Annotated in this window: 47 protein-coding genes (1 of these 47 running past the window's edge); 20 read left to right on the forward strand and 27 right to left on the reverse strand. The window is 65.4% G+C overall.

The window, feature by feature from the left end; all coding sequences use genetic code 11:
* The 4 genes from mnmG to hemJ all read right to left on the reverse strand — a co-directional run.
* Positions 1-1,472, reverse strand: the 5' portion of a protein-coding gene (gene mnmG, locus I6F24_RS30840) for a tRNA uridine-5-carboxymethylaminomethyl(34) synthesis enzyme MnmG (RefSeq protein ID WP_225151922.1). Its footprint begins 409 nt before the window's first position; 1,472 of the gene's 1,881 nt are visible here — the first part of the coding sequence; it begins with the start codon at positions 1,470-1,472; its stop codon lies beyond the left edge, outside the window.
* Positions 1,473-2,002: 530 nt separating this feature from the next.
* The gene (gene mnmE, locus I6F24_RS30845; protein ID WP_225151924.1) at positions 2,003-3,358 is read right to left on the reverse strand and encodes a tRNA uridine-5-carboxymethylaminomethyl(34) synthesis GTPase MnmE; all 1,356 of its coding nucleotides are present in this window, start codon (positions 3,356-3,358) and stop codon (positions 2,003-2,005) included.
* 308 nt (positions 3,359-3,666) lie between these two features.
* Positions 3,667-4,932: a transcription termination factor Rho gene (rho, locus tag I6F24_RS30850; RefSeq protein WP_008133567.1), complete on the reverse strand. Its 1,266-nt coding sequence runs from the start codon at positions 4,930-4,932 to the stop codon at positions 3,667-3,669.
* Between the two features lie 255 nt (positions 4,933-5,187).
* Entirely contained in the window at positions 5,188-5,622 is a 435-nt protein-coding gene (gene hemJ, locus I6F24_RS30855) for a protoporphyrinogen oxidase HemJ (protein ID WP_036003118.1), read from the reverse strand.
* 461 nt (positions 5,623-6,083) lie between these two features.
* Here hemJ and I6F24_RS30860 point away from each other — a divergent pair, with 461 nt between their 5' ends.
* From I6F24_RS30860 to dnaQ, 4 genes are read left to right on the forward strand one after another with little or no spacing between them, the layout of a single operon-like run.
* Positions 6,084-6,929 carry a pyruvate, water dikinase regulatory protein gene (locus I6F24_RS30860; RefSeq protein WP_225151926.1) on the forward strand — a complete coding sequence of 282 codons (846 nt, stop codon included), beginning with the start codon at positions 6,084-6,086 and terminating at the stop codon, positions 6,927-6,929.
* 9 nt (positions 6,930-6,938) lie between these two features.
* Entirely contained in the window at positions 6,939-7,547 is a 609-nt protein-coding gene (locus I6F24_RS30865) for a Maf family nucleotide pyrophosphatase (protein ID WP_225151928.1), read from the forward strand.
* A 23-nt stretch (positions 7,548-7,570) separates the two neighbouring features.
* On the forward strand, positions 7,571-8,170 hold the full coding sequence (gene coaE / locus I6F24_RS30870; protein WP_036024292.1) for a dephospho-CoA kinase: 600 nt from the start codon (positions 7,571-7,573) through the stop codon (positions 8,168-8,170).
* A gap of 29 nt (positions 8,171-8,199) precedes the next feature.
* Entirely contained in the window at positions 8,200-8,922 is a 723-nt protein-coding gene (gene dnaQ / locus I6F24_RS30875; RefSeq protein ID WP_225151930.1) for a DNA polymerase III subunit epsilon, read from the forward strand.
* On the opposite strand, the gene secB is transcribed toward dnaQ, so the two are convergent.
* Positions 8,913-9,401, reverse strand: a complete 489-nt coding sequence (secB, locus tag I6F24_RS30880; RefSeq protein ID WP_036003132.1) for a protein-export chaperone SecB — start codon at positions 9,399-9,401, stop codon at positions 8,913-8,915. The two genes, dnaQ and secB, sit on opposite strands and share 10 nt — an antisense overlap.
* 397 nt (positions 9,402-9,798) lie before the next feature.
* On the opposite strand from secB, the gene I6F24_RS30885 reads away from it, so the two are divergent.
* The 3 genes from I6F24_RS30885 to I6F24_RS30895 are packed head-to-tail and all read left to right on the forward strand — an operon-like array spanning position 9,799 to position 12,624.
* Positions 9,799-10,506, forward strand: coding sequence for a Tim44/TimA family putative adaptor protein (locus I6F24_RS30885; RefSeq protein ID WP_036003134.1), 708 nt, complete (start codon positions 9,799-9,801; stop codon positions 10,504-10,506).
* Positions 10,484-12,037 carry an MltA domain-containing protein gene (locus I6F24_RS30890; protein ID WP_225151932.1) on the forward strand — a complete coding sequence of 518 codons (1,554 nt, stop codon included), beginning with the start codon at positions 10,484-10,486 and terminating at the stop codon, positions 12,035-12,037. Before I6F24_RS30885 ends, I6F24_RS30890 begins: the two co-directional genes overlap by 23 nt.
* On the forward strand, positions 12,034-12,624 hold the full coding sequence (locus I6F24_RS30895) for a Smr/MutS family protein (RefSeq protein ID WP_036003140.1): 591 nt from the start codon (positions 12,034-12,036) through the stop codon (positions 12,622-12,624). Before I6F24_RS30890 ends, I6F24_RS30895 begins: the two co-directional genes overlap by 4 nt.
* 69 nt (positions 12,625-12,693) lie before the next feature.
* Here I6F24_RS30895 and I6F24_RS30900 read toward each other — a convergent pair whose 3' ends face one another.
* From I6F24_RS30900 to hslV, 5 genes are all read right to left on the reverse strand, one after another.
* Positions 12,694-13,818 carry a hypothetical protein gene (locus tag I6F24_RS30900; protein ID WP_225151934.1) on the reverse strand — a complete coding sequence of 375 codons (1,125 nt, stop codon included), beginning with the start codon at positions 13,816-13,818 and terminating at the stop codon, positions 12,694-12,696.
* A gap of 28 nt (positions 13,819-13,846) precedes the next feature.
* Complete coding sequence (gene hslU, locus I6F24_RS30905) at positions 13,847-15,151, reverse strand: ATP-dependent protease ATPase subunit HslU (protein ID WP_036003145.1); 1,305 nt, start codon at positions 15,149-15,151, stop codon at positions 13,847-13,849.
* 49 nt (positions 15,152-15,200) lie between these two features.
* Positions 15,201-15,818 (reverse strand): DUF2585 domain-containing protein, encoded by a 618-nt coding sequence (locus tag I6F24_RS30910; RefSeq protein WP_225144164.1) that lies wholly within the window; start codon positions 15,816-15,818, stop codon positions 15,201-15,203.
* Entirely contained in the window at positions 15,815-16,297 is a 483-nt protein-coding gene (locus I6F24_RS30915) for a GNAT family N-acetyltransferase (RefSeq protein WP_225151936.1), read from the reverse strand. Before I6F24_RS30915 ends, I6F24_RS30910 begins: the two co-directional genes overlap by 4 nt.
* 190 nt (positions 16,298-16,487) lie before the next feature.
* Complete coding sequence (hslV, locus tag I6F24_RS30920) at positions 16,488-17,048, reverse strand: ATP-dependent protease subunit HslV (RefSeq protein WP_225151938.1); 561 nt, start codon at positions 17,046-17,048, stop codon at positions 16,488-16,490.
* Between the two features lie 190 nt (positions 17,049-17,238).
* Between hslV and hisB the strand changes: the two genes are divergently transcribed.
* From hisB to I6F24_RS30960, 8 genes are all read left to right on the forward strand, one after another.
* The gene (gene hisB / locus I6F24_RS30925; protein WP_036003156.1) at positions 17,239-17,832 is read left to right on the forward strand and encodes an imidazoleglycerol-phosphate dehydratase HisB; all 594 of its coding nucleotides are present in this window, start codon (positions 17,239-17,241) and stop codon (positions 17,830-17,832) included.
* Between the two features lie 64 nt (positions 17,833-17,896).
* The gene (locus I6F24_RS30930; protein WP_109141959.1) at positions 17,897-18,427 is read left to right on the forward strand and encodes a DUF2628 domain-containing protein; all 531 of its coding nucleotides are present in this window, start codon (positions 17,897-17,899) and stop codon (positions 18,425-18,427) included.
* Complete coding sequence (gene hisH, locus I6F24_RS30935; RefSeq protein WP_036003163.1) at positions 18,424-19,074, forward strand: imidazole glycerol phosphate synthase subunit HisH; 651 nt, start codon at positions 18,424-18,426, stop codon at positions 19,072-19,074. The genes I6F24_RS30930 and hisH overlap by 4 nt, the downstream gene beginning before the upstream one ends.
* Entirely contained in the window at positions 19,062-19,802 is a 741-nt protein-coding gene (gene hisA, locus I6F24_RS30940) for a 1-(5-phosphoribosyl)-5-[(5-phosphoribosylamino)methylideneamino]imidazole-4-carboxamide isomerase (RefSeq protein WP_193375184.1), read from the forward strand. The genes hisH and hisA overlap by 13 nt, the downstream gene beginning before the upstream one ends.
* A gap of 4 nt (positions 19,803-19,806) precedes the next feature.
* Positions 19,807-20,580 (forward strand): imidazole glycerol phosphate synthase subunit HisF, encoded by a 774-nt coding sequence (gene hisF, locus I6F24_RS30945; RefSeq protein ID WP_018646048.1) that lies wholly within the window; start codon positions 19,807-19,809, stop codon positions 20,578-20,580.
* 102 nt (positions 20,581-20,682) lie between these two features.
* The gene (locus tag I6F24_RS30950; RefSeq protein WP_036003183.1) at positions 20,683-21,006 is read left to right on the forward strand and encodes a phosphoribosyl-ATP diphosphatase; all 324 of its coding nucleotides are present in this window, start codon (positions 20,683-20,685) and stop codon (positions 21,004-21,006) included.
* 36 nt (positions 21,007-21,042) lie between these two features.
* Entirely contained in the window at positions 21,043-21,999 is a 957-nt protein-coding gene (coaA, locus tag I6F24_RS30955) for a type I pantothenate kinase (RefSeq protein WP_036003185.1), read from the forward strand.
* A gap of 101 nt (positions 22,000-22,100) precedes the next feature.
* Positions 22,101-22,340, forward strand: a complete 240-nt coding sequence (locus I6F24_RS30960; protein WP_036003274.1) for a hypothetical protein — start codon at positions 22,101-22,103, stop codon at positions 22,338-22,340.
* Positions 22,341-22,385: 45 nt separating this feature from the next.
* Here I6F24_RS30960 and I6F24_RS30965 read toward each other — a convergent pair whose 3' ends face one another.
* The 5 genes from I6F24_RS30965 to I6F24_RS30985 form a co-directional block, all read right to left on the reverse strand.
* On the reverse strand, positions 22,386-23,444 hold the full coding sequence (locus I6F24_RS30965; RefSeq protein WP_036003187.1) for an AI-2E family transporter: 1,059 nt from the start codon (positions 23,442-23,444) through the stop codon (positions 22,386-22,388).
* Positions 23,445-23,515: 71 nt separating this feature from the next.
* Entirely contained in the window at positions 23,516-24,145 is a 630-nt protein-coding gene (locus tag I6F24_RS30970; RefSeq protein ID WP_036024309.1) for a histidine phosphatase family protein, read from the reverse strand.
* 85 nt (positions 24,146-24,230) lie between these two features.
* Positions 24,231-26,474, reverse strand: coding sequence for a PAS domain-containing hybrid sensor histidine kinase/response regulator (locus tag I6F24_RS30975; RefSeq protein ID WP_225151940.1), 2,244 nt, complete (start codon positions 26,472-26,474; stop codon positions 24,231-24,233).
* Between the two features lie 228 nt (positions 26,475-26,702).
* Entirely contained in the window at positions 26,703-27,170 is a 468-nt protein-coding gene (locus I6F24_RS30980; RefSeq protein ID WP_036024312.1) for a hypothetical protein, read from the reverse strand.
* Between the two features lie 108 nt (positions 27,171-27,278).
* Positions 27,279-28,817 carry a YifB family Mg chelatase-like AAA ATPase gene (locus I6F24_RS30985; RefSeq protein WP_225151942.1) on the reverse strand — a complete coding sequence of 513 codons (1,539 nt, stop codon included), beginning with the start codon at positions 28,815-28,817 and terminating at the stop codon, positions 27,279-27,281.
* Positions 28,818-29,045: 228 nt separating this feature from the next.
* Here I6F24_RS30985 and I6F24_RS30990 point away from each other — a divergent pair, with 228 nt between their 5' ends.
* A complete protein-coding gene (locus I6F24_RS30990; RefSeq protein ID WP_018644993.1) occupies positions 29,046-29,291 on the forward strand; it encodes a PilZ domain-containing protein in 246 nt (81 codons plus the stop codon).
* An 80-nt stretch (positions 29,292-29,371) separates the two neighbouring features.
* Complete coding sequence (locus tag I6F24_RS30995) at positions 29,372-30,169, forward strand: tetratricopeptide repeat protein (RefSeq protein WP_225151944.1); 798 nt, start codon at positions 29,372-29,374, stop codon at positions 30,167-30,169.
* A 119-nt stretch (positions 30,170-30,288) separates the two neighbouring features.
* Here the strand turns inward: I6F24_RS30995 and I6F24_RS31000 are convergent, their stop codons facing one another.
* The 7 genes from I6F24_RS31000 to rsmI form a co-directional block, all read right to left on the reverse strand.
* Positions 30,289-31,578: an AAA family ATPase gene (locus I6F24_RS31000; RefSeq protein WP_036003204.1), complete on the reverse strand. Its 1,290-nt coding sequence runs from the start codon at positions 31,576-31,578 to the stop codon at positions 30,289-30,291.
* Positions 31,575-32,306: a CpaD family pilus assembly protein gene (locus I6F24_RS31005; RefSeq protein ID WP_225151946.1), complete on the reverse strand. Its 732-nt coding sequence runs from the start codon at positions 32,304-32,306 to the stop codon at positions 31,575-31,577. Before I6F24_RS31005 ends, I6F24_RS31000 begins: the two co-directional genes overlap by 4 nt.
* Positions 32,307-32,355: 49 nt before the next feature.
* A complete protein-coding gene (locus I6F24_RS31010) occupies positions 32,356-33,873 on the reverse strand; it encodes a type II and III secretion system protein family protein (RefSeq protein ID WP_225151948.1) in 1,518 nt (505 codons plus the stop codon).
* 10 nt (positions 33,874-33,883) lie between these two features.
* Positions 33,884-34,705, reverse strand: coding sequence for a Flp pilus assembly protein CpaB (cpaB, locus tag I6F24_RS31015; RefSeq protein WP_036024324.1), 822 nt, complete (start codon positions 34,703-34,705; stop codon positions 33,884-33,886).
* A gap of 284 nt (positions 34,706-34,989) precedes the next feature.
* A complete protein-coding gene (gene gshB / locus I6F24_RS31020) occupies positions 34,990-35,934 on the reverse strand; it encodes a glutathione synthase (protein ID WP_036024326.1) in 945 nt (314 codons plus the stop codon).
* A 10-nt stretch (positions 35,935-35,944) separates the two neighbouring features.
* On the reverse strand, positions 35,945-36,346 hold the full coding sequence (locus I6F24_RS31025; RefSeq protein WP_036045010.1) for a YraN family protein: 402 nt from the start codon (positions 36,344-36,346) through the stop codon (positions 35,945-35,947).
* Complete coding sequence (gene rsmI / locus I6F24_RS31030) at positions 36,333-37,283, reverse strand: 16S rRNA (cytidine(1402)-2'-O)-methyltransferase (protein WP_225151950.1); 951 nt, start codon at positions 37,281-37,283, stop codon at positions 36,333-36,335. The genes I6F24_RS31025 and rsmI overlap by 14 nt, the downstream gene beginning before the upstream one ends.
* Before the next feature lie 354 nt (positions 37,284-37,637).
* Here rsmI and I6F24_RS31035 point away from each other — a divergent pair, with 354 nt between their 5' ends.
* Positions 37,638-38,870: a penicillin-binding protein activator gene (locus tag I6F24_RS31035; RefSeq protein ID WP_051056860.1), complete on the forward strand. Its 1,233-nt coding sequence runs from the start codon at positions 37,638-37,640 to the stop codon at positions 38,868-38,870.
* Positions 38,871-38,970: 100 nt separating this feature from the next.
* Here the strand turns inward: I6F24_RS31035 and hemW are convergent, their stop codons facing one another.
* Genes hemW through rph form a run of 3 tightly spaced genes read right to left on the reverse strand, consistent with a single transcriptional unit; the run spans position 38,971 to position 41,475 of the window.
* Positions 38,971-40,128, reverse strand: a complete 1,158-nt coding sequence (hemW, locus tag I6F24_RS31040; RefSeq protein WP_036003226.1) for a radical SAM family heme chaperone HemW — start codon at positions 40,126-40,128, stop codon at positions 38,971-38,973.
* Entirely contained in the window at positions 40,115-40,750 is a 636-nt protein-coding gene (rdgB, locus tag I6F24_RS31045; RefSeq protein WP_036003228.1) for an RdgB/HAM1 family non-canonical purine NTP pyrophosphatase, read from the reverse strand. Before rdgB ends, hemW begins: the two co-directional genes overlap by 14 nt.
* Positions 40,751-40,761: 11 nt before the next feature.
* Positions 40,762-41,475: a ribonuclease PH gene (gene rph / locus I6F24_RS31050; RefSeq protein ID WP_225151952.1), complete on the reverse strand. Its 714-nt coding sequence runs from the start codon at positions 41,473-41,475 to the stop codon at positions 40,762-40,764.
* A 168-nt stretch (positions 41,476-41,643) separates the two neighbouring features.
* Here rph and hrcA point away from each other — a divergent pair, with 168 nt between their 5' ends.
* Both hrcA and grpE read left to right on the forward strand, forming a co-directional pair.
* Entirely contained in the window at positions 41,644-42,732 is a 1,089-nt protein-coding gene (gene hrcA, locus I6F24_RS31055; protein ID WP_036003234.1) for a heat-inducible transcriptional repressor HrcA, read from the forward strand.
* 94 nt (positions 42,733-42,826) lie between these two features.
* Complete coding sequence (gene grpE / locus I6F24_RS31060) at positions 42,827-43,444, forward strand: nucleotide exchange factor GrpE (RefSeq protein ID WP_036003237.1); 618 nt, start codon at positions 42,827-42,829, stop codon at positions 43,442-43,444.
* Positions 43,445-43,593: 149 nt separating this feature from the next.
* Here the strand turns inward: grpE and pncA are convergent, their stop codons facing one another.
* Entirely contained in the window at positions 43,594-44,316 is a 723-nt protein-coding gene (gene pncA, locus I6F24_RS31065; protein ID WP_225151953.1) for a bifunctional nicotinamidase/pyrazinamidase, read from the reverse strand.
* Between the two features lie 251 nt (positions 44,317-44,567).
* A complete protein-coding gene (locus I6F24_RS31070; RefSeq protein WP_036003242.1) occupies positions 44,568-45,509 on the reverse strand; it encodes a hypothetical protein in 942 nt (313 codons plus the stop codon).
* Between the last annotated feature and the right edge of the window lie 135 nt (positions 45,510-45,644).

Raw genomic sequence — 45,644 nt, forward strand, 5'->3', positions numbered from 1 at the left:
ATGGCTTCGTTCGGGGTGATGGTCAGGGACTGCGACAACGTCCGGGCAGCGTTCAGGGCGTCCATCTTGGCGCGATGATGCCTGATCCGGGCGCTGCCGACACATCCCAGAGCGATCCCTTTCTCGGTCAGACGCTGGTCGGCATTGTCGGCCCGCAGGGTCAGCCGGTACTCGGCCCTGGAGGTGAACATGCGATAGGGCTCGCTGATCCCGCGGGTGACGAGGTCGTCGATCATCACACCGAGATAGCCGTCGGCACGGTCGAACACTGAGAGCGCGGCACCGCTGGCGGAGAGCGCGGCATTCAGGCCGGCGACAATGCCCTGCCCGGCGGCTTCCTCATATCCGGTGGTGCCATTGATCTGCCCGGCCAGGAAGAGACCGCGCAGACGCTTGGTCTGGAGGGTCGGATCGAGCTCGCGGGGATCGATGTGGTCGTATTCGATGGCGTAGCCGGGACGGACCATCCTCACCCGCTCCAGGCCGGGGATGCTGGCGAGGATCGCGAGCTGGACCTCTTCGGGGAGCGAGGTCGAGATGCCGTTGGGATAGACGGTCGTGTCGTCGAGCCCTTCCGGCTCCAGAAAGATCTGGTGACCGTCGCGGTCGCCGAAGCGGACGATCTTGTCCTCGATCGAGGGGCAATAGCGTGGACCAGAGCTCTTGATCTGGCCGGAGTACATCGGGGAGCGATGGACATTGGCCCGGATCACCTCATGGGTCGCGGACGTGGTCCGGGTGATCCCGCACTGGATCTGCGGCGTCGTGATCCGCTCGGTCATCACCGAGAACGGCTCCGGCGGCTCGTCGCCGGGCTGCATCTCGACTGCGGACCAGTCGATGGTGGTGCCGTCGAGACGCGGCGGCGTCCCGGTCTTGAGACGTCCAAGAGTGAAGCCGGCGCGCTCGAAGGAGCTGGAAAGGCCCATCGCAGGCGCCTCGCCGACGCGTCCGGCGGGCCAGTTCTTCTCGCCGAGATGGATGAGACCGCGGAGGAAGGTGCCGGTGGTCACGACAACGGCCCCTGCCCGCAGCTCCCGGCCGTCGGCCAGGCGAAGCCCGGTCACCCGGCCATCGACTACGACCAGCCCGTCGGCTTCGCCCTCGATGACGGAAAGACCTTCGGTCTGGCGGATCGCGGCCTGCATCGCCGCCGCGTAGAGCTTGCGGTCGGCCTGGGCCCGCGGACCGCGGACGGCCGGACCTTTCCGACGATTAAGAACGCGAAACTGAATGCCGCCGGCATCGCCCACACGGCCCATCAGGCCGTCGAGCGCATCGACCTCGCGGACCAGATGCCCTTTGCCGAGCCCGCCGATGGCGGGATTGCAGGACATCGCGCCAACGGTCGAGAAACGGTGCGTTACCAGAGCGGTCGTCGCACCCATCCGGGCAGAAGCAGCCGCGGCCTCACAGCCGGCGTGACCGCCGCCGATGACGATGACGTCGAAGCTCTCTCGCTCTGTTCGCATGGACGGACTTCTAGCTTAGCGGCGAGAAAGCCGGAAGTAGAAACTCTGCGGGCCGTGTTTCACGTGAAACAAGCGCGGGCCCAGGGCGGCAGCACTTTCGCGAAAACAACCCCATGCACAGTAGGAGGGGCATTGAGCCACATCGCGTTTCACGTGAAACGGAACGGGGCCTAATTCCACGACCATCGAACACAACCCCCGATACGTCCCATTGTCTCTTTGGCGGAGCTGCCAGTCGAACGCGGGGCAACCGCGTCATACTCCGTCATTGCGAGCGCAGCGAAGCAATCCAGAGTCTCGCGGCGGAGACAGTCTGGATTGCTTCGTCGCAAGGGCTCCTCGCAATGACCAGACTCGAAGCACGGCCGTCGCCTCGGCGCTCTCTCTGTAGATGGGAACGGCCGACCGACACGGGCCCCCGGCGCTGTTTCACGTGAAACGACCAGAAACACCGTGCGGAACCGGAACCCCCGTTTCACGTGAAACAGAAGAAATGGAACAAGGGCCAGTTCTACAATGAAGAACTAGCGCTACTTTCCGATGCAGAACTTCTGGAAGATGGCCCCAAGGACGTCCTCGACGTCTACCCGGCCCAAGAGCCGGCCCAAGGCATAGGCGGCCGCCCGCAGCTCTTCGGCCGCGAGCTCCTCACCGTGTTCTACAAGGTCCAGACTCCGGCGCAAGCTGGCTGAGGCCCGGCTCAACAATTCGCGCTGGCGCGCCCGGGTCACCATGGCGCCCTCGGTGGTTCCGAAGAACTCCGAAGCGAATTTCACCAGCGCCTCGACCAGCTCAGGCATGCCGTCGCCCCGGCTTGCCGAGATCCCGAACTCGCTCGGCCTGGCTGCTCCGACCCTGCCGAGATCAATCTTGTTGCGCACGATCCAGACCGAGCCGCCGGACGGAACAGCACCGTCCGCCAATGTCCAGCGCGAGCGCATTGTATCCGGATCGACGGCTTGTCCGCCCTCCACCAGCCACAGCACCAGGTCGGCGTCCTCGGCGCGCGCGCGGGCGCGGCGCACGCCTTCCTGCTCGACCGGATCGTCGGTCTCGCGGATGCCAGCGGTGTCGATGACCGTGACGGGATAGCCGTCGAGGTCGAGCTGCACCTCGATGACGTCGCGCGTCGTGCCGGCATGCGGCGAGACGATCGCGACCTCGCGGCGCGCGAGCTGGTTGATCAGCGTCGACTTGCCGACATTCGGCTCGCCGGCGATGGCAACGACAAGGCCCTCGCGCAGCCGTTCAGAATGCCCCTGTGCCGCAAGCACTTTCGTGATTTCGTCGTGAAGCGCTCTGATCGCTTTCACCGCCGGCGCCCGCAGCTCCGCCGGCACGTCGCCTTCATCGGAAAAATCGATGCCGGCCTCGATCAGCGCGGAGGCCTCGATGATGCGCTCGCGCCAGTCGCGCGCGCGGTCGCCAAGCAGGCCCTGCAATTGGCGCAGCGCTTGGCGGCGCTGGCGGTCGGTGTCGGCGTGAATGAGGTCGTCGAGCCCCTCGGCCTCGGTCAGGTCGAGCTTGCCATTCTCGAAGGCGCGGCGCGTGAACTCGCCGGGGTCGGCCGCACGCGTATTCGGGATATCGGAAATTGCAGCGAAGAGCGCCGCGAGCACCGCCCGGCCGCCATGAACGTGAAACTCGGCAACATCCTCGCCGGTGGCGCTGGCCGGTCCTGGAAACCAGAGCACGACCGCATCGTCGATCGGCTGGCCCTCGCCGTCCCGGAGCAGCCGACGGCTCGCCTGTCGCGGCGCCGGCAGCCGGCCCGCGAGCGCCGTCAACGCCGCGCCGGCTTGCGAGCCGGAGACGCGGACCACGGCGATCGCGCTGGGCGCCCGCCCGGATGACAGCGCGAAAATGGTCTGGTCTCGTGGATGCATAGCCTATTTGTCCGGCTGCGGCCGAAAACGCAAACGTCCGTTTCTCGCGATCGAGAGCAACCGGATTTGCTGCACCAGGTTCTGCAGCAAATCGATTTTGCACCGCAATATAACCGCAGCATTCTGCTGCAGTTGGCCTGATCGCAGGGGGAGGCCGACTAGGATTTCAAGAATTACTTTTCAATACCAACAGTTTAGTGAGAAACCTAGGTCGAGCACCGGCTGCCGCTCATGCTGCACCTTCGCTGCAGCAAAACCGCAACAAAAAGGGCGCCCGAAGGCGCCCGGAAGTCTTTATTGCAGTGCACTCAGGTGTTCATGGAGTCGAAGAACTCCGAATTGCTCTTGGTCGAGCGCAGCTTGTCGAGCAGGAAGTCGATCGCGTCCATCGTCCCCATCGGATTGAGGATGCGGCGGAGCACGTACATCTTCTTGAGCACCTGCGGATCGGTGATGAGCTCCTCCTTGCGGGTGCCGGAGCGCGAGATATCGATCGCCGGGAAGGTGCGCTTGTCCGAGACCTTGCGGTCCAGGATCAGTTCGGAGTTACCGGTGCCCTTGAACTCTTCGAAGATGACTTCGTCCATGCGGCTGCCGGTATCGACCAGCGCGGTCGCGATGATGGTCAGCGAGCCGCCCTCTTCGATGTTGCGGGCCGCGCCGAAGAAGCGCTTCGGACGCTGCAGCGCGTTGGCGTCGACACCGCCGGTCAGCACCTTGCCGGATGACGGCACCACGGTGTTGTAGGCGCGGCCGAGGCGCGTGATCGAATCGAGCAGGATCACGACGTCGCGACCGTGCTCGACCAGGCGTTTTGCCTTCTCGATCACCATCTCGGCGACCTGAACGTGGCGCACCGCCGGCTCGTCGAAGGTCGAGGACACGACCTCGCCCTTCACCGAGCGCTGCATGTCCGTGACTTCTTCCGGACGCTCGTCGATCAAGAGCACGATCAAATAGCATTCGGGGTGATTGTGCGTGATCGAATGCGCGATGTTCTGCATCAGCACGGTTTTACCGGTACGCGGCGGTGCCACGATCAAGGCGCGCTGGCCCTTGCCGATGGGCGCGACGATGTCGATCACGCGTGCAGACAGGTCTTTCCGCGTGGGATCGTCGATCTCCATGCGGAAACGCTGATTCGGAAACAGCGGCGTGAGGTTGTCGAAATTGACCTTGTGCTTGGCCTTTTCCGGATCCTCGAAATTGAGCGTGTTGACCTTCAGCAGCGCGAAGTAGCGCTCGCCCTCTTTCGGGCTGCGGATGTGACCTTCGATGGTGTCGCCGGTGCGCAGGCCGAAACGGCGGATCTGCGAGGGCGACACGTAGATGTCGTCAGGACCCGGCAGATAATTCGCGTCGGGCGAGCGGAGAAAGCCGAAGCCGTCGGAGAGAACTTCGACGACGCCCTGGCCGACAATATCGGTCTCGGCGAGCGCCAGCTGCTTGAGGATGGCGAACAGCAGCTCCTGCTTGCGCATGGTGCTGGCATTCTCGACCCCATTCTCCTCCGCGAACGAGACGAGCTCGGCCGGCGTTTTGGACTTGAGGTCTTCGAGTTTGATTTCCCGCATTGGGGTGGTCCTGTGGGGTAACCTGAAAAGAGGGGGTGCGAGGAGGCTCTGAAATGCGGACGCGAGCAGGTGCAGGTAAGGTCCGCAGGTCTGGCAAGGTGAACGCCGGTGAGGCTTCAATCCTGATGCGGGGTCCGGCCTCTGGAAGGCTCGGACACAACCACATCCGCCTGCGTTGGGTGGGATATCGATAATATAGAAAATCGCCTAGCGCTCCGCAAGCCGAAGCGCTGAGCGAATCGTCGCGCAGTTTGCCTAGAACGGCTTCACGATCACCATGATAACGATGAAAATCATCAGGACGGTCGGCACCTCGTTGATAATCCGATAGAATTTCTGGCTTCGCGGGCGACGATCGGCGGCGAAATCCTTGACCCAGCGTGAAAAATAGCCGTGGACCGCCGAGAGCACGAGGACCAGTGCCAGTTTGACGTGCAGCCAGCCGAACGAGAACCAATGGCCGGACCAGGCGAGATAGAGCCCGGCGAGCCAGGTGACCATCATCGCGGGGTTGATGATCGCCTTGAGCAGCCGGCGTTCCATCACCTTGAACGTCTCCGACTGCTTCGAGCCGATTTCGGCCTCGCAGTGATAGACGAACAGCCGCGGCAGGTAGAGCATGCCGGCCATCCAGGAGATGACGGCGATCACGTGCAGCGCCTTGATCCAGAGATAGACGTCTTCGAACATTTTCGGGGGTCCGGCTTGCTGCCCAGCGCGGGGAACGCTGGGGATAGTAAGAACCCGTTAAGGTCTTACCCCGCACACATATCCCTCCGTAGCGCCTTCCTCAAATCTAGAATCTTAGATTCTTAAGGTTTGAGTCTATGTGACCGTGGATTGGACTCACGCAATTCCGTCCGCGCGTTCACGCGCGCTTGTTCACATCCATCCACATATTCCGGACAGCCTTTGTCGACTTCCGATAAGTCAGCCGGCTTCAAAGGCTTGCGCGATTGTATCGGCAGCTTATCAAGGGACTTGTCCGCGCAATCCCGCTTCCCTCTCGGCGAGGCGTCGGATTTGTCCTGACCGGCAGCGGTGTGAAGAAAATCACGCCTTGTCCCGCCCCTGGTGTCGCACATCCCTTTCCGAGAGGTTAAGCTCCACAGAAATCCACAAACCACCCCAACGAAATTCAAAGGGTTTTTGTGCCGACCTCGAACAATTATTTCCATCTCCACCTGGTCTCGGACTCCACGGGTGAGACGCTCATCACCGTGGCGCGCGCGGTCGCGGCCCAATACGCCAACGTGACGCCGGTCGAGCACGTCTATCCGCTGGTGCGCAGCCAGAAGCAGCTCGACCGCGTGCTTGATGAGATCGAGGAAGCGCCAGGGATCGTGCTGTTCACGCTGCTCGAGAAGGACCTGGTCGCCAGACTCGAGGATAAGTGCAAGCAGATCAATGTTCCGAGCCTGTCGATCATCGGACCGGTGATGCAGCTGTTCGAGGCCTATCTGGGAGCAGCGACCACCGGCCGTGTCGGCGCCCAGCACGTGCTCAATGCCGAATATTTCAAGCGCATCGATGCCTTGAACTACACGATGATCCATGACGACGGTCAGCATGTCGAAGGTCTCGACGAGGCCGACGTGGTACTGGTCGGGGTATCCCGGACATCGAAGACGCCGACATCGATCTATCTCGCCAATCGCGGCATTCGCACCGCCAACGTGCCGCTGGTGCCGGGCATTCCGGTGCCGGCGCAATTGGAGACGCTGACGCGGCCGCTGGTGGTCAGCCTGCACGCGACGCCGGAACGCCTGATTCAGATCCGGCAGAACCGCCTGCTGTCCATGGGCGCCGAGTCCAGCAGCGGCAGCGACAGCTACACCGACAAGCAGTCGGTCACGGAGGAGGTCGCGTTCGCGCGCAAGCTGAGCGCCAAGCATGACTGGCCGCTGCTGGACGTCACGCGCCGCTCCATCGAGGAAACCGCGGCGGCGATCATGAAGCTGTATAGCGATCGCCAGCGCAACCGGCCGTCCGAGTAAGTGTCGCCGATGAGTCTGTGGCGCGGCAAAAGTCCGTTGATCCTGGCCTCGCAAAGCAGCGCGCGCAAAATGCTGCTGGGCAATGCCGGGCTCGACTTCGAAGCCGTCACCGCCGATATCGACGAGCGTGGCATCCAGGCCGCGTCAAAGCTCTCCAACCCGCGCGAGATCGCCCTGCTGTTGGCCCGCGAAAAGGCCAAGGCTGTTTCTGCCTGCTATCCCGGACATTATGTGATCGGCGCCGACCAGACGCTGGCGCTCGGGAGCCGTCTCTTCAATAAGCCGGCAGGCCGCACCAAGGCGCTGGCGCAATTGCGCGATCTCGCCGGTCAGACGCATGAGCTGAATTCCGCCGTCGCCGTGGCGCAGGATGGCAGGATTCTCTTCGAGGACGTTTCTGTGGCGCGCATGACCATGCGGGGAATGAGCGAAGCCGAGCTTTCGGCCTATCTCGACGCCGCGGGCGACGCTGTGACCAGTAGCGTCGGCGCCTATCAGCTCGAGGGCCTCGGCATCCATCTGTTCGAGCGCATCGAGGGCGACCATTTCACCATTCTCGGCCTGCCGCTGCTGCCGCTGCTTGCGTATCTGCGCAGCGAGCAGCTAATTGCGGTGTAGATGCGAGAGAAGGCTGGGTGCTGATGCGAATTCTCGGACTGACCGGCTCGATCGGGATGGGCAAATCCACCACCGCGACATTGTTCGCGGAGGCCGGCGTCCCCGTCTACGACGCCGATGCCGCCGTGCATCAGCTCTATGAGGGCGAGGCCGCCCCCGCGATCGAGGCCGCTTTCCCCGGCACCACCGCGAATGGCAAGGTCGACCGGCAAAAGCTGTCGGCGCGTGTCGTGCACGATCCCGCCGCGATCAAGCAGCTCGAGCAGATCGTTCATCCCATGCTCGGCGCGTCCCGGCAGAAATTCTTTGCCGACGCCGAGGCCGCCAAGGCGCCGGTCGTGGTGCTGGACATCCCGCTGCTGTTCGAGACCGGCGGCGAGAAGCGGGTCGATGCCGTGGTCGTGGTCTCGACCTCGCCCGAGCTGCAGCGCCAGCGGGTGCTGGCGCGCGGCACGATGGACGAGGCCAAGCTCGATGCCATCATCGCCAAGCAGATGCCGGATGCCGAGAAGCGCAAGCGGGCCGATTTCGTGGTGGATACCTCACACGGACTTGACCCCGTGCGGGCCCAAATCGCGCACATCCTGGCCGAGGTCGTTAAGATGCCGCAGCGGCGGACCTGATTCGCCGCCTCACACGGCTTCCAAGAGACATGCGCGAAATCGTCCTCGACACCGAAACCACCGGCCTCGATCCGCTGCGCGGCGATCGGTTGGTCGAGATCGGCTGCGTCGAGATCTTCAATCGCATGCCGACCGGACAGACGTATCACGTCTACATCAACCCCGAGCGGGACATGCCGGCGGAAGCGTTTGCGGTGCACGGATTGTCGTCCGAGTTCCTGGCGACCAAGCCGTTGTTCCACGAGGTCGCCGACGACTTTCTGGCGTTCATCGGCGACGCCCCGCTGGTGATCCACAACGCCTCGTTCGACATCGGCTTCATCAATGCCGAGCTCGACCGCATCAAGCGCGCTGCGATCCCGCGCGAGCGCCTGGTCGATACGCTGCTGCTGGCGCGTCGCAAGCATCCCGGCGTGTCCAACCGGCTCGACGATCTCTGCTCGCGCTACTCCATCGACAATTCACACCGTACCAAGCACGGCGCGCTGCTGGACGCCGAGCTGCTCGCCGAGGTCTATGTCGATCTGGTTGGAGCGCGGCAGTCGCAGCTGCTGCTGGCCTCGGACGCCGAGGAGATCAGGGTCAGTAGCGCCGGCGATGCGCCGCGGCGGCAGCGCCCGGCGCCGCTCGCGCCGCGGATTTCCGAAGCCGAGCGCGAGGCCCATCGGGCCTTCATCGCAACGCTCGGCGACAAGGCGATCTGGAACGAGTACCTGCCCGCTCCAGCCGCGCTGGCGGTGGCTCAGGCCTGACCGGCCTGTCCGCCCTGAGCGGCCATTTGCCGCTCCATGTTCTGGCGGTAGAGACCGACGAAGTCGACCGGATCCAGCATCAGCGGCGGGAACCCGCCATCGCGCACCGCCGTCGCAATGATCTCGCGTGCGAACGGGAACAACAGGCGCGGGCACTCGATCATGACCAGCGGGTGCAGGTTCTCCTTGGGCACGTTGACGATCCGGAACACGCCGGCATAGGCGAGCTCGAACGAGAACATCACTTTACCGGCGGTCTCGGCTTTGCCCTCGACCGACAACGTCACCTCGAATTCCTGTTCACTGAGATTGTTGGCGTTGACGTTGATCTGGATGTTGATCTGCGGCGGCTGGCTCTGCGGCTGCAGCGAGCTCGGCGCGTTGGGATTTTCGAACGAGAGGTCCTTGGTGTATTGCGCCAGCACGTTGAGCTGGGGAGCCTGGGCCGCCTCGGGAGGGGTACCGTTACCGTTGGTCATGAAAGTGTCTCCTTACCCGATTGGGGCTGAATTTCGCGGCGGTTGGCTAACATAGGGCCGGCTCGTTCCACAAGGACGAACGGTCCCGCACCGGGAATTCGGGCCGCAATCGCGGCTTTGACGTTCCTCCTGCCTTTTCCGCGAAATTTCGCCTTAAACGATTGAAGATGCGCCATTTCCAGGCAGGATCGGGTTTCCCCTTAAGCATAAAACGCGCTACACTTGGCGCTGTGCCAAAAGGCGCCATTGGCCGGGCCAGATTTCGTGCCTACATCCCACGGACCTGACGTGGACCCAAAATGGTGATGTAGACTTGCCGTTTCCGTAAGGAACGGTCTACTGGCCGGATTGATTTTCCCGGCAACGAGCCCTGCAAAGACCAGAAAGCGAATACGACGTGGACATCTACACCATCATATTCCTGGCGCTGGCCGTCTTCATCTTCTTGCGGCTGCGTAGCGTGCTGGGGCAGCGCACCGGCAACGAGCGGCCGCCGTTCGATCGCACCGCCGCACGCAACGCGCTCGGAGGCGCCCAGGACAACAACGTCGTGACCATGCCGGGCAAGGTGATCGACCAGGCCCCGCTGGCGCCGACGGCCGAGCCGACCGCGCCGTCCGATCGCTGGAAGGGGCTGACCGAGCCGGGCACGCCGCTGGCGCAGGGTCTCGATGCCATCGTCGAGAAGGATTCCAGCTTCGACCCGCGCCATTTCCTCTCGGGCGCGCGCGGCGCCTACGAGATGATCGTGCTCGCTTTTGCCAATGGCGACCGCCGCGCGCTGCGCGATCTGTTGTCGTCGGACGTCTATGAAAGCTTCGACGCTGCGATCAAGGAACGCGAGAAGAACGAGCAGAAGACCGAGACGCGGTTCGTGTCGATCGACAAGGCCGAGCTCGTCGGCGCCGAGTTGCGCGATCGCAGTGCGCAGCTCACCGTGCGCTTCGTCTCGCAGATGATCTCGGCCACCCGCGACAAGGCCGGCAACATCGTCGACGGCAGCGCTGACACGGTCGCCGATATCACCGATATCTGGACTTTCGCCCGCGACACCTCCTCTCGCGATCCGAACTGGAAGCTGGTTGGCACCGGAAGCGCGAATTAAGATCTTCCTGAAGAACGGCGCGACGGCGCTTTGCGCAGCTGCCGTCGCGCTGTCGTCGTTTTCGCTCGGCGCCGAGGCGGCGCGCCGCCACCACCACCGCAACCATCACCACCATCTGCCGCAAAAGCCTGCCGTGCCGGCGCGTGCGCTGCCCTACCCGCAGCTTTCCCTGCCGTTCGAAATTCCCGGCGCGCAATATCTCCCGCTGGCTTGGGCGGACCTGAAGGGGTGGGGCGAGGACAATCATCTCGCGGCCTACAAGACCTTCCGCGCCAGCTGCCGCCCGATCAATGCGCAGAGCGGCGCGCCCGACGCCAAGAACGGCGCGGCCGAAGCCAAGGCTTTGGCCGGCTCGCTGAGCGAGCCTTGCCGGGCGGCCAAGACGCTCGACCTCAACGACGACGCCAAGGCGAAGTCGTTCTTCGAGGAGAATTTCACGCCGCTGCGGATCTCGCGGCTCGGCGAGCCCGAAGGGTTCGTCACCGGCTATTACGAGCCGGTGCTGGAGGGGTCGCGCACGCAGTCCGATGTCTACAACGTGCCGGTCTATCGCCGTCCCTCGAACTTGTTTGTGCACGGCTACAAGCAGGATGCGCTCAGCCTGCCCAACAAGGGCCCGGTCTATCGCAAGATCGGCCGCCGCAAGCTGGTGCCCTATTACGACCGCGGCGAGATCGAGGACGGCAAGATCGCCGGCCGGGGGCTCGAGATCGCCTGGCTGAAGGATCCGACCGATCTGTTGTTCGCGCAGATCCAGGGCTCGGCCCGCATCAAGTTCGACGACGGCAGCTCGGTTCGACTCAATTACGACGCCTATAACGGCTATCCCTACACGGCGGTCGGTCGCATCCTGATCGAGCGCGGCATCATCCCGAGAGAGGAGATGTCGATGCAGAAGATCAGGGAGTGGATGGCGCAGAACCCCGACGGCGCCAAGGAGCTGCGCCGCGCGAACCGCGCCTACATCTTCTTCCGCGAGGTCAACCTCTCCGACAAGGAGGAGGCAGTCGGCGCGCAAGGCATTCCCTTGACCGCGGGGCGCTCCATCGCCGTCGACAAATCGCTGCATGTCTACGGCACGCCGTTCTTCATCGAGGGCGAGCTTCCGATCGAGTCAGAACGCGCCAAGACGCCGTTCCGCCGGCTGATGATCGCGCAGGACACCGGCTCTGCCATCATCGGGCCAGCACGGGCCGATCTGTTTTTCGGCGCCGGCGCGGATGCCGGCCGTGTCTCCGGCCGGCTGCGCCACCCCATGCAATTCGTGATGCTGGTGCCGAAGAGCCTCGATCCCGCCCCGCGCGCCGCGAAGCTGCCAATCCCGGACCCAAGGCCCGCCGAGAAGATCGCAAAGCTGTTTCCGCAGACCGATCCGGCAAAGACCGGCACGCCCGTCGCCGCGGCGGCGCAAGGCAAGACCGAAACAGTCGCCGTCGCCGGCCCGGTTCCGCTGCCGGTGCCGCGTCCCGCGATCGAGCCTGCCCCTGAGCCGCGCCGTCCGGCAAAGAATCGTCCTCATCGCCCGCAATGAAACGGCCGTCCCGTCCGCCCGTGCTGGAGCCTCGCCCCTCGCCGCGCCGTCGCGCGCTGAGCGAGGAGGAGCGCGAGCTGTGGGATCTCGTCGCAAAGCATGTCAAGCCGCTGCGGAAGCATCGCGCGGCCAAGGCGCATGCTACCCCGCGCGCCGAATCTTCGCCCGGGTCCCAGGTGACGAGGACTTCGCCACCGTCAAGGCCGGTTGCCGCTGCACCGGCGCCGCGCGCTGCAAAGCCGTCGATTCCGCCGCTAGCGCCGCTCGGCAAGCGCGAGCGAACCAAGCTGTCGCGCGGCCGCAGCGAGATCGAGGCACGGCTCGATCTGCACGGCATGACCCAGATGCGCGCCCATCGCGCGCTGGCCGGCTTCCTGCACCGCGCCCATCAGGACGGCCTCACCTTCGTGCTCGTCATCACCGGCAAGGGACGCAGTGGCGGCGAAAGCGGCGTGCTCCGCCGCCAAGTGCCGGAATGGCTCAGCCTGCCGGAATTCCGCGCCTTCGTGGTCGGCTTCGAGGAAGCCGCGATCGGCCACGGCGGCGAGGGGGCGCTGTATGTGCGGATCAGGCGGGCGAGAGGGTAATGGCACTACATCTCTCCCACAAAGCTTGCGGGAGAGGGAGCGCACCTCCGATGCCGCCTAAGCAGAGCGCTAAAACGGCCGGATGATTCCGACGCGCGGGATCAGCGTGAGGATCAAACCGAAGATATTTGTCTTCCGATCCTCCGCCGGGATCAGCGCTGTCTCCCGTGCGGCCGGAAGCACCTTCACCGCGTGAAGGATCAGGAACATGCAGACCGCCCAGTTCGAGATCCAGCGTGAATAGTCGAACACCATCGCGAACATCACGAGATAGGCGACACTGATGCCGACCAGTGCTGCGATGACGAGCCGCTTGTGCAGATCGCTGGCGAGCGCGCCGATCAGGCTGGCAAAGAAGCGCCACAGCGGCGCGTGCAGCCAGATCAGAGCTGCGAACACGGGCACGCCGAGGATGTTGTGCGGCAGGCGGCCCCAGGTGTCGGCAACCTCCTTCGCCAGCGGCTGGTACCAGATGTAGGCGAATTGCAAGAGGTCGATGCGCGCAGGATCGGCCATCCGGCTTTTGAGATAGGCGACGAAGTCCGCTTCGGGGACCGGCATCGTTCCCAGAAACTGCGCGGCGAAGAACAGCGCGGAGACAATGGCGAGAGCGACCCCGCCGAAGACAACATTGCTGCGGTCACAACCGTAAGCAAGGTAATGCCGGATCACGACGATGGTGATGATCGTCGGCACGTACATCAAGAGATGAATGTGGTGGATCAGCACGAGAACGATCGAGAACAGCGCAGCCATGGCCACGAAGACCAGCGAGCCCGCCGGCATCAGCAGCAGGATGATCGCCAGCGCGCAGCCATAGATGTCGAAATGGCCGAGCGTGTGCATGAAGTTCTTGAGGAAGAACGGCGAGCCCGCGGTGAAGACGAACAGAGGCAGCGTTTTCGCAGAGAAGCCGAACGTGTTCTGGAAGAGCCTGGCATAGAGGCCCAGCGTTGCCAGCCACGTCGCCCCGCCGAGCGCGAACACTGGCCATACCGGCACCTTGTCGGTGAACAGCGCGACGATTGCCCCGATCAGCGCGCGCTTGATGAAGCCGAAATGATAATCGACCAGGAGATGGATGTAGGGGACGTAAGGCGGCAGCTGGATCTTGTGGAGAAAGACGCCAACGATGACCGCCGCGTTGATCGCGAGCAGGAGCCGCCAGGGATTTTGCAGGATGCGTACGGTCACGCCGCATCAATAGCGTGACCGCTCCGAATCACAAAATGAAGCGGCTCAGATCCGCATTCTTGGCGAGGTCGCCGATGTGCTTTTGCACGTAATCCGCATCGAGCCGGACCGTCTCGCCGTTGCGGTCGGGGGCGGTGAAGGAGATCTCGTCCAGCACCCGCTCCATCACGGTCTGCAGCCGCCGGGCGCCGATGTTCTCGACCGTTGAATTGACGGCAACCGCAATGTCGGCCAGCGCATCGATGGCGCTGTCGGTGATGTCGAGCGTCACGCCTTCGGTCTGCATCAGGGCGACATATTGCTTGATCAGCGAGGCCTCGGGCTCGGTCAGGATGCGGCGCATGTCGTCGCGGGTCAGCGCCTGCAATTCGACCCGGATCGGCAGGCGGCCCTGCAATTCCGGCAACAGGTCGGACGGCTTGGCGACATGGAAGGCGCCGGAGGCGATGAAGAGGATGTGGTCGGTCTTGACCGCGCCGTGCTTGGTCGAGACCGTGGTGCCTTCGATCAGCGGCAGCAGATCGCGCTGCACGCCCTCGCGCGAGACGTCGCCGCCGACGCGGCCGTCGCGGGCGCAGATCTTGTCGATCTCGTCGAGGAACACGATGCCGTTGTTCTCGACCGCGCTGATCGCCTCCAGCGTCAGCTGCTCGGTGTCCAAGAGCTTGTCGGATTCCTCGTTGACGAGGATCTCGTGCGAGCTCTCTACCGTCAGCCGGCGCGTCTTGCTGCGGCCGCCGAGCTTGCCGAAGATGTCGCCGAGCGAGATCGCGCCCATCTGAGCGCCCGGCATGCCGGGGATCTCGAACATCGGCATGCCGCCGCCCGACGACTGCGTCTCGATCTCGATTTCCTTGTCGTTCAGTTCGCCGGCGCGCAGCTTCTTGCGGAAGGATTCGCGCGTCGCCGAGCTCGCATTGGCGCCGACCAGCGCATCGAGCACGCGCTCCTCGGCGGCAAGCTGGGCGCGCGCCTGCACATCCTTGCGCTTCCGCTCGCGCACTTGCGCGATTGCGACCTCGACGAGATCGCGGATGATCTGCTCGACGTCGCGGCCGACATAGCCGACCTCGGTGAACTTGGTCGCTTCGACCTTCAGGAACGGCGCATTCGCGAGCTTGGCGAGTCGCCGCGCGATTTCCGTCTTGCCGACGCCGGTGGGGCCGATCATCAGGATGTTCTTCGGCAGCACCTCCTCGCGCAAGGAGCCGGTGAGCTGCTGCCGGCGCCAGCGGTTGCGCAGCGCGATCGAGACGGCGCGCTTGGCGTCGCCCTGGCCGACGATGAAACGGTCGAGTTCGGAAACGATTTCGCGGGGGGAGAAGTCTGTCATGTCTGATTAGCTAGGGCGAGAGACGGCCAAGGACAAGCCGCATTTTGGGTCAGATGATCGGCGGGCCGGATTGCCACTGCTTCACGGCATCGATCGGATGGATCAGCATCAGGATATTGAGCGTCAGATTGTCGCGAATGTGGAGCGCCAGCACGATCTCGAAGGAGATGCCCAGCAGCACGGTCGCGGTGACAGGCAGCGCGCGAGCGGCCAGGAACCCCAAGATCATGGCCAGATTGTCCGAGACCGAATTGAGGATGCTGTCGCCGTAATAATCCAGCGAGATCGTGCCGGCGCGGTAGCGCTCGATGATGAAGGGCGAGTTCTCGACGATCTCCCAGGCGCCTTCGATCAGGATGGCGATGATCAGCCGTGCGGGCCAGGAGAGAGACAGCAAGGGAAACCGCGCGAACAGCAGCCAGGTCAGGCCGTAGAACAGGAAGCCGTGCAGGACGTGTGAGAACGTGTACCAGTCTGCAATCTGCTGAGAATTCTCCGAGCTGTTCACCACGCCGTGCCACAGCTTGATGGTGCCGCAGGCGCAGATCGGCACCCGCCCCATCGCCAGCAGGATCGCGGCCTGCAGCGCCAGCAGCAACAGCGCGATGCCGGCCCAGGCGAGCGGCGGGAATGTGGTCTTGGCGGCGGGGCTTGCGGCGAGCGTCATGGGTCTCGGATCATCAGGAGTGCGGGACCATCGGGCGTGACGATCTCGTGCTGCGGCACGAAGCCAGCTTTCTCATAGGCACGAATCGCGCGCGCATTGGAAGGACTCGGGTCTATCACGACGCGCGGCACACCGCGCGCGAAGAGCTGGTCGATGAAGGCGCGGATGAAAGCGGAGCCGTGGCCGCATCCGAGCATGTCGGCCTCGCCGATGAACTGATCGAGGCCGCGAGTGCCCACGGGCTGCGGGCCGAAGCTGATATGCCAATCGCCGAGCCGGTAGCACTGCAGGTAGGCGAAAGGCCGGCCGTCAAGGCTGACGATGAACTGCGCCAGGTCAGGATGATCGAGGTCGCCGCCGACGAATTCAAGCGTCTCCGGATCATGCCACCATTCGGCAACATGCGGTGCGGCGAGCCAGCGCCGGATCAGCGGCATGTCGGCCGCGGTCATGGGACGGAAGGCGTAGCTTTGCGTCATCTAGCGTCCACAGCGGTGCTGCTCTCCCTCTCCCGCTTGCGGGAGAGGGTTGGGGAGAGGGTGTTTCCGCAATGGGACAATCCCCCAGAGGGAAGAGCCCCCACCCGACGATTCGCGCCGACCTCCCCCGCAAGCGGGAGAGGTTGCACCGACCGTGCGGAGAGGCACTCGGACAAATGACCCCTCCGCCCTACGCCGTAGCCAGGCTCTCGATCGTCAGATTCCGGTTGGTGTAGACGCAGATGTCCGCGGCGATGTCCAGCGAGCGGCGGACGATGGTCTCGGCGTCCTTGTCGGTGTCGAGCAGGGCCCGGGCCGCCGCCAGCGCGTAATTGCCGCCGGAGCCGATCGCCATCACGCCGGCCTCGGGTTCGAGCACGTCGCCGGTGCCTGTCAGCACCAGGGAGACGTCCCTGTCAGCCACGATCATCATGGCCTCCAGCCGCCGCAGATAGCGGTCGGTGCGCCAGTCCTTGGCGAGCTCCACCGCCGCCCGGGTCAGCTGCCCCGGATATTGCTCGAGCTTGGATTCGAGCCGCTCGAACAGCGTGAAGGCGTCAGCCGTGGCGCCGGCAAAGCCGCCGATCACGTCGCCCTTGCCGAGCTTGCGGACCTTCTTGGCATTGGACTTGATCACGGTCTGGCCGATCGAGACCTGGCCGTCGCCGCCGACCACCACCTTGCCGCCCTTGCGGACCGTTAGAATCGTGGTGCCGTGCCAGCCCGGCGAGCTGTTCTGGGAGTCCTGCATGAATACCTCACTGTCCGGCCTGATTTAGGCGGTCGGGACGAAGGGCACAACGGCCGTTCCGGGCCGAATTTCGCTCACCATAGGCAGAAGTAGAGGTCCGGCCGGCCGTTCCCGCAGTAGCGAAGGTGTCATTTGGCTGTTAAGAGACTGGCGTTTTCGGCTCCCTAGCTAGGATGAAAGCCAGCTTTCAATGCGCACCGCGACGATCAAGCGCAAGACCAAGGAAACCGACATCGAGGTCTCCGTGAACCTCGATGGCACCGGCGTGGCCAATATCGCGACCGGCATCGGCTTTTTCGACCATATGCTCGATCTCCTCGCCCGCCATTCCCGCATCGACCTCACGGTCAAGGCGGTGGGCGATCTGCACATTGATTATCACCATACCACCGAGGACACCGGCATCGCGCTTGGCCAGGCGGTCAAGCAGGCACTCGGCAACATGGCGGGTATCACCCGCTATGCCGGCGTGCACATGCCCATGGACGAGACGCTGACGCGCGTGGTGATCGACATCTCGGGCCGCCCGTTCCTGGTGTTCAAGGCCGACTTCCCCCGGCACAAGATCGGCGAGTTCGACACCGAGCTGGTGCGCGAGTGGTTCCAGGCTTTTGCCATCAACGCCGGCGTGACTCTCCACGTCGAGACCCTATATGGCGATAACAGCCATCATATCGCCGAGTCCTGCTTCAAGGGTCTGGCTCGGGCGCTCCGCGCGGCCGTGGCGATCGATCCGAAGGCGGCGGGCGAAATCCCGTCCACCAAGGGCTCGCTCGGCGGCTGACATCTTCCGTCTTGCGGCGATCGCTGCTGGCGGCATCACTGAATTTCGAGAACGGGGCATCACCATGCCTGTCTACACAGTTCACGCTCCCTCACCCGCAGGAGCCGACCCGCGCGCGACCGACAAGTTCGTGTTCGTGCGCGACGGCTTTCATTTCTGGGCGATGATCTTCGGTCCGTTCTGGCTGTTGTGGAATCGGCTGTGGCTGGCGCTGATCGGCTATCTGATCTTCCTGGCCGCGTTCAACGCGGGGCTGTCGAGCCTCGGCGTCGGGCGCTCCTCGATCTTCTTCGCCGATTGCATCGTCGCGGTGCTGATGGGCCTCGAAGCCTCGAGCCTGCGCCGCTGGACCTTGTCGCGCGGAAAGTGGCGGCAGCTGGATATCGTCGTCGCCGACGACAGCGACACTGCGGAGCGCCGCTTCTTCGAACGCTGGAGCCAGAAGCAGAACGGCAGCGCTGGCGATCAATGGGCCGTCGATCGCGGCGGCCCGCCGCCGACCCGCAATGTGCCGGGCCAGCCATTCTCGAACCCGCCGCCCATTCCAGCCGGCGGCATCATTGGGTTGTTTCCAGAACCGGGAGGGTCAAGATGAGCGTCGCCATCATCGATTACGGTTCCGGCAACCTGCATTCCGCCGCGAAAGCCTTCGAGCGCGCCGCGCGCAGCCTGGAGAGCCCGCAAAAGGTCTTTGTTACCAGCGATCCGGACCAGGCTTACGAGGCCGATCGCCTGGTGCTGCCGGGTGTCGGTGCCTTCGCCGATTGCCGGCGCGGGCTGGACGCCGTCAACGGCATGGTCGAGGCCATCACCGAAGCGGTGCGCGTCAAGGCGCGGCCGTTCTTCGGCATCTGCGTCGGCATGCAGCTGATGGCGAGCCGCGGCAAGGAACACGTCGTCACCGAGGGCTTGAACTGGATCGGCGGCGACGTCGAGAAGATCACGCCGCGCGATGAAAGCCTGAAGATCCCGCACATGGGCTGGAATACGCTGGACCTGCTGCAGGAGCATCCGGTGCTGAACAAGCTGCCGCTCGGTCCCAAGGGCCAGCACGCTTATTTCGTGCACTCCTACCATCTCAACGCCGCCAGCGAGGCGGACGTGCTTGCGCGCGCCGATTACGGGGGGCCCGTCACCGCGATCGTCGGCAAGGACACCGCCATCGGCACGCAATTCCACCCCGAGAAGAGCCAGCGCTTCGGGCTGGCCCTGATCTCGAATTTCTTGCGATGGAAACCGTGATTCTCTTTCCCGCGATCGACCTCAAGAACGGCCAGTGCGTGCGCCTCGAGCAAGGCGACATGGCGCGCGCGACCGTGTTCAATCTCAATCCGGCCGCACAGGCGCAGAGCTTTGCCGCGCAGGGCTTTGAATATCTCCACGTCGTCGACCTCGACGGCGCCTTCGCCGGCAAGCCTGTGAATGCTGACGCCGTCGAGGCGATGCTGAAGACGATCAAGATTCCGGTGCAGCTCGGCGGCGGCATTCGCGATCTCGCGACCGTCGAAGCCTGGCTCGACAAGGGCATCACCCGCGTCATCATCGGCACCGCCGCGGTGCGCGATCCCGAGCTGGTGAAGTCCGCCGCGAAGACATTCCCCGGCCGCGTCGCGGTCGGGCTCGACGCGCGCGACGGCAAGGTCGCGGTCGAGGGCTGGGCCGAGACGTCGCAGGTCACGGTGCTCGAGATCGCCAAGCGCTTCGAGGATGCCGGCGTTGCCGCCATCATCTTCACCGACATCGCGCGAGACGGCTTGCTCAAGGGCTTGAACTTAGAGGCGACCATCGCGCTGGCCGATGCCATTTCGATTCCCGTGATCGCCTCCGGCGGCCTCGCCTCGATCGAGGACGTGAAAGCCATGCTGCGCGCGAAGAAGCTCGCCGGCGCGATTGCCGGCCGCGCGCTCTATGACGGCCGGCTCGATCCCGCCGCCGCCCTCACCTTGATCCGCGACGCGCGCAGGAGCTGACCCCATGTTCAAGGTGCGCGTGATCCCCTGCCTCGACGTCAAGGACGGCCGCGTCGTCAAGGGCGTCAACTTCGTCGATCTCAGGGATGCCGGCGATCCCGTCGAAGCCGCCATCGCCTATGACGCCGCCGGCGCCGACGAGCTCACCTTCCTCGACATCACCGCGACCCACGAGAACCGCGGCATCATGCTGGACGTGGTCCGGCGCACGGCGGAAGCCTGCTTCATGCCTGTGACCGTCGGCGGCGGCGTGCGCGAGGTCAACGACATCAAGACGCTGCTGCGCGCCGGCGCCGACAAGGTCTCGATCAACAGCGCCGCGGTGTCGCGGCGCGAATTCGTCAAGGAAGCCGCTGAAAAATTCGGCGAGCAGTGCGTGGTGGTCGCGATCGATGCCAAGCGCGTCAAGCGTCCGGGCGGCGACCGCTGGGAGATCTTTACCCATGGCGGGCGCAACTCGACCGGCATCGACGCGATCGAATACGCGCAGGAGGTGGTTTCGCTCGGCGCCGGTGAAATCCTGCTCACCTCGATGGACCGCGACGGCACAAGGCAGGGATTCGATATTCCGCTGACCCGCGCGATCGCCGACAGCGTTCCCGTCCCCGTGATCGCCTCGGGCGGCGTCGGCAATCTCGACCATCTCGTCGACGGTATCCGCGACGGGCACGCCACCGCGGTGCTCGCGGCTTCGATCTTCCATTTCGGGGAATTCACCATTCGTGAGGCCAAGGAGCACATGGCGCGGCGTGGGCTGCCGATGCGCCTGGATGCCTGACGACTCCGGTTCGTAACGATGCTAACATTGGCGGACGGGGATGGCCGCCGTGGCCAAATCTGTTGCCAAGCTTGCTTTCAAGCGTGTTTCCGAGTGAGTCCGATGCCGCGTTTCACGATCCATGATCTGGCCGAAACCATCGACGTCCGCGCAGCGTCCGGCGGCGAAGCATCCTATACCCGCAAGCTGCTCGACAAAGGCCCCGAGCATTGCGCCAAGAAGTTCGGCGAGGAAGCAGTCGAAACCGTAATCGCTGCAGTCGAAAACGATCGCGCGCATCTGATCGCTGAAAGTGCCGACCTACTCTATCATTTCCTTGTGCTGCTGAAGGCGCGCGGCATAAAGCTGGAAGAGGTCGAGGCCGCGCTGGACAAGCGGACCTCGATGTCGGGGCTGGAAGAGAAGGCGTCGCGCAAGGGCGGCTAGGCAAGGGCGAATAGATCGCAACGGAAAGGCGGCGTCATGGATATCCGCGCACCCGAGCAGCAGTACAATCCCTACCGCGTTTATACGCGTGAGGAATGGGCGCGACTGCGCGACGATACGCCGATGACGCTCGAGCCGGGCGAGTTCGACCGGCTGCGTTCGCTGCACGATCGCCTCGACCTGCAGGAGGTCGAAGACATCTATCTGCCGCTATCGCGCCTGTTGTCGATCTACGTCGATGCCATGCAGCGGCTGTATTACGCCGAGCGCCAGTTCCTCAACATCAGGGACCGCAAGGTGCCCTACATCATCGGCGTCGCCGGCTCGGTGGCGGTCGGGAAATCCACCACGGCACGCGTGCTCCAGGCCCTCTTGGCGCGCTGGTCGCCGCGGCCGAAAGTCGAACTGATCACCACGGACGGATTTCTCTATCCCAATGCGGTGCTCGAGCGGCACGGCATCATGCAGAAGAAGGGTTTTCCGGAGAGCTACGATCTGCCGATGCTGCTCAACTTCCTCTCCGACATCAAGGCCGGCCGCCGCCACGTCCGTGCGCCGGTCTATTCGCATCTGACCTACGACATCGTGCCGAACCAATGGGCCGAGATCGACCAGCCCGACATCCTGATCGTCGAAGGCGTCAACGTGCTGCAGACCGGCAAGCTGCCGCGCGACGGCAAGGCGGTGCCGGTGGTTTCCGACTTCTTCGATTTCTCGGTCTATATCGACGCCGACGAGGCGGCGCTGCGGCAATGGTACATCAAGCGCTTCCTGGCGCTGCGCGACACCGCATTCACCAATCCAAAATCCTACTTCAACCGCTATGCTCTGTTGTCGGACGAGGAAGCCACCGCGACCGCGATCGCGATCTGGGAGCGTACCAACCTCGCCAATCTCGAGGACAACATCCTGCCGACTCGGCCCCGTGCGACGCTGATCCTCAAGAAGGGCGCCGACCACACGGTGGAGAGCGTGGCGCTCAGGCGGCTGTAATCGCCTTGGTGCCCGGGCCCTGCCCATTCGCGCAGAGTATCTTTTGATGCAGACCAACGATGGGTATTCCGCTATTCCTTGGAAAACGGCGGGGGCATACCATGGTTGATCGTCTCAGGAGCGCTGCGGAGCAGCTGGAAGCTCCGGTCTGCCCGGACTGCCATGTCGAGATGAAGTGGTTCCGCTCGGAATTGCTCACGGACGAGCCGACCCCGGTCATCGCGCATCTCTTCGTGTGCCCCCATTGCAAGCGCGCCGCGCAGGCAAATACCGTCTTCCGGGGAGGCCAGACGACGCCGGACAAGCTGTCTGCACCGCGCTTTATTGTCTCTGCTGCATGAGATTGCGCATCGGCCGGATCGCCCGCTCCAGGCCCGGCATGACGATCATTTCGGGGCCCCCTGTTTCGACTTCGAGACGACGAAGATGTGCCACGTCGTCAGAAACATTGCAGCGACGAGCGGGCCGATCACGAACCCGTTCGCTCCGAACGTCGCAAGGCCGCCCAGCGTGGCGAGCAGCACGATATAGCTCGGCATCTGAATCGACTGGCCGACCAGGATCGGGCGGAGAAAATTGTCCGCAAGGCCGATCACGAAGGTGCCGAAAGCGAGCAGGATGAGTCCCTTCGTGACCGAACCTGCCACAAGCAGGTAAAGCGCAACCGGAACCCAGACCAGCGCGGAGCCGAGCACCGGCAGCAGCGAGAGCAGCGCCATCAGCGCGCCCGCCAGCAGCGGCGCGGTGAGGCCGAGCAGCCAGAAGATGAGCCCGCCGAGTGCTCCCTGTATCAACGCGACGAGAACGATCCCCTTGATCGTTCCACGAACCGCCAGGGTGAAGACATCGAGAATTTCCGCGGTATGGTTCGGGCTCAGCGGGAGCGCCTCGCGAATGCGGGCATTGAGCTCGTCACCGTCGCGCAGCAGGAAGAACAGCAGGTACAGCATCACGAGCAGGCTTGCGACGAACTCCAGCGTCACCTGACCGATGTTGATCGCGTGCCCGGCCAGCTGTTGTCCGGCAGGGACGACCAGACCCGACAGGCGTTCCCTCAGGGCCGAAAAATCGATGCCGGCCAGGCGGTCTCCGAGCGACACAGCCCAGGCGGGCAGCGCGGATTTCAGCTGCTGCAGGGGATGAGAGAGGCTGATCTCCCCGCTCTGAACGCGCTGATACAGCTCCCCGCCCTGGTCGATCAGCGACGCGATGATGACCGCCACGGGGATCAGGACCATGACGACCACCACGATGACGGTGACGAGGGCGGCAAGGTTGTGCTTTTCGGGCACGGATCTCAGCACCCGCCGATAGAACGGGGCGAAGATGATGGCCAGCAGCGTGGCCCACAACACGGCACCGGAGAACGGCCAAAGCACCCAGACGAACGCGACGGAGATCGCGCCGAGCAGGATGAGGAATGAACGATTCTCCGATGTTCTCACGTGTTCGCCAGCTCTTCGCTCGTTCGCCAGAGGATGTCCGTAGCACAACATCGTGGCGGAGCGGCAGGTCCTCACCTGCCCGCTTTTGCGATCCAATCCGCAAGCGTGATGCGCCCTGCGAAGGTGGCGGGACCCGAGCTGCCGGCCTTGTAGACGAAGGCCTCGCCTTCCCCGACGTTGCCGGCGTCCTTGCCGAAGGCATCGGCGATGTTGGTCTTGTGGGTGACCAGGACGGTGTTGGTGCCGGACTGCGGCGGCGCATCGACGAGCTGACGCACGGCCTGCCCGGCCTTGGCATTGGCGCCGGTCGGGTTTGCCATTCCCGATGCGCTGGCGTTGCTGCTGTCGGTCAGGGCATCGACCGGCTTGACCTCACGGCCGGAGATCAGCTTGCCGGCCTCGACCGCGCGGTTCAGCCGGCTGGTGTAGACGTCGCCGATGGGGATCGCGAGGTCCTTGATCGCCGTCCCGATCTGGCGCGCCGCGTCCCTGCCCTTCTCGCTGAGCTGACGCTGGGCACTCATGTCGTCGAACTTGAAGGGATAGACATCCTTCTGGCTGTCGTCAGTCGCGGTGTGTCGGAAGATCAGGACGTAGCCGCCCTGCTTGAGCGACGAGATGAGGTCCGGTGTGTCGGCGGCTGCGTGGCGGGAGATTCCAGCCAGGAGAACAATCAGGGCGAGGCGGCAAAGCACGTTCATGCGCAAAATCCTTTGGTTGCAAAATGCCCCCGGTGGGATCGTGACGCGCAACGCGCTCGATTTCAATTGCGATCGTCAGACGAGCTCAGGTTCCCGTGAGATCCGGAACCGTCTGGTGCCGGGACGCGGCAAGGCCCGCCAGCGCCTCCTCGAGCTTCTCACGGTCGACCGGCTTGATCAGAAATCCGTTCATGCCCGCCTCGAAACAGGCATAACGATCCTCCACCAGGGTGTTGGCGGTGAGCGCCAGGATCGGCGTCCGGGAATCGCCCAGCGCGGCCTCGTGCGCGCGGATGCGCTTTGTCGCCTCGATGCCGTCGAGCTGCGGCATCTGGATGTCCATCAGCACGAGATCGTAGGGCGTGCCGGCCGATGAGGCGGCGAGCCAGGATTCCAGCGCGGCCTCGCCATGGACGGCAATGACGACGCGATGGCCGAGCTTGGTCAGCAGCGAGCGCATCAGCAAGGCGTTGATTTCGTTGTCCTCGGCGACGAGGATCGACAGGCCTTTCGCCGGTGCGGGGCCGGCGGAGACCGGCGGCGGCTCCGGCGCGAGATCGGGCGAGGCGACCTCCGGCGTCAAAGCAAGGCGTGCGGCGAGCGAGGCCGCGCGCAGCGGCTTCACCAGAAAGCCGGTGAAAGCCGGCGACAGCTTCTCGTGGCGCGAGCTCGACGTCAGCAGAACGAGGCGCTGCAAGGCATGCGCGCGGGCGGCCTCACCGAGCTGATCGGCCGCGGCTGGGCCGATCGCCCGATCGATCAGCACCGTGTGCCAGGAGCGTTCCGGCAGCAATGCTTCGGCGACCGCCGCATCTGCAACCAGGCAGGTCTGGCCGCCCCAGCGTTCGAGGCGCCGCGCGATGAGCGAGGCTTCGATGCCGTCGGCGACGAGGAGCATCGACTTGCCGGTGAGGTCGGGACTCGGAAATGCGGTCTGCCCAGCGCCGCCTTGCGACGGCGGAAGCGGCACCGCGACCTCGAAGGTCGAGCCCTTGCCCGGCTCGCTCGTGAGCGTGATCCGGCCGCCCATGCGCTTGACGATGCGCTCGCTGATGGCGAGGCCAAGTCCGGTGCCGCCATAGGTGCGGGCGACGCGCTCGTCGGCCTGCTCGAATTCGCGGAAGATGCGCTGCTGGGCTTCGGCTGCGATGCCGATGCCGGTGTCGCGAACCAGGAAGCTGATTTCGGTCGGCCAGATGCCGGGCTCGACGATCAGTGCCACGCCGCCGCTGCTCGTGAACTTGATGGCGTTGCCGGCGAGGTTGAGCAGCACCTGGCGCAACCGCGCGGCGTCGCCGACCACTTCGAGCGGCAGGCGCTCGTCGACATAGGCGGCGATCTCGAGCGACTTCGCCTGCGCGCGCGGCGCGAGCAGCTCGGTGATCTCTTCGACCAGGGTCGAGAGCGCGAAGGGACGTTGATCGAGGTCGAGCTTGCCGGCCTCGATCTTGGAATAGTCGAGCAGCTCCTCGATTAGCGCCATCAAGGCTTCGCCCGAGGTCTTCACCGCCTTGGCATAGGTCGCCTGCTCCGGCGTCAGATCGGTGTCGAGCAACAGGCCGCCCATACCGATGATGCCGTTCAGGGGGGTGCGGATCTCGTGCGAGGCCATCGCCAGGAAGCGCGACTTGGCGCGGTTGGCGGCGTCGGCCTGGTCGCGCGCGTCGGACAATGCGCGCTCGGTCTCGGTGCGGTCGGTGACGTCGCGTCCGACGCTCTGCAACTCGGCGGGCTGGCCGGCATCGAGGCGGACATAGCCCTCGCGCCAGGCGATCCAGCGCGCGCCGAGCGGGGTTGCGATCTTCTGGTCGTGGATGCGCGTGCCGCTGCTCTCGCGGGCACTGTCGCCCTGCTCCAGCACGTCGAAATCGAATCGCGTGCCGACCAGCGCGCTGCGCGCCTGTCCCGCGAGCGCGCAATAGGCCTCGTTGGCAAAGGTGATGCGGCCGTCGGTAGCGCGCAGCACGATGAGGTCGCCCTGCTGCTCGAACAGGCTGCGGGCGCGCTCTTCCGCTTCCTTCAGCTCCCAATTGCGGTCGATCAGGGCCTCATTGTGGGCGGCGAGCGTCCGCAGCCGCTTATTGACGAAGCGCAGGCGCATGCTCAGCGTCGCAAGGCCGAGGCAGGCGAGCGCGAACAGGAAGCTGGCACCGATCGCAAAGGTATGGGGATCGTAGCCGGAATTGTCCGACCGGCTGCCGGAGACGAAACCATAGGCGCCGCAAAACGTCGCCGAGAAGATCATGAAGGAGCGGATCGCGAAAGCGAGCCTCGGATGCCGTCGCCTGAAACGACGCATGCGCACCTTGATCCGGAACGTCCGACCCATCGCAACCGACCCTTGCCTGAAACCCCGCCGCCGCGTGCGACGATGGCCCGCCGACCTTGCGAACAAATTGCGGCGGTGGCGCCGCCTCCGAACAGGGTTGACGAGACGTTAACGGGTCAGAGCATGATCCGGACCCGAAGGGCCGCGTTAGCGAAAAGTGTGCAGCGGTTTTCCTTCGCGACAAACGCGGAACGCGTTTGCGCGGAGATCATGCTCAAACACAAAGCTCTAAAGCGATGCCGCCTGGAAGCGGCCATGGCCGCCGCGGGCGCCGACGATCAGCGCCGCCGCCTCGCGCGGCGAGAACGTCTTTGAGCGCACATAGATGCGGTAATCCGCCGGTCCTTCGCTGGAGAGATAGACCACCTGGCCGCCGTCGACCGGCTGCGCGGCGATCGAGACGAGACGCGTCGAAGGGCTGGCCTGGCAGGTGTCAGGCTCGGAGCCGAGGCCGTCGTCGACCACGGCAAAATCCGCGGCGTCGGCATCCTCGGTGATCTGGACCCGCACCGTCGCCTGCGCGGGATCGTCGGTGAAGGCGACATGCACGCCGGCGGTCCAGAACAGCGAGGTGAGCTCGACCGATGTGTCGCCCAGCGCGATGCAGGGATGCGATACCGATCCGATCTCGGCGCGGGCGAACACCGCAGCCGCCAGCAGGGGAACAGCCGAGGCCAGGAACTTGAAACGCAACATGACGCTCTACTCGCTAGGCCCCGGGAACTCACAACCGAAACGCGTCGGGCCTTATGGTTTGCAGAGCGTAAAGGAAAGTCGTTACCGCCGGGTTGATGCGCGGAATGATCAAGCCAGCTGGCGCACATCCTCCGCGAGTGCGCGGTAGGACAGCGCTTCGGCGAGGTGCAGCCGGCCGATCTTGTCGGCATGGTCGAGGTCGGCCAGCGTGCGCGCCACCCGCAGCACGCGGTGATAGCCGCGCGCCGACAGGCGCATGGTCTCCGCGGCATCGCGCAGCAGTTTGGCGCCTTGCGCATCCGGCTTTGCGATCTCCTCCAGCACGGAGGCGGGCGCCTCGGCATTGGTGCGGACATGGGGCAGGCCTGCATCCGCATAGCGCGCCAGCTGGATGTCGCGCGCCGCCGCCACGCGGGCGGCGACCTCGGCTGATCCTTCCGACGGCGGCGGCAGGATCAGGTCGGCGGCGGTCACCGCCGGCACTTCGATGCGCAGATCGATGCGGTCCATCAGCGGACCGGAGATGCGCGCCTGGTAATCGCCGGTGCAGCGGTCGATGCGGCCGCGCTTGCAGGCATAGCCGGGCTCGAACGCATTGCCGCAGCGGCACGGATTCATCGCCGCGACGAGCATGAAGCGGGCAGGGTAGGTGACGCGGTGATTGGCGCGTGACACCGCGACCTCGCCGTTCTCGAGCGGCTGGCGCAGCGAATCCAGCACGCGCGGATCGAACTCCGGCAATTCGTCGAGGAACAGCACGCCCTGATGTGCCAGCGAGATCTCGCCGGGCTTGGCGCGCGCGCCGCCGCCGGTGAGCGCGGCCATGCTGGCGGAATGGTGCGGCGAGCGGAACGGGCGTCGCGCCGTCAGCGCGCCGCCTTCGATCTCGCCGGCGACCGAGGCGATCATCGAGACCTCGAGCAGCTCGCTCGGCGACAGCGGCGGCAGGATCGAGGGCAGGCGCGCGGCCAGCATCGATTTGCCCGCGCCTGGCGCGCCGATCATGAGCAGATGATGTCCGCCGGCGGCCGCGATCTCCAGCGCGCGCTTGGCGCTTTCCTGGCCCTTGATGTCGCGCAGGTCGAGCGTCGAGGCGGGGGCCTCGTGCACCTTCGGCGTCGGCCGCGACAGCACCTGGGTGCCCTTGAAATGGTTGGCGATCTGGATCAGCGAGTGTGCGGCAATGATCTGGATGTCCGGGCTCGCCCACGCCGCCTCGGAGCCGCAGGACGCCGGGCAGATCAGTCCTTCCTCGCGCATATTGGCGCCGATCGCGGCGGGAAGGACGCCGGCCACCGGCGCGATCGAGCCGTCGAGGCCGAGCTCGCCGAGCACGGTGAAGCCGGTCAGCGCATCCGGGGGGATCGCGCCGATCGCGGCCATCAGCCCGAGCGCGATCGGCAGGTCGTAATGGCTGCCCTCCTTCGGCAGGTCGGCCGGGGCCAGATTGACGATGATCCGCCGCGCCGGCAGCGCCAGCCCCGAGGCGATCAGCGCCGAGCGCACCCGCTCGCGCGCCTCCGATACCGCCTTGTCCGGCAAGCCGACGATGGCAAAGGCCGGCAGGCCAGGCGCGACCTGCACCTGCACGTCGACCGCGCGGGCCTCGATCCCCTCAAAGGCGACGGTAGAAACCCGCTGAACCATGCCGAACCAGCCTGCCCATTGCTGCAATTAAGGGTAGCAGAGCGCGGCCGTTTCCGCAAGAACAATACGGGAACAATCGCTTGGCGGCCGATCAAATCCTAACCAGGCGTAAACGCGGTCCCGACACTACGTCTCGAATGCCAGCTTCTCTCCTCAGCACATTCCAACGAATGTCCGCTACTCCTAGGGCTGCGGGATGGGCCGTGGTCTAACGGGTGAACAGTTCAAATGCTTGCAAATCGCCGGAGAAGCGAACGTCGGGTGTGCAGCCGTCTCGCCAAGATTCATTTTGGCGCGGGCTCGCTGCCGCGGGATTGCACGATCACGGACATTTCGGATGGCGGCGTGAAAGTGGTGGCGGAATTTCTGGAAGTGCCGCCGCAATTCACCATCATCTTCGCGCCTGATTATTCCCGCCAATGCCGCCTGCGCTGGCGCATCGGCTGCGAATTCGGCGCCGAGTTCGTCGACTGAACCTCAACAGGCGCGCCTCCTTAACGGGACTTTAGCGTTAATGGGTAAGCATCTCTGATCAGTTGCCGAGTGATCAGAGTATGCCCAAGCGTTCGTTCCTCGCCTTATCCCCGGCGGGATATCTGTGTTCCGCCGTCCTGATCCTCGCCCTCGGCGGCTGTCAGACGGCCGGCATCGACGACGTCACCGGTGCGCTCGGCGGCAAGCGGGAGTCCGCCGCCAAGTTTGACGGCAAGTCCGACAGCAAGGCCGACCCCACGCCGGAGATGGACGCACTTCGCGAGCGTTATCGCGCCAAGCCGAGCGATCCCGCCATTGCTCTCGAATACGGCAAGGCGCTGCGTGGCAGCGGCCAGCGCGCGCAGGCGGTCGCAGTGCTGGAGCAGGCCGTGCTCGCCCGTCCCGGCAACAAGGCGCTGCTCGCCGGCTACGGCCGCGCCCTCGCCGACAACGGCAATTTCCAGCAGGCCTTCGACGTCCTCGGCCGGGCGCATTCGCCCGAGGATCCCGATTGGCGCATCCTGTCGGCGCAAGGGGCTGTGCTCGATCAGCTCGGCCGCAACGAGGAAGCCCAGCAATATTACGCCGCGGCGTTGAAGATCGTGCCGAACGAGCCGACCGTGCTGTCCAATCTCGGCCTGTCCTACATGCTGCAAAATAATCTCTCGAAGGCCGAACAGGTGCTCGGCCGCGCCCATCAGCGCAATCAGAACGATGCGCGGGTCCGCGCCAATCTGGCGCTCGTGCTGGGATTGCAGGGTCGCGAGGCCGAGGCCGAAATCCTCGTCAAGGCAGATCTGCCGCCGGACCAGGGCGCGGCCAAGGTCGCGGCGCTGAAGCAGCTGCTGGCGAAAAAGCAGCAGCGGGCGGACAGGTAGTCCGCCCTAGAGCATGATCCGGACCCGAAGGGCCGCGTCAGCGCAAAGTGTGAAGCGGTTTTCCCTCGCGACAAACGCGGAAGGCGTTTGCGCGGAGATCATGCTCAAATAAGCCGCGCCTACGACGCCTTGCGATGCGGGGCCGAGCTGCGCCCCGACTTGCCCTTCAGCTTCTTCAAAAGCGGCTCGAGCAGCGAGCGCTTCGGCTTCTTCACCTCGCCGCGGCCGGCGAGGCGGTTCGCCATATTCTGGAACAGAACGGTGGTGCGGTGGGTCCTGGAGACCTCCGCGATCATCTGGCCGTTATTGGCCGCGGTCGAGAACAGTTTCGAATCGAACGGGATCACCGCGATCGGCTGGCTCTCCATGGTCTTGGCGAAGGCCTTGACCTCGATCTCCGCACGCTTGTGCATGCCGACCTGGTTGAGGCAGTACAGCGGCGGCCGGTCGTTCGGTCGCGCCGCCTTCAGCACGCTCAGCATGTTCTTGGTGTTGCGTAGATTGGCGAGATCGGGCTCGGCCACGATCACGATGTCGTCGGCGTTCACCAGCGCGCGCCGGGTCCAGCCGGACCATTGATGGGGCACGTCGAGCACGATGCAGGGCGTCGTCATGCGCAGCGTGTCGAACACGGCATCGAAGGCTTCAGCACCGAAATCGTAGACGCGGTCGAGCGTGGCGGGCGCTGCCAGGAGGCTGAGGCGATCGGTGCATTTGGCGAGCAGGCGCTCCATCAGCGCCGTGTCCGGCCGGTCCTGCGACAGCACCGCGTTGGCGATGCCCTGCACCGGATCCTGGTTGTAGTCGAGGCCCGCGGTGCCGAAGGCGAGGTCGAGATCGATCACGACGGAATCGAGCGAGAGATCGCGGGCAATGGTCCAGGCCAGATTATGCGCGACGGTGGACGCGCCGACGCCGCCCTTGGCGCCGACCACGGCGATGACGCGGCCGGTGATGATGGCTTCCGAGGCCGAGAACAGGCTGCAGATCGAGCGGACCACGTCGATGGTCTCGACCGGGCCGACCACGTAATCGTTGACGCCGCGGCGCACCAGCTCGCGATAGGGCGCGGTGTCGCTGGGGCTGCCGATCACGACCACGCGTGTGCCGGGATCGCAGACGCCGGCGAGGTCGTCCAGTCCTTCGAGGATGTCGCGCGTGCCGTCGGACTCGATGACGATCACGTTCGGCGTCGGCATCGATTCATAGGCTTCGATCGCCGCGGCGAGGCCGCCGTCCTTGGCGCTGAGATGGGCCTTGGCGAGCCGGCGGTCCTGGCCAGCCGCGGTCACCGCCTTGAGCGTCTGCTCGGTCTCGCAGAAGGCTTGCACCGAAATGCGAGGAACCGGGGCGATGTGTTCCTCGGGATGCTGCGGATCGTCCGCGTCTTCGTCGTGGATGCCTGTCATTTGGCGGTATCGCTGAGTTTGGCCTTGTCGGATTCGGGATAGGTGGTCGTCGTCGTCGTGCCCTTGCGATAGCGATCGAACGCGATGTCGCGCCGTGCGGTATAGGCGGGCGTCTCGGCGCGCGGTTGCTCGAGGTCAGCCGGGTTGTCGATCATCGCGGCGAGATTGCGCTGGCTGGCGCAGCCCAGATTGAAATAGGGGCGGTTCTCGGTGTAGCCGGGGTTGAGGATGTTGGGGCCGACGTCTTCGGGCCACAGCCCGCAGGGGCCGGCGACCGCGGTGATCTTGGAATAGCTCAGGCGGATGGTGGGCAGCAGCCCGGGATCATCAGGGCGATAGGGCCGCTGGACGATGGCGCGCGACGGCACGCCGCCGGACATGAGCACCGAGCGGATCTCCTGATAGGTTGCGGCGGCCGCGCGCGAATTGGCGGTGTCGACCGGCACATCGACGACGACCGAGCCGGTGCCTTCGCGCATCCAGTCCCGCGCGATGCCCGCGACGTCCGAATGCTGCGCAGCCGAGAGGCCGCCTCTGCTCTTGCCGACGAAGATCACGATCGACTTCTTGCCTTCCTGCACCGCAATCGGATGGCGCTGGCGATAATCGGTCGGCACCGTCTGGGTGACGATCTCGGTGGTGTTGCAGGCGCCGAGCATGACGGAGAGGCCCGTCAGTGCCAGCGCGAGCCGCAAATTGCGCCGTCGATCGGCTGATGTTGTCGTCATCCCCTGATCCCTCCTGCCCCTGCCTTGCCCGGTCCCCAAACCGTTCGTCTCAGTCGATGATGAAGCCGAAATCGCCCGTCGTGCCGGCGACCGGATCGACACGGCTCGCGATGCCGTAGAGGCGGTTGACCCGGCCGAGCAGCGCCCTCTGCGCGTCCGAGGCCGGTGCGAAGCCGTCGTCGGGCCGCGACAATTCCTTCTGGGCAACCGCGCGCACCACGTAAGGCGTCACGATCACCATCAGCTCGGTCTCGTTGTTGACGAAGTCCTGGCTGCGGAACAGCGCGCCGATGATCGGCACCTGGTCGACACCAGGCAGTCCGTTGATCGCCTGCTTGGTCTGCTGCTGGATCAGGCCGGCCATCGCCATCGAGCCGCCCGAGGGAATCTCCAGGGTCGTTTCGGCGCGGCGGGTCTGGATCGATGGAATGGTGATCGAGTTGGTCGAGGACCCGGTCACGGCCTGCGTCAACGTGATCGAGTTGGTGTTCGACAGCTCCGAGACCTCGGTCATCACGCGCAGGCTGATGCGGCCTTCGCTGAGCACGACCGGGGTGAAGTTCAGCGAGATGCCGAACTTCTTGTAGGTGACCTGGGTGGTACAGACGTGAGTGACCGGATCGCAGGCGTAGCCCCCGGGAATCGGGAATTCGCCGCCGGCGATGAAAGTGGCGGATTCGCCCGAGATCGCGGTCAGACTCGGTTCGGCCAGGGTCCGCATGACGCCGGCGCTTTCCATTGCCCGCATCGTGGCGTTGACGGTGGCGACGCCCTTGGCGAGGCCGGTGACGCCGAGCCCATTGCTGCTGACGATCGGTCCGCCAGAGACCGAGAATGGGTTGGAATTGTTGAAATTCACCACCGCCGTGCCGGCATTCAGGCTGGCGCTGAGATCGACGCCGAGCTGCTTGACGATGTCGCGGCGGACTTCGCCGACCACGACCTTGAGCATGACCTGGTCGCGGCCGCGCACGACGATGTTGTTGACGACCTTGTCCGCGCCGCCGACCAGCTTTGCGGCAACGTCGCCGGCCTGCTGGGCCTCGACCGGGCTCGACACCGAGCCGGTCAGCATCACGCTGTCGCCGACGCCCTCGATCTGCACGCCCGGCAGCGACTGGCGCAGTGCCGAACGCATGCCGTTGAGGTCGCGCTTCACCGCGATGTCATAGGAGGCGACCTGCTGGCCATCGGCCGCGAAGAACACGACGTTGGTCTGGCCGACCTGGCCGCCGATGATATAGGCGCGCTGGGCCGAGCGGATCACCGCATTGGCGATCTTGGGATCGGCCACCAGCACGTCCTTGACCTCGCGCGGCAGGTCGATGACGACGGACTTGCCGATGCCGAGCGACAGAAAGCGCGACCGCGCCGGTGCGATAGTCCCAACCGACGATAAGCCGAGATCCGACGCCTGCATCGGCGCCTGGTCGCCGACCGGCGCCTCCGCAGCACTGAGGACGCCGGAAGCCGCGAGCAGCCCCAGCACCAACATCGTCCCCGCCAGAACCGAGCGCACGCGCTTCCACCGAATGCGCAAGCCCGTCCGATCACCCCCGTAGTTCATGCTGTCCCCATCACTTCTGTGACGTCAGTTGCCTTGCCTGGACGCCGTAACGGATTACGTTCACGCCGCCCGGGCGCTTGATCGCCTGGTCCTCGGGCGTGCCGTCGACTGCGTTGGCATCGACGATGCTGCGCAGCGCGAGTGTCAGAGTGCCGCCCTGCCGTGCGGCCGAAAGCGTGGCGATCTGGTCGGGCCGCAGCTCGAGCGTGACGGTCTTGCCGACCACCGCGTTCTGGCCCTCCTTTTCCTTCGGGGCCTGGTCGATCGCGAGCACACGGATGTTGGTGAGAATGACCTCGGACAGGATGAGGTCGTTGCCGCCGGTCGGGCCGTTGGTGTTGCCGCCGTCCGGATTCTTCAGCCGGCGGGTCAGGACGATGTCGACGCGGTCATTCGGCAGGATGAAGCCGCCGGCGCCGGTTTCGGCTGAAATCTCGGTGGAGACGGCACGCATCCCGGACGGCAGGATCGCGGCCATGAAGCCGGAGCCTTCGGCCTTGACCAGCTTCTGCTCGCGGATCGGCTCGCCCTGCATCAACGGCACGCGCGCGATCGAGCCCGCGATCTGGGTCGGTGCCTCGGGCCTGCTGTCGCGGCGGATGAAGGCGCTGCTGGCGGTTGCCGCGGGCCAGGCCTGCCATTGCAGGTCCTCGGGCTTGACGGCCTGGCCGAGCTGGATGTCGTTCTTGGCGATAAGGACCTCGACCGTCGGCAGCTTCTCGGCGACGGGCAGGACGGCCGCGGGCGGATTCTGATAGCCGCTCGCCAGATATGCAGCGACGCCGCCGGCGCCGAGAGCGATGACGAGAACGACAATGCGTGCGGTATTCATACGCTTCTACTCTTACGCGGGGCACTCGAACCGCACCTGGCGTGTTCCCCCGCATCGATGAGTAGGCAGCAAAAGTATAAGGGGTGTTGCGAGGCCGAACGTGATCGCCGGCCGCGATGCTGGTTTTCGGCAGATGGTGAACGCGGCGTTATTGGGTCGGCCAACAGCCCCGTAGTTTCACCTACGCGGGCACGTACGTTCGCACGGCGCGCGCGGCGTCATGGTGAATACGTCGTTAGCATCCCGGACTTCGCTAACGCTCCATCCGGGCTGCGCGCAGAGCTCTACTTCTTCCGCTTCGCTTCGATCACGTCCCAGATCTTCGCCGCGACATCCGGGCCGCCGAGCCGTGCGATGGCGCGGATGCCCGTCGGTGAGGTCACGTTGATCTCGGTGAGATTGCCGTTGATGACGTCGATGCCGACGAACAGCAGGCCGCGCTCGCGCAGCGCCGGGCCGACCGTGGCGCAGATCTCGCGCTCGCGCGGGGTGAGCTCCGTCTCCTGCGCCGCGCCGCCGCGCACCATGTTGGAGCGGAGGTCGTCGGCGGCCGGCACGCGGTTCACCGCGCCGGCGAACTCGCCGTCGACCAAGATGATGCGCTTGTCGCCGTGCTTCACCTCGGGGATGAATTGCTGGATCACCCAGGGCTCCCTGAACGTCACCGAGAACATGTCGAACAGCGAGCCGAAATTCATGTCCTGCGGCATCACGCGGAATACCGCCGCGCCGCCATGGCCGTGCAGCGGCTTCATGACCACCGCGCCGTACTTGTCGCGGAACGCGTTGATCTCATCGAGGTCGCGCGAGATCAGCGTCGGCGGCATCAGCTGCGGAAAATTCATCACGAACAGCTTTTCCGGCGCGTTGCGCACCGAGGCGGGATCGTTGACGACCAGCGTCTTCGGATGGATGCGCTCCAGGAAATGCGTCGAGGTGATGTAGGCGAGGTCGAACGGCGGATCCTGGCGGAGCAGCACCACGTCGAACCCGTTCAGCGCCTCGCGCCTGGGCTCGCCGAGGGTGAAATGGTCGCCTGGCTCGTCGCGCACGGTCAGGAGCTGAACCGGCGCGACCAGCTCCTCGCCGACCATCGAAAGCTTGTCGGGGGTGTAATAGGACAGGCCATGGCCGCGCTTCTGCGCCTCCAAGAGCAGCGCGAAGGTGGAATCGCCCTTGATGTTGATGCGGGCGATGGGGTCCATCTGGACGGCGACGTTCAGTTTCATGGGCTGCCTTTCAGGTCGAGGCGTCGAATGCCGCCAACAGATGGCGCGGAAGCGAGCGCGGCGCAATCAGCATGGCGTCGAATCGCAATTCGAATTCGGCATGCTCGGGATGCGCTGCGAGCCAGCCTTGGGCGGCGTCGATGATGCGCTGCTGCTGGCGCGGCGTCACGGCGAAAGCGGCCTCGTCCAGCGTGGCGCGGGCCTTGACCTCGACGAAGGCGATCAGGTTGCGGCGCCGCGCCACGATGTCGATCTCGCCATGCGGGGTGCGGTAACGTTTGGCGAGAATGCGGTAGCCCTTGGCCATGAGGTAGGCGGCGGCGCGGCTCTCCGCGGAAATACCGGTTTGGAACGCCGCGACGCGCTCGGGCGACGCGACCTTCGGTTCCGCAGGAATCTCAGTCTTCGCCATCGCTGCCCCGCGAGTCCTTTGCGAGCTCGAGCGCGCGGGCATAGACCTCGCGGCGCGGACGGCCCGACAACGCGACCGCGTGCGCCACGGCATCCTTGACGCTGTGCGCGGCAAGCTGCTCGCGCAACAGACTATCGAGCGCGTCCGATGTCAGAACCTCGGCGTCGGCCGCGGGCGGAGCGATCACCAGCACGAATTCGCCGCGTGTCTCCAGCGTTGCAGCCTCGCGCGCCAGCTCGCTCAGCGTGGCGCGCGAAATCTCCTCATGCAGCTTGGTCAGCTCGCGGCAGATCGCGGCCTCGCGCGGCCCCATGATCTCGGCGAGATCGGCCAGCGTATCCTGCACGCGGTTGCCTGACTCGAACATCACCAGCGTCGCGTCAATGCGGGCGAGCTCGGTGAGACGGCTGCGCCGCGCGGTTGATTTCGCCGGCAAGAAGCCTTCGAAGAAGAAGCGGTCGGTCGGCAGCGCGGCGACCGACAGCGCGGCCAGCACCGAGGACGGGCCGGGCAGCGCATACACCGCATGGCCGGCGGCGCAGACCTCGCGCACCAGCTTGAAGCCGGGATCGGAGATCAGCGGCGTGCCGGCGTCCGACACCAGCGCGACCGAGCCGCCTTGCCCGAGGGCTTCGAGGATTTTGGGACGCGCGGCCTCCGCATTGTGCTCGTGATATGGCTTGAGCTGGGCCGTGATCGCATAGCGCTCGGTCAGGCGGCGTGTGATGCGGGTGTCCTCACAGGCGATGACGTCGACGCCGGCGAGCGTCTGCAGCGCCCGCAGGGTGATGTCGCCGAGATTGCCGATCGGGGTCGCGACCAGATGGAGGCCCGGCGCGGCCTTCGGCGCCGCGAGCCGATGGGCATCGATGGAGAAACCGTGCGAGGCGGCGTCTTGAGCTTCAGGCGTATTTATCGGGGCCGGCTTTGCGCGCATAATGGAGCCAACTTAGGCACGATCGCTAAGGCTGGGAACCGGCTCGCCGAAAAAGATCGTGCCCAAAGATCGTATCCGGGTGAGGGGCGAGGAACGGACGGGAATGTGATCGGTCGAGATCGCGCCGGGAGGCAGGAGGGGCCCTCGCGCCATATTCGCGACGGAAACGCCGCCTTGATGAGTGAATGAGTGACGGCGAAGAGCTGCCGGGACGGGATTGCGGCCGCGTTAAGCGGTTGTTATCCTTTTGTTTTGGTTAACTATTTGCCGACACACTGCCTGAATCCGCGGCCCCCCGTCGCGGAAAGCAATGTCGTGATCAGCCGGCGACGGCGGGTCGGAAGAGAAGCTGCCATGGTCGGCCCGCGTCATCCAAAGTCTCACCTTCCGGGATCCCCATCGCCAGGGGCGACCCGGCGGACTGCTCTCGGCCTGTTGCTCGGCGCGCCCGTGCTGTCGGCCTGCGCCGGCGTGCAGCAAAGCCTCAGCCAGTTCTCCAACCCGTTCTCGAGCTCCGCGCCGCCGGCCCAGCCGGCAGGACCGCAGCAGCAGGCGACGACCGCCGGCACCGGCGGCGTGAAGGTCGGCCTGATCCTGCCGCTCTCCGCGGCCGGCAATGCCGGGCTCGCCGCGCAATCGATGCGCAACGCCGCCGAGATGGCGTTGGCCGAGTTCCAGAACCCGAACATCCAGCTCCTGATCAAGGACGACAATGGCAGCCCGCAAGGCGCGCAGGCCGGCGCGCAGCAGGCGGTCGACGAGGGTGCCGAGATCATCCTCGGGCCGCTGTTCGCGCAATCGGTGCCGGCGGTGGCGCAGGTCGCGCGCACGCGCGGCATTTCCGTCATCGCCTTCTCGACCGATTCCAGCATCGCCGGACGCGGCGTCTATCTGCTCTCGTTCCTGCCGGAGTCCGACGTCAACCGCATCGTCGAATATTCCGCCGGCATCGGAAAGCGCTCCGTCGCGGTGCTGGTGCCCGACAACGCCTATGGCAATGTCGTCGAGGCCGCGGTGAAGGCGGCGGTGCCGCGGCGCGGCGGGCGCATCGTTGCGTTCGAGAAATACGGTGCCGATCGCGCCACGCCCGCGCGCACCGTGGCGCAGCAGCTCGGCAGTGCGGACGCGCTATTCATTGCCGATGACGGCGATGCCGTCGTGTCAGTGGCGGATGCGATGACGGCCGCGGGCGCGAACCTGCGCAACATCCAGCTGCTCGGCACCGGCCTGTGGGACAATCCGCGCGTCTATGCCAGCGCCGCGCTGCAGGGCGGCCTTTACGCCGCGCCCGATCCGGCCGGCTTCCGCGCCTTCTCCGGCCGCTACCGCACGAAATACGGCGCGGAGCCGATCCGCACCGCGACCCTTTCCTATGACGCGGTCGCGCTCGTTGCCGCGCTGGCGCGCACGCAAGGCGGCCAGCGCTTCTCCTCCGACGTGCTCACCAACCCCTCCGGCTTTGCCGGCATCGACGGCCTGTTCCGCTTCCGTGCTGATGGCACGAATGAACGCGGACTTGCGGTGATGAAGGTGACGCAAGGCGGCGGCGTTGCGGTGGCGGGCTCGCCGAAGAGCTTTGGGGCGTAATGGTTTCGTAGCCCGGATGGAGCGCAGCGTAATCCGGGTTCTGTCCACGCGGTGAGACCGTCCGGGATTGCGCTACGCTCCATCCGGGCTACGAGATCCGCTAAGCCGCCAAATCCGCGACCACGGCATCCAGCACCGGAAAACCGCTGCTGGTCACGCGCAGCCGTCCCGTCGCATCCACGGTGATCGCGCCTTCCTCGCGCAAGAGCGCGATGCGGCGGGGGTCGAGCGGGCGGCCGGCGAGGGCCTTGTAGCGCTCGGGATCGATGCCTTCGGCGAGACGCAAACCCATCAGCAGGAATTCGTCGGCGCGCTCCTCGCTGTTGAGGAGCTCGTCGCTGACGACACCGTCGCCGTTGGTCTCGACCCGCATCAGCCAGGCCTCGGGACGCTTCTCGGTGGCGGTGGCGTGGCGCACGCCGTCGATGTCGAGACGGCCATGTGCGCCCGGGCCGATGCCGGCATATTCCTCGCCGCGCCAGTACACCAGATTGTGCCGGCATTCGGCGCCGCGCCGCGCGTGATTGGAGATCTCGTAGGCGGGCAGCCCGAGCTTGTCGCAGGTCTCCTGCGTGACGTCGTAGAGCGCGCGGGCGACCGCTTCGTCCGGCGTCTTCAGCTTGCCGGCCTGGTGCAGGCCGAAGAAGGGCGTGCCTTCCTCGATCGTCAATTGATAGAGCGACAGATGCTCGGCCGCTTCATCGATGGCGTGCCGCAGCTCGCCCGCCCACATCGCCGGCGTCTGGTCGGGGCGGGCGTAGATCAGGTCGAACGAATAGCGGTCGAACGCGCGGCGCGCGATGGCGACGGCATCGAGCGCTTCGCGCGCGCTGTGCATGCGGCCGAGCGCTTTGAGCGAGGCGTCATCGAGCGCCTGCACGCCGAGCGAGACGCGGTTGACGCCGGCGATGCGATAACCGGCAAAGCGCGTGGCTTCGACGCTGGTCGGGTTCGCTTCCAGAGTCACCTCGACGTCGCCTGCGACGGACCAGTGCTTGCCGATCGCGTCTAACACCGCGCCGACGGTGGCGGGCTGCATCAGTGACGGCGTGCCACCGCCGAGGAAGATCGAGGTGACCTCGCGGCCGGGCGCGCGCTCGGCGGTCGTTGCGATCTCGCGGGCGAAGGCGGCGGCGAAGCGCGTCTCGTCGATCGCGGCGTGGCGGACGTGGCTGTTGAAGTCGCAATAGGGGCACTTCGACAGGCAGAACGGCCAGTGCACATAGACGCCAAACGCATCCTTGTTAGCGCGGCTCAAGGCAGATCTCCGCCAGTTTCCGAAAAGCGCGGGCGCGGTGCGACAGGCCGAGCCCAAGCGGCGGCAGGCCGTGCTTCTCGATGCTGGTCATCTCGCCGAAGGTGCGGCTGTGCCCGTCCGGCAGGAACATCGGGTCGTAGCCGAAGCCGGCTGTGCCGCGCGGTGGCCAGATCAGCGTGCCGTCGACGCGCGCCTCGACCTCCTCGCGATGATCGTCGGGCCAGGCCACACAAAGCGCCGAGACGAAGTGGGCTTTGCGCTTGTCCGGCGTGGTGGCGCCGCGCTCCTGCAGCAGGCGCTCGATCTGCGCCATCGCCGCGTTGAAATCCTTGGTCGGGCCGGCCCAGCGCGCGCTGTAGATTCCCGGCGCACCGTCGAGTGCGTCGACGACGATGCCGGAATCGTCGGCGAAGGAGGGCAGCTTGGTCGCCTCCGCCGCGGCGATCGCCTTGATCGCGGCGTTGCTGCGGAAATCGTTGCCGGTTTCCTCGGGCTCGTCTAGGCCGAGCTCGCCGGCCGACACCGCCTCGATCCCGTACGGCGCGAGCAGCTCCCTCATCTCGGCGAGCTTGCCGGGATTGTGGGTGGCGATGACGAGCTTGTCGGTGATTCGGCGGTGCATGGGCCTATTGACTACGCCACGGCCAGTTTCTGCAAGTCCACCAGACGCGCAATGCCCTTCTGCGCCAGGGCGATCAGCTTCAGGAACTCGTCCTGCGTGAACGGCTCGCCTTCCGCGGTGCCCTGCACCTCGATGATGCGGCCATCGCCGGTCATGACGAAATTGGCGTCGGTCTCGGCTTCCGAATCCTCGGCATAGTCGAGATCGAGCACCGGCGTGCCGTTGTAGATGCCGCAGGAGATCGCGGCGACGTTGTCGCGCATCACGTTGGCCTTCACCATGTTGCGCGCCTTCATCCAGTTGAGGCAATCGGCAAGCGCGACCCAGGCGCCAGTGATCGAGGCCGTGCGCGTGCCGCCGTCGGCCTGGAGCACGTCGCAATCGACCGTGATCTGGCGCTCGCCAAGAGCTTCGAGATCGACGATGGTGCGAAGCGAGCGGCCGATCAGGCGCTGGATCTCGACGGTGCGGCCGCTCTGCTTGCCGGCGGAGGCCTCGCGGCGGGTGCGTTCGGAGGTCGCGCGCGGCAGCATGCCGTATTCGGCGGTGACCCAGCCGCGGCCCTGCCCCTTCAGCCACGGCGGCAGGCGATCCTCCAGTGTGGCGGTGACCAGCACATGGGTGTCGCCGAATTTAACGAGGCACGAGCCTTCCGCATATTTGACCACGCCGCGCTCCAGCGTCACGGGGCGCAATTCGTCGGGCGCACGGCGGCTTGGCCGCATGGGAAATCTCCAAAACTCACGGGAATAGGCTGTTCGCGGTGCTTGTAGGTGGGGCGGGGGTGGGCGGCAAGGGCTTATTCACCCCCTGACCGTCGGCCTGCAAACGCAACGCTTGTCAGACGCGGCCCGGATGGACAAATTATAAGGATCCGAGAGGAGTTACCGTCTGTGGCCCATCACGATCCGATCCATCTGATCGCGCCGCGCGCAGGCCTTGCCCAGCTCAACGAGCGTTCCCGCGACATCTTTCGTCAAATTGTCGAAAGCTATCTCGCGACCGGTGAGCCGGTCGGCTCGCGCAACATTTCCCGCCTGATTGCGATGCCGCTGTCGCCGGCATCTGTGCGCAACGTCATGGCCGATCTGGAACAGCTCGGCCTGATCTATGCCCCGCACACCTCCGCCGGCCGGCTGCCGACGGAACTGGGCCTGCGCTTCTTCGTCGATGCCCTGATGCAGGTCGGCGACCTCAACGAGGCCGAGCGGCAGGCGATCCAGAGCCAGCTCTCGTCCGTCGGCGAGGCGCAATCGGTCGAGGCGGCGCTGGACCAGGCCTTGATGCGGCTCTCCGGCCTGACCCGGGCCGCCGCCGTCGTGCTGACGCCGAAATCCAACGCGCGGCTGAAGCACATCGAATTCGTCCGCCTGGAACCGGAAAAAGCGCTGGTTATCCTGGTCGGCGAAGACGGCCAGGTTGAAAACCGCGTGTTGACGCTGCCGCCCGGAGTTCCCTCTTCGGCGCTGACAGAGGCCGGCAATTTCCTCAATGCGCGGATCCGGGGCCGGACCTTGGCCGAAGCGCGGCTCGAGCTCGAGACCGCACTCGGCGAGGCCCGTGCCGAGCTCGATCAGCTGACACAGAAAGTGATCTCGGCCGGCATCGCCAGCTGGTCCGGCGGCGAGAGCGAGGACCGTCAGCTCATCGTCCGCGGCCACGCCAATCTGCTCGAAGATCTGCACGCGCTGGAGGATCTGGAGCGGGTTCGCCTGTTGTTCGACGACCTCGAGACCAAGCGCGGCGTGATCGATCTGCTCGGCCGGGCCGAGACCGCCGAAGGCGTGCGCATCTTCATCGGCAGTGAGAACAAGCTGTTCTCGCTGTCGGGGTCGTCCACCATCATCTCGCCCTATCGGGATGCCGCCGGCCACATCGTCGGCGTTCTCGGCGTGATCGGCCCGACGCGGCTGAATTATGCCCGCGTGATCCCGACCGTGGACTACGCCGCCCGCATCGTCAGCCGCCTGTTGGGGGGCTGACCGGCCTTTCTGCCGATCACGGGCGCTTGATTTTCGCGGGCTTAAGCACGATATCCGGGCCAACATCCCTGAAACGAGTTCGAGATCAGAGCCGATGACCGAGCAAGACCGGCAACCCCAAGACACGACTGCAGCGACCGGCGAGCCCGTGGTGTCGAAACCCTACATCATGCCCGACGATCCCGAGCCGGGTTCGGTCGAAACCCTGCAAAAGGAAGCGGCTGAAGCGCGCGACCGCATGCTGCGGACGCTGGCCGAGATGGAGAATTTGCGCAAGCGCACCGCCAAGGAAGTCGCCGACGCCCGCCTCTACGGCATCACCGGCTTCGCGCGCGACGTGCTCGACATCGCCGACAATCTCCAGCGCGCACTCGATGCCGTTCCGGCGGAGGCGCGTGCTGCGGCCGATCCCGGCCTGGTCTCGTTGATCGAGGGCGTCGAGCTCACGGAGCGCGCGCTGCTCAACGCGCTGGAAAAACACGGCGTGAAGAAGCTGGATCCTCAGGGCCAGAAGTTCGACCCGAACTTCCACCAGGCAATGTACGAAGTGCCTGACGCGTCGGTGCCGTCGGGCACCGTGGTGCAGATCATGCAGGCCGGCTACACCATCGGTGACCGCGTGCTGCGCCCGGCGCTGGTCGGCGTCGCCAAGGGCGGCGCGAAGACTGCGCCCGCGGCGAACAACAACGAATCGAGCAGCGCGGCGAACTGAGTGTTGGCGTCATTCCGGGGCTCGACGAAGTCGAGAACCCGGAATCCATTGAACAACAGGACAACCGCACAATGGATTCTCAGGTGCGCAAATTGCGCACCATAGCCGCGCTGAAGCGCGCCCCGGAATGACGGAAGATGTCGCCCCGCCTACGCGCTCACCGCGATATCCGCGGACTGAATCCGCTTCACGCCCGCCTTGGCCATGTCGGCCCAGGCCTTGGCGAGCGAGCCCTGCGTGTCGATGCCGCGGCAGGCGTCTTCCACCACATAGACCTCGAAGCCGGCCTTGCGCCCGTCGAGCGCGGTCCAGGCGACGCAGAAGTCTGTCGCAAGACCAGCGACGAAGACGCGCTTGATCTTGCGGCCCCTCAAGTAGCCGGCGAGTCCGGTCGAAGTCTTGCCATCGGCCTCGAGGAAGGCCGAATAGCTGTCGACGTTCTTGTGAAATCCCTTGCGGATGATGAGCTCGGCGTGCGGGATCGACAGGTCCTTCGACAGCGCCGCGCCTTCGGTGCCCTGCACGCAATGGTCCGGCCACAGCACCTGCTTGCCGTAGGGCAGATCGACGGTCTCGAACGGCTTCTTGCCGGAATGGACCGACGCAAACGAAACGTGGCCCGGCGTGTGCCAGTCCTGCGTCAGCACCACGTTCGCGAATGCCTTCGAGATCTTGTTGATGACCGGCACCACCTGCTCGCCTTCCTTCACCGCGAGGCTGCCGCCGGGCAGGAAGCAGTTCTGCACGTCGATCACGAGCAACGCGGACGCTTCGTCCGGCTTGATCGGTGCGGCCGCGAACAGCGCGATTGGCGCGAGCGTAGCCAGCGCCGTCGTTCCAAGCATTGCCAAGACCTGTCGCCGAACCAGCATGTCTACCTCCCCTCCAGGATGATCCAACGGAAGGAAGCCTAGTTCCGTTCGTATACGAACAGAAGCCTGAAAATGCAGCCGGGCTTGATGAGCGGTTGGGCTCTCGGCCCCAACATTATCGTCATCCCGGGGCGCGCAAAGCGCGAGCCCGGGATCCATAACCACAGGAAGGAGTGTGGCGACAACTCTTCGTCGGCGCTGCATCCGCCTGCAACCGTGAGATCGCGCGGTATGGATCCCCGCCTCGGATCCTACCCCTTCGGCTGAATCCCGTCGCGTACGGTGCGGAAGCGGGTGAAGGCGGCTTGCCATTGGTCGCGCGGGGCGCTGGCGATGATGCGCAATGATGCGCCGCCGCTCGAGAAGCGGATCCACTGCACCACCGTCACCGGGACCTTGTCCTTGCCGCTGACGCCGTCGATCCGGGTCTCGAAGCCTTGCTGGCCGTTGATGCGGATCGGCTCGGACATGGTGATGCGCGACTCGCGCACGCCGGGAATCTGGAGCGCCGCCTCCCGGGCGAAGCGGGCGCGGTCGTCGGCGGCTTGCGGAGTGGCGCCGATCAGGCCGAGGATCATGAACGGCCTCGCCTCGTAGCCCACGCTCTCATCGCCGTCGGCCAGGATGATGCTCGAGCCCGGTGCCAGGGTCTTGATGTCCTTGAAGTCGGCGAGATCGGTGATCTTGAACGGCAGTAGCGCGATCTGCTCTTCGGCCGAGACCTGCCTGCGGGTGGTGGCGCTCGCGAACATCTGCCGCACCGCCTCGTCCGTGTAGATCTTGGTCGCATTCTCCGGGATCTGCACCGCGACATAGCCGGAGAAGCCGGCGCCGGGCACGATCATCGAATACCGCTTCACCGGCGTATCCCCGGCCTTGCCGCTTTCGGTGGTGAAATAGGCAAGACCTGCGGGGGTCTCGACCTTGTCCTGCTTGACGCCGCCGGTCCCGCCGGGATTGGAATTGAAGGCGCTCACGACCTCGCCATAGGCGGCCGGCGGCAGCTCGGTGACCAGCACCTTGACGTTGCCGTCCTCGCTCTCGAAGCCCGGAAAGGTCTTGGCCGTGCTGAGGCCGATCAGCGGCACCATGCCGAGACGCAAGCCGGGTGGGAAAACGACGTCGGCGGCGAAGGCCGGAAGCGCTGTTACGGCGAGGAGGGCGAGCGCGGCGAGGGGGCGGATCAGCTTCATGGCCACTCTGATTGGTTCACATTGAGGCCGTTCGATGGTCGGCCACCGGGCCGCTTTGTCGCGCGAAGCAGCTGCGCCGGCTGTGCGGTCGGTCCGCCTTTTAGCCGGTTTGGCCTCGCCGCAACAGGGCGGGCG

Origin of the sequence: Bradyrhizobium sp. BRP23 (assembly GCF_020194135.1) — a bacterium.
GTDB lineage: Bacteria > Pseudomonadota > Alphaproteobacteria > Rhizobiales > Xanthobacteraceae > Bradyrhizobium > Bradyrhizobium yuanmingense.

Coding starts and splice junctions, on each gene's coding strand:
- mnmE (WP_225151924.1), bottom strand. CDS start 3,358: ATGCATCCACGAGACCAGACCATTTTCGCGCTGTCATCCGGGCGGGCG.
- rho (WP_008133567.1), bottom strand. CDS start 4,932: ATGCGGGAAATCAAACTCGAAGACCTCAAGTCCAAAACGCCGGCCGAG.
- hemJ (WP_036003118.1), bottom strand. CDS start 5,622: ATGTTCGAAGACGTCTATCTCTGGATCAAGGCGCTGCACGTGATCGCC.
- I6F24_RS30865 (WP_225151928.1), top strand. CDS start 6,939: ATGAGTCTGTGGCGCGGCAAAAGTCCGTTGATCCTGGCCTCGCAAAGC.
- coaE (WP_036024292.1), top strand. CDS start 7,571: ATGCGAATTCTCGGACTGACCGGCTCGATCGGGATGGGCAAATCCACC.
- dnaQ (WP_225151930.1), top strand. CDS start 8,200: ATGCGCGAAATCGTCCTCGACACCGAAACCACCGGCCTCGATCCGCTG.
- secB (WP_036003132.1), bottom strand. CDS start 9,401: ATGACCAACGGTAACGGTACCCCTCCCGAGGCGGCCCAGGCTCCCCAG.
- I6F24_RS30895 (WP_036003140.1), top strand. CDS start 12,034: ATGAAACGGCCGTCCCGTCCGCCCGTGCTGGAGCCTCGCCCCTCGCCG.
- hslU (WP_036003145.1), bottom strand. CDS start 15,151: ATGACAGACTTCTCCCCCCGCGAAATCGTTTCCGAACTCGACCGTTTC.
- I6F24_RS30910 (WP_225144164.1), bottom strand. CDS start 15,818: ATGACGCTCGCCGCAAGCCCCGCCGCCAAGACCACATTCCCGCCGCTC.
- I6F24_RS30915 (WP_225151936.1), bottom strand. CDS start 16,297: ATGACGCAAAGCTACGCCTTCCGTCCCATGACCGCGGCCGACATGCCG.
- hslV (WP_225151938.1), bottom strand. CDS start 17,048: ATGCAGGACTCCCAGAACAGCTCGCCGGGCTGGCACGGCACCACGATT.
- hisB (WP_036003156.1), top strand. CDS start 17,239: ATGCGCACCGCGACGATCAAGCGCAAGACCAAGGAAACCGACATCGAG.
- I6F24_RS30930 (WP_109141959.1), top strand. CDS start 17,897: ATGCCTGTCTACACAGTTCACGCTCCCTCACCCGCAGGAGCCGACCCG.
- hisH (WP_036003163.1), top strand. CDS start 18,424: ATGAGCGTCGCCATCATCGATTACGGTTCCGGCAACCTGCATTCCGCC.
- hisA (WP_193375184.1), top strand. CDS start 19,062: ATGGAAACCGTGATTCTCTTTCCCGCGATCGACCTCAAGAACGGCCAG.
- hisF (WP_018646048.1), top strand. CDS start 19,807: ATGTTCAAGGTGCGCGTGATCCCCTGCCTCGACGTCAAGGACGGCCGC.
- I6F24_RS30950 (WP_036003183.1), top strand. CDS start 20,683: ATGCCGCGTTTCACGATCCATGATCTGGCCGAAACCATCGACGTCCGC.
- coaA (WP_036003185.1), top strand. CDS start 21,043: ATGGATATCCGCGCACCCGAGCAGCAGTACAATCCCTACCGCGTTTAT.
- I6F24_RS30960 (WP_036003274.1), top strand. CDS start 22,101: ATGGTTGATCGTCTCAGGAGCGCTGCGGAGCAGCTGGAAGCTCCGGTC.
- I6F24_RS30970 (WP_036024309.1), bottom strand. CDS start 24,145: ATGAACGTGCTTTGCCGCCTCGCCCTGATTGTTCTCCTGGCTGGAATC.
- I6F24_RS30975 (WP_225151940.1), bottom strand. CDS start 26,474: ATGGGTCGGACGTTCCGGATCAAGGTGCGCATGCGTCGTTTCAGGCGA.
- I6F24_RS30980 (WP_036024312.1), bottom strand. CDS start 27,170: ATGTTGCGTTTCAAGTTCCTGGCCTCGGCTGTTCCCCTGCTGGCGGCT.
- I6F24_RS30985 (WP_225151942.1), bottom strand. CDS start 28,817: ATGGTTCAGCGGGTTTCTACCGTCGCCTTTGAGGGGATCGAGGCCCGC.
- I6F24_RS30990 (WP_018644993.1), top strand. CDS start 29,046: ATGCTTGCAAATCGCCGGAGAAGCGAACGTCGGGTGTGCAGCCGTCTC.
- I6F24_RS30995 (WP_225151944.1), top strand. CDS start 29,372: ATGCCCAAGCGTTCGTTCCTCGCCTTATCCCCGGCGGGATATCTGTGT.
- I6F24_RS31000 (WP_036003204.1), bottom strand. CDS start 31,578: ATGACAGGCATCCACGACGAAGACGCGGACGATCCGCAGCATCCCGAG.
- I6F24_RS31005 (WP_225151946.1), bottom strand. CDS start 32,306: ATGACGACAACATCAGCCGATCGACGGCGCAATTTGCGGCTCGCGCTG.
- I6F24_RS31010 (WP_225151948.1), bottom strand. CDS start 33,873: ATGAACTACGGGGGTGATCGGACGGGCTTGCGCATTCGGTGGAAGCGC.
- cpaB (WP_036024324.1), bottom strand. CDS start 34,705: ATGAATACCGCACGCATTGTCGTTCTCGTCATCGCTCTCGGCGCCGGC.
- gshB (WP_036024326.1), bottom strand. CDS start 35,934: ATGAAACTGAACGTCGCCGTCCAGATGGACCCCATCGCCCGCATCAAC.
- I6F24_RS31025 (WP_036045010.1), bottom strand. CDS start 36,346: ATGGCGAAGACTGAGATTCCTGCGGAACCGAAGGTCGCGTCGCCCGAG.
- rsmI (WP_225151950.1), bottom strand. CDS start 37,283: ATGCGCGCAAAGCCGGCCCCGATAAATACGCCTGAAGCTCAAGACGCC.
- I6F24_RS31035 (WP_051056860.1), top strand. CDS start 37,638: ATGGTCGGCCCGCGTCATCCAAAGTCTCACCTTCCGGGATCCCCATCG.
- rdgB (WP_036003228.1), bottom strand. CDS start 40,750: ATGCACCGCCGAATCACCGACAAGCTCGTCATCGCCACCCACAATCCC.
- rph (WP_225151952.1), bottom strand. CDS start 41,475: ATGCGGCCAAGCCGCCGTGCGCCCGACGAATTGCGCCCCGTGACGCTG.
- grpE (WP_036003237.1), top strand. CDS start 42,827: ATGACCGAGCAAGACCGGCAACCCCAAGACACGACTGCAGCGACCGGC.
- pncA (WP_225151953.1), bottom strand. CDS start 44,316: ATGCTGGTTCGGCGACAGGTCTTGGCAATGCTTGGAACGACGGCGCTG.
- I6F24_RS31070 (WP_036003242.1), bottom strand. CDS start 45,509: ATGAAGCTGATCCGCCCCCTCGCCGCGCTCGCCCTCCTCGCCGTAACA.